General features: G+C 71.7%; 46 protein-coding genes and 1 CRISPR repeat array (2 of these 47 running past the window's edge). Of the genes, 14 read left to right on the top strand and 32 right to left on the bottom strand.

Annotated features, from left to right (window positions below):
• Positions 1 to 1351, bottom strand: partial view of a S8 family serine peptidase gene (locus L1280_RS08920; RefSeq protein WP_253581765.1) — the 5' portion only. It extends 485 nt beyond the left edge of the window; the window shows 1351 of its 1836 coding nt (coding positions 1-1351); the start codon lies at positions 1349 to 1351; its stop codon lies beyond the left edge, outside the window.
• A 242-nt stretch (positions 1352 to 1593) separates the two neighbouring features.
• On the opposite strand from L1280_RS08920, the gene L1280_RS08915 reads away from it, so the two are divergent.
• Positions 1594 to 3972, top strand: coding sequence for a tetratricopeptide repeat protein (locus tag L1280_RS08915; protein ID WP_253581764.1), 2379 nt, complete (start codon positions 1594 to 1596; stop codon positions 3970 to 3972).
• A 10-nt stretch (positions 3973 to 3982) separates the two neighbouring features.
• Here L1280_RS08915 and L1280_RS08910 read toward each other — a convergent pair whose 3' ends face one another.
• Positions 3983 to 5266: a hydroxyacid-oxoacid transhydrogenase gene (locus tag L1280_RS08910; RefSeq protein WP_253581763.1), complete on the bottom strand. Its 1284-nt coding sequence runs from the start codon at positions 5264 to 5266 to the stop codon at positions 3983 to 3985.
• Positions 5267 to 5476: 210 nt separating this feature from the next.
• On the opposite strand from L1280_RS08910, the gene L1280_RS08905 reads away from it, so the two are divergent.
• Both L1280_RS08905 and L1280_RS08900 read left to right on the top strand, forming a co-directional pair.
• On the top strand, positions 5477 to 7186 hold the full coding sequence (locus tag L1280_RS08905) for a long-chain-fatty-acid--CoA ligase (RefSeq protein ID WP_253581762.1): 1710 nt from the start codon (positions 5477 to 5479) through the stop codon (positions 7184 to 7186).
• Between the two features lie 666 nt (positions 7187 to 7852).
• Positions 7853 to 8299, top strand: coding sequence for a response regulator (locus L1280_RS08900; RefSeq protein WP_253581761.1), 447 nt, complete (start codon positions 7853 to 7855; stop codon positions 8297 to 8299).
• Positions 8300 to 8663: 364 nt separating this feature from the next.
• Here L1280_RS08900 and L1280_RS08890 read toward each other — a convergent pair whose 3' ends face one another.
• From L1280_RS08890 to L1280_RS08865, 6 genes are read right to left on the bottom strand one after another with little or no spacing between them, the layout of a single operon-like run.
• Positions 8664 to 9221: a hypothetical protein gene (locus tag L1280_RS08890; RefSeq protein WP_253581760.1), complete on the bottom strand. Its 558-nt coding sequence runs from the start codon at positions 9219 to 9221 to the stop codon at positions 8664 to 8666.
• A 28-nt stretch (positions 9222 to 9249) separates the two neighbouring features.
• Positions 9250 to 10557: an ABC transporter permease gene (locus tag L1280_RS08885; protein ID WP_253581759.1), complete on the bottom strand. Its 1308-nt coding sequence runs from the start codon at positions 10555 to 10557 to the stop codon at positions 9250 to 9252.
• On the bottom strand, positions 10554 to 11297 hold the full coding sequence (locus L1280_RS08880) for an ATP-binding cassette domain-containing protein (RefSeq protein ID WP_253581758.1): 744 nt from the start codon (positions 11295 to 11297) through the stop codon (positions 10554 to 10556). The genes L1280_RS08885 and L1280_RS08880 overlap by 4 nt, the downstream gene beginning before the upstream one ends.
• Entirely contained in the window at positions 11294 to 12721 is a 1428-nt protein-coding gene (locus L1280_RS08875) for an efflux RND transporter periplasmic adaptor subunit (protein WP_253581756.1), read from the bottom strand. The genes L1280_RS08880 and L1280_RS08875 overlap by 4 nt, the downstream gene beginning before the upstream one ends.
• A 1-nt stretch (position 12722) precedes the next feature.
• Complete coding sequence (locus L1280_RS08870; RefSeq protein WP_253581754.1) at positions 12723 to 13754, bottom strand: TolC family protein; 1032 nt, start codon at positions 13752 to 13754, stop codon at positions 12723 to 12725.
• The gene (locus L1280_RS08865) at positions 13754 to 15163 is read right to left on the bottom strand and encodes a TolC family protein (protein ID WP_253581753.1); all 1410 of its coding nucleotides are present in this window, start codon (positions 15161 to 15163) and stop codon (positions 13754 to 13756) included. Before L1280_RS08865 ends, L1280_RS08870 begins: the two co-directional genes overlap by 1 nt.
• A gap of 170 nt (positions 15164 to 15333) precedes the next feature.
• On the opposite strand from L1280_RS08865, the gene L1280_RS08860 reads away from it, so the two are divergent.
• Together L1280_RS08860 and L1280_RS08855 are read left to right on the top strand one after the other, a co-directional pair.
• Positions 15334 to 16017, top strand: a complete 684-nt coding sequence (locus L1280_RS08860; protein ID WP_253581752.1) for a response regulator — start codon at positions 15334 to 15336, stop codon at positions 16015 to 16017.
• Complete coding sequence (locus tag L1280_RS08855; protein ID WP_253581750.1) at positions 16014 to 17294, top strand: ATP-binding protein; 1281 nt, start codon at positions 16014 to 16016, stop codon at positions 17292 to 17294. The genes L1280_RS08860 and L1280_RS08855 overlap by 4 nt, the downstream gene beginning before the upstream one ends.
• Positions 17295 to 17616: 322 nt before the next feature.
• Here L1280_RS08855 and L1280_RS08850 read toward each other — a convergent pair whose 3' ends face one another.
• The 20 genes from L1280_RS08850 to L1280_RS08755 form a co-directional block, all read right to left on the bottom strand.
• A complete protein-coding gene (locus tag L1280_RS08850; protein WP_253581748.1) occupies positions 17617 to 18420 on the bottom strand; it encodes an ABC transporter ATP-binding protein in 804 nt (267 codons plus the stop codon).
• Positions 18417 to 19448 carry an iron chelate uptake ABC transporter family permease subunit gene (locus L1280_RS08845; RefSeq protein ID WP_253581747.1) on the bottom strand — a complete coding sequence of 344 codons (1032 nt, stop codon included), beginning with the start codon at positions 19446 to 19448 and terminating at the stop codon, positions 18417 to 18419. Before L1280_RS08845 ends, L1280_RS08850 begins: the two co-directional genes overlap by 4 nt.
• A gap of 3 nt (positions 19449 to 19451) precedes the next feature.
• Positions 19452 to 20456 (bottom strand): FecCD family ABC transporter permease, encoded by a 1005-nt coding sequence (locus tag L1280_RS08840; protein WP_371922900.1) that lies wholly within the window; start codon positions 20454 to 20456, stop codon positions 19452 to 19454.
• Positions 20450 to 21376, bottom strand: coding sequence for a sucrase ferredoxin (locus L1280_RS08835; RefSeq protein ID WP_253581746.1), 927 nt, complete (start codon positions 21374 to 21376; stop codon positions 20450 to 20452). Before L1280_RS08835 ends, L1280_RS08840 begins: the two co-directional genes overlap by 7 nt.
• Positions 21373 to 21756 carry a hypothetical protein gene (locus L1280_RS08830; protein ID WP_253581745.1) on the bottom strand — a complete coding sequence of 128 codons (384 nt, stop codon included), beginning with the start codon at positions 21754 to 21756 and terminating at the stop codon, positions 21373 to 21375. Before L1280_RS08830 ends, L1280_RS08835 begins: the two co-directional genes overlap by 4 nt.
• Positions 21753 to 22709 carry an iron-siderophore ABC transporter substrate-binding protein gene (locus L1280_RS08825; RefSeq protein WP_253581743.1) on the bottom strand — a complete coding sequence of 319 codons (957 nt, stop codon included), beginning with the start codon at positions 22707 to 22709 and terminating at the stop codon, positions 21753 to 21755. Before L1280_RS08825 ends, L1280_RS08830 begins: the two co-directional genes overlap by 4 nt.
• Before the next feature lie 375 nt (positions 22710 to 23084).
• Entirely contained in the window at positions 23085 to 24161 is a 1077-nt protein-coding gene (locus L1280_RS08820) for a [LysW]-lysine hydrolase (RefSeq protein WP_253581742.1), read from the bottom strand.
• Complete coding sequence (locus L1280_RS08815) at positions 24158 to 25324, bottom strand: aspartate aminotransferase family protein (protein WP_253581741.1); 1167 nt, start codon at positions 25322 to 25324, stop codon at positions 24158 to 24160. Before L1280_RS08815 ends, L1280_RS08820 begins: the two co-directional genes overlap by 4 nt.
• Complete coding sequence (locus L1280_RS08810) at positions 25321 to 26157, bottom strand: [LysW]-aminoadipate kinase (protein ID WP_253581740.1); 837 nt, start codon at positions 26155 to 26157, stop codon at positions 25321 to 25323. The genes L1280_RS08815 and L1280_RS08810 overlap by 4 nt, the downstream gene beginning before the upstream one ends.
• Positions 26158 to 26180: 23 nt before the next feature.
• Positions 26181 to 27212, bottom strand: a complete 1032-nt coding sequence (gene argC / locus L1280_RS08805) for an N-acetyl-gamma-glutamyl-phosphate reductase (RefSeq protein ID WP_253581739.1) — start codon at positions 27210 to 27212, stop codon at positions 26181 to 26183.
• The gene (gene lysX, locus L1280_RS08800; RefSeq protein ID WP_253581738.1) at positions 27209 to 28090 is read right to left on the bottom strand and encodes a lysine biosynthesis protein LysX; all 882 of its coding nucleotides are present in this window, start codon (positions 28088 to 28090) and stop codon (positions 27209 to 27211) included. The genes argC and lysX overlap by 4 nt, the downstream gene beginning before the upstream one ends.
• A complete protein-coding gene (locus tag L1280_RS08795; RefSeq protein WP_104992533.1) occupies positions 28087 to 28248 on the bottom strand; it encodes an alpha-aminoadipate/glutamate carrier protein LysW in 162 nt (53 codons plus the stop codon). Before L1280_RS08795 ends, lysX begins: the two co-directional genes overlap by 4 nt.
• Before the next feature lie 27 nt (positions 28249 to 28275).
• Positions 28276 to 28815, bottom strand: a complete 540-nt coding sequence (locus L1280_RS08790; RefSeq protein ID WP_253581737.1) for a homoaconitate hydratase — start codon at positions 28813 to 28815, stop codon at positions 28276 to 28278.
• A 22-nt stretch (positions 28816 to 28837) separates the two neighbouring features.
• Positions 28838 to 30112, bottom strand: coding sequence for a 3-isopropylmalate dehydratase large subunit (locus L1280_RS08785; protein ID WP_253581736.1), 1275 nt, complete (start codon positions 30110 to 30112; stop codon positions 28838 to 28840).
• Positions 30113 to 30123: 11 nt separating this feature from the next.
• Complete coding sequence (gene lysS, locus L1280_RS08780) at positions 30124 to 31293, bottom strand: homocitrate synthase (protein ID WP_253581735.1); 1170 nt, start codon at positions 31291 to 31293, stop codon at positions 30124 to 30126.
• A gap of 258 nt (positions 31294 to 31551) precedes the next feature.
• Positions 31552 to 33114 carry a bifunctional UDP-sugar hydrolase/5'-nucleotidase gene (locus L1280_RS08775; RefSeq protein ID WP_253581734.1) on the bottom strand — a complete coding sequence of 521 codons (1563 nt, stop codon included), beginning with the start codon at positions 33112 to 33114 and terminating at the stop codon, positions 31552 to 31554.
• Positions 33115 to 33223: 109 nt separating this feature from the next.
• Entirely contained in the window at positions 33224 to 34903 is a 1680-nt protein-coding gene (locus L1280_RS08770; protein WP_253581733.1) for a S8 family serine peptidase, read from the bottom strand.
• Positions 34904 to 34991: 88 nt separating this feature from the next.
• Positions 34992 to 35642, bottom strand: coding sequence for a DUF6766 family protein (locus tag L1280_RS08765; protein ID WP_253581732.1), 651 nt, complete (start codon positions 35640 to 35642; stop codon positions 34992 to 34994).
• A gap of 78 nt (positions 35643 to 35720) precedes the next feature.
• Positions 35721 to 36512, bottom strand: coding sequence for an IclR family transcriptional regulator (locus tag L1280_RS08760; RefSeq protein WP_253581731.1), 792 nt, complete (start codon positions 36510 to 36512; stop codon positions 35721 to 35723).
• Positions 36509 to 38020, bottom strand: coding sequence for a diguanylate cyclase (locus L1280_RS08755; protein ID WP_253581730.1), 1512 nt, complete (start codon positions 38018 to 38020; stop codon positions 36509 to 36511). The genes L1280_RS08760 and L1280_RS08755 overlap by 4 nt, the downstream gene beginning before the upstream one ends.
• Positions 38021 to 38179: 159 nt before the next feature.
• On the opposite strand from L1280_RS08755, the gene hutU reads away from it, so the two are divergent.
• The 4 genes from hutU to hutH are packed head-to-tail and all read left to right on the top strand — an operon-like array spanning position 38180 to position 43510.
• Positions 38180 to 39877, top strand: a complete 1698-nt coding sequence (gene hutU / locus L1280_RS08750; protein ID WP_253581729.1) for a urocanate hydratase — start codon at positions 38180 to 38182, stop codon at positions 39875 to 39877.
• The gene (locus L1280_RS08745; protein WP_253581728.1) at positions 39874 to 40782 is read left to right on the top strand and encodes an arginase family protein; all 909 of its coding nucleotides are present in this window, start codon (positions 39874 to 39876) and stop codon (positions 40780 to 40782) included. The genes hutU and L1280_RS08745 overlap by 4 nt, the downstream gene beginning before the upstream one ends.
• On the top strand, positions 40779 to 41999 hold the full coding sequence (gene hutI / locus L1280_RS08740) for an imidazolonepropionase (RefSeq protein WP_253581727.1): 1221 nt from the start codon (positions 40779 to 40781) through the stop codon (positions 41997 to 41999). Before L1280_RS08745 ends, hutI begins: the two co-directional genes overlap by 4 nt.
• Positions 41996 to 43510: a histidine ammonia-lyase gene (gene hutH, locus L1280_RS08735; protein WP_253581726.1), complete on the top strand. Its 1515-nt coding sequence runs from the start codon at positions 41996 to 41998 to the stop codon at positions 43508 to 43510. Before hutI ends, hutH begins: the two co-directional genes overlap by 4 nt.
• A gap of 3 nt (positions 43511 to 43513) precedes the next feature.
• On the opposite strand, the gene L1280_RS08730 is transcribed toward hutH, so the two are convergent.
• On the bottom strand, positions 43514 to 43990 hold the full coding sequence (locus L1280_RS08730; RefSeq protein ID WP_253581725.1) for a peroxiredoxin: 477 nt from the start codon (positions 43988 to 43990) through the stop codon (positions 43514 to 43516).
• A 168-nt stretch (positions 43991 to 44158) separates the two neighbouring features.
• Here L1280_RS08730 and L1280_RS08725 point away from each other — a divergent pair, with 168 nt between their 5' ends.
• From L1280_RS08725 to L1280_RS08710, 4 genes are all read left to right on the top strand, one after another.
• Positions 44159 to 45736, top strand: coding sequence for a catalase (locus L1280_RS08725; protein WP_253581724.1), 1578 nt, complete (start codon positions 44159 to 44161; stop codon positions 45734 to 45736).
• Between the two features lie 68 nt (positions 45737 to 45804).
• A complete protein-coding gene (locus tag L1280_RS08720; RefSeq protein ID WP_253581723.1) occupies positions 45805 to 47052 on the top strand; it encodes a glycerate kinase in 1248 nt (415 codons plus the stop codon).
• A gap of 79 nt (positions 47053 to 47131) precedes the next feature.
• The gene (locus L1280_RS08715) at positions 47132 to 47293 is read left to right on the top strand and encodes a hypothetical protein (protein WP_253581722.1); all 162 of its coding nucleotides are present in this window, start codon (positions 47132 to 47134) and stop codon (positions 47291 to 47293) included.
• 104 nt (positions 47294 to 47397) lie between these two features.
• Entirely contained in the window at positions 47398 to 48915 is a 1518-nt protein-coding gene (locus L1280_RS08710; protein ID WP_253581721.1) for a diguanylate cyclase domain-containing protein, read from the top strand.
• A 70-nt stretch (positions 48916 to 48985) separates the two neighbouring features.
• A CRISPR array of direct repeats spans positions 48986 to 52669; the repeat unit is 29 nt; unit sequence CGGACCATCCCCACACCCGTGGGGAACAC.
• Between the two features lie 180 nt (positions 52670 to 52849).
• Here L1280_RS08710 and L1280_RS08705 read toward each other — a convergent pair.
• Complete coding sequence (locus L1280_RS08705; RefSeq protein ID WP_253581720.1) at positions 52850 to 53734, bottom strand: DNA repair protein; 885 nt, start codon at positions 53732 to 53734, stop codon at positions 52850 to 52852.
• Positions 53735 to 53886: 152 nt separating this feature from the next.
• On the opposite strand from L1280_RS08705, the gene L1280_RS08700 reads away from it, so the two are divergent.
• A complete protein-coding gene (locus L1280_RS08700) occupies positions 53887 to 55584 on the top strand; it encodes a diguanylate cyclase (RefSeq protein ID WP_253581719.1) in 1698 nt (565 codons plus the stop codon).
• A 48-nt stretch (positions 55585 to 55632) separates the two neighbouring features.
• Here the strand turns inward: L1280_RS08700 and L1280_RS08695 are convergent, their stop codons facing one another.
• The gene (locus L1280_RS08695; RefSeq protein WP_253581718.1) at positions 55633 to 56271 is read right to left on the bottom strand and encodes a response regulator transcription factor; all 639 of its coding nucleotides are present in this window, start codon (positions 56269 to 56271) and stop codon (positions 55633 to 55635) included.
• A gap of 9 nt (positions 56272 to 56280) precedes the next feature.
• Positions 56281 to 57671, bottom strand: the 3' portion of a protein-coding gene (locus L1280_RS08690) for a HAMP domain-containing sensor histidine kinase (RefSeq protein WP_253581717.1). The gene runs 97 nt beyond the window's last position; 1391 of the gene's 1488 nt are visible here — the last part of the coding sequence; its start codon lies off the right edge, out of view — the gene reads right to left on this strand; the stop codon is at positions 56281 to 56283.

Here is a 57671-nt window from a genome sequence, read left to right as displayed (position 1 = left end):
TTTCGGTGTAGTACATCGGACGGCTGGTCTTCTTGAAGATCTCCAGCACGCGGTCGAGGTTGAGGCTGGGGTTGGCCTGCAGCATCAGGGCCACGACGCCACTGATGTGGGGGGTCGCCATGCTGGTGCCGCTGATGGTCGAGTACAGCGGGTTGTCAAGGTCGGGCACGGTGGTCGCGGCCAGCCCGGTCAGTGCACGGGCGGCGCTGATGTCCACGCCGGGGGCCGTCACGTCGGGGTGAACCAGGCTGTCCCCGGCGCGGCCCCGCGAGCTGAAGTCGGCGAGATAGCCCTGCTTGTCGCCCGCCGCCACGCTCAGCACGCAGGGGCTGGCCGAATAGGGGTTGAGGGTGTTGGCGCCCGGTCCCTCGTTGCCCGCCGCAAAAGTCACGATGATGCCTGCGTCGTAGGCCCGCTTGGCCGCCAGGCTGATGGGGTTGTAGGGGGCGAACTCGCCGCTCGAGCCCCAGGAGTTGCTGATCACGCGGATGTTGTGGGTTTCGCGGATTTCCGGCTTCAGCACGTAGTCGAAGCCTTCCAGCGCGTACAGGATGCTCAGGGCGTCCCCGGCTCCCACGCCCACCAGGGTCGCGCCGGGCGCCACGCCTTGCCGCTTGTTCGCGCCTTCCGAGGCCGCCCCGCTGCCGCCGATGGTGCTCGCGACGTGGGTGCCGTGGCCGCTGGAGGTGTCGGTGTTGGGCAGCTTGACGTGCAGGTAGCCGCCCACGCCCAGGTCCACGACCGGGCCGACCAGCTTCACGTTCTCGGCCATGTGGCTCAGGTCGGCGTGGGTGCCGTCCACCCCCGAGTCAATGATCGCCACGCCCACGCCTTTGCCGTCCACCCCGTAAGCGCTGCGGGCCACGTCCGCGCCGATGTACGAAACGCTCTCCTTGAGCAAGTAGCGCAGCGGGGCGTCCTGATAGATCGACACCAGACCGGGCAGGTTCGTCTTGAGGCGCTCGATCAGGTCCGGCGTCACCAGCAGCTTGGCGGCCACGACAGGCAGGTTCTCCAGCGCCCCGAGCCCTCGGCCGAGGTCCAGCGGCAGGTTCGAGTCCATCCAGTGCACGGCGCGGCCCTTGCTGGTGTCGTCCGCAAAGGAGAGGATCAGGGTGCCGACCTGCCCGTAGCTCATGCTGCTGTCCACCTGAACGCCCGAGGGGGACGTCGCATACAGGGCCTGGCACTCGGAGAGGGTGGTGGAGGTCATGGTCTTCACGGCCTGCGTCTGGAGGGCAGCGCCCTGTGCGGTGGGGCTGCTCTGGGGAGCGCGAACGGTCGGGGTGCTTTGCCCGCAGGCGGCGAGGAGGACGGTCAGGCTCAGGGCGGCGGGGGTGAACTTCTGCATCGGCGGTCCTCCAGATGGGGGTGAGCGGCGGGTGTGGGCTGACTTGAACGTTGCGGTCATTTCAACAAAGAGGTCTCAAAAAAACCGCAAACCCTCATGCCAGACGGCATTTCTGGGAATTGTATGAAGGAATGCTTTACACTGGGATCGCCATGCCCCTGTGCCCACGCCTGCTTCAACGGCTGTCTTCCCTGCCCCCCCGGATCGTGGCTCCCGTAGAGGTAGGGGTGGGGCAGGAGGGGATGACCGAATGGGCCAGGAGCCATGCCCTGCCCGTCTGGCGCGACCCCCCGCCCCCCGGCGAGGCCCGCTGGCTGTGGTGGCCGCGCTCACGCCGGGAACTGGCCGCATGGAGCGAACAGGCGGATTCACTGGAGACGGCCCCCCTGGTCCTGAGTGGCGCCGAACTGCGGCTGACCCAGGAGGAGTGGCGGGCCGCCCTGAGCGGGGACCCTGCTTGGGCCGACCACACCTTCGGGCTGGCGCAGGGCTGGCCTGCGGCTTTAGAGCTGGCCCGTGGGCTGGCGGGTCACCTCCCCGAGGAGGAATGGGAGGAGTGGTTCCGCCATCCCCTTGCCGACGTGCGGCTGGCTCCCTTCCTCCCGCCCACCGAGCTCCGGGAGGCGGCCCGCGCCCTGGCCCTGACCCCGCTCGTCACCCCAGAGGTCGCGGCGCGGTTGGGGGTGGCTTCCCTGCAGGTGGATGCCCTGACGGACGGCGGTTGGTTGTGGCCGGTGGCCGGGGGCTGGAGCCTGCCCGGTGTGCTGCGGCGCTGGCTGTGCCCGCTGCCGGACCCGGCCCTCGCCCGCGAAGTGGCGGGGATGCTGCACCGGGCCGGACGCACGCCCCAGGCCCTGACCCTGCTGCGCGAGGCGGGGGCCTGGGACGATCTGCTGACCCTGCAGGCCCGCGAGCTGCGGGTGGGCGCGGGACCCGACGCGCTGCGGCTAGCCCTGCGCGGCCTGCCTCCCTTCTGGCGCGAGCAGCCCGCCGCGCTGTACCTCGCCGGAGTGCTGGCCCGCGCCTGCGGCGACCCCGCCCGCGCCGAGGAGCTGTACAGCCGCGCCCTGCCGGACCTGCCCCCCACGCTGCGGCCCCTGGCCCTGAATGCCCGCGGGGTGGTGCGGGCGATGCGCGGCGAGTCGGCCGGGGCGCTGGAGGACCTCGGGGGCGCGGCGCGGGCGGGCGGCCTGACCGGGGGTGAGGCCGCGCACAACCGCGCGACCCTGCTCGTGCAGCTTGGCCGTCATGCCGAGGCCGAGCGCGACCTCGGCGACGCAGTGGCCGCCTTCCGTGAGGCGGGTGATCTGGGGCGCGAGGCCCGCAGCCTGGAAGCCCTGGGGGCGCTGCACTTCGGCCGGGGCCTGCTGACCGAGGCCCTGGGTCCTTACGGGCAGGCGCTGGCGCTGCTGGAAGGCCACCGGCTGGGGGCGACGGCCCTGACCCACGTCAATCTCGCCGAGGTCCACGCGCTGCTCGACGACCCGGCGCAGGCCCGCACGCACCTCGCCCGCGCCCAGGCGCTGAGCGTGGCTCCCGACCTGCGCGGCTGGGTCGCGCGGGTGCAGGCGCTGCTTGCCTTGCAAGGCGGGCATCCCCGCACCGCCCGCACCCTGCTGGAGCAAATCCCGACCGAGGACCCCAGCCTGCGGGCCGAAACCGCGCTGCTGTTGGCCCGCACCTGCCGCGAACTTGGCGACCCCGACGCCGCCCGCGCGGCGCTGGAGGAGGCCCGGCCGCTGGGCCTGCGGGCCGACCTCGAAGCGGCCCTCCAGGGGGAGGGGGACCTCGGTGCCGTGGTCGAAGAGGCCCGGCGGGAGGACGCCCGCCTGGAACTCGCCACTGCCCTGCTGCACCGGGGCACGCCCGAGGACCTGACCGAAGCGCTTGCCCTGATTCGTGCCCACGGCTACCGCCCGCTGCTGCGGGGGGGCACGGCGCACCGTCTGGTCGCCCACGCGGGAGACGAAGCCACCCGTGCCCTCTTCCCGCTGGAGATCCGGGTGCTGGGGCCGCTGCGGGTCACGCAGGCCGGACGGGTCTGGGAGTCGGGCGACTTTCCCACCCGCAAGAGCGCGGCGCTGCTGGTGGCCCTCGCACTCTCGGGGCGCTCGCAGCCGCGCGAGGGGCTGGCCGAACGCTTCTGGCCCGGCGCCAAGAATCCGGTGGCCAGCCTCCAGACTGCGATCTACCACCTGCGCAGCACCTTCGGGGTCAGCCCCATCAGCAGTGCGCGGGGACGCCTCACTCTGACCTTCCCGGTGCGCAGCGACCTCGCGGACCTGTATGCCGCCGTCACCGACCGCGACCCGGAGCGCCTCGGGGTCCTGATTCGCCGGGAGGCCACTCCCCCCACCGTCCTCCCCGACCTCGCCGCCGAGCTGCACGAGGAACGCGAGCTCGCTGAACGGCTGGTGCTCGACGCCCTGCAGGTGTACGCCGCTGCCCAGCCCGGCGACAGCGTGGAGCGCCGCGACGCCCTGCGTGCTCTGATCGGCGCGGACCCTCTCGACGTGGGGGCACGCACTGAACTGATCGACTGGCACCTGGCCCGTGGGGAGCACGAAAGCGCGGCCCAGGAGCGGACCCGTCTGGAAGAGGTGCAGCGCGAACTCGAATAGCTGGGTGGGGCTACAGCGACGCCCGCAAGATGGCCTCCAGGTCGGCGGCGCTCGGCGTGCGGGGGGCCACTGCGAGGAGCCGCTGCTGCTTCAAGGCGCCCTCCACCAGGGCGGGCAGGTCGGCCTCGCTGTACCCGAGTTCGGTCAGGGTGGTGGGTGCCCCCACGTCACGCATCAGGTCGCGCAGCGCGTTTGGCAGGGCGTCTGCGTCGTCGGGAGCATACTCGCGCCCGGTCAGCAGGGTCGCGGCCCGCACATGCTTTTCGGGGTCCGCCGCGAAGGTGAAGCGGAAGGCGGCGGGCGCGGTCACGATCACGCTGTAGCCGTGCGGCACAAAGGCGTGGTCGGTGGGATACCCGGCGGCCCGGTAGGTGTGCCGCAGCCCCGCGATGGGGTACGCGCAGGCGTGTGGGATATGCACTCCGGCCGACCCGAAGCCCACCCCCGCCATCGTCGCGGAAAGCATCATGAAGCCCCTCGCCTCCAGGTCGTCCGGCCCTTGCACCGCCCGGCGCAGGTATTCGCCGCCGAAGCGCAGGGCCTGCGCCGACCACACGTCCGCGACCGGGTTGCTGCCCTGGTAGGGGGGGCGGGCGGCAGGAGAATCGGGCCGGGGGCGCGAGGTGTAGGGGCGGCTGAGCAGGCTTTCGGCCGCGTGGCACACCACGTCCAGGCCTGCCGACGCGATCACGCCCGCCGGGGCGGTGCGCGTCAGTTCGGGGTCCACCAGCGCCTGCGCGGGCCGCAGATACCTGTGGCTGATCCCGCTTTTGATTCCCAGGTCCGGCAGGTCGAGGATCGCCACCGTTGTCGCCTCCGACCCCGACCCAGCCGTCGTGGGAATCGCCAGCAGCGGGCGCAGCGGCCCCGGCACCGCCCGGCCGCCGCCCACCGGGGGGTTGACCCAGTCCATCACCGCGCCGCCGTGGGTGGCGAGCAGGTTGGCGACTTTCGCGGTGTCGAGTGTCGAGCCGCCCCCCAGCCCCACGAAGCCGTCGGCCCCCGCTTCCCGCGCCGCCGCGCCCGCCCGCTCGAGGCTGGGAAGGTCCGGCTCGACCCGCACGCCCGTGTAGAGCACGACCTCCACCCCGGCTCCGCGCAGGCTGTTCAGCACGCGCCCGGCCGTTTCGCCCCCCGCCAGCGCCGGGTCCACCACCACGAAGGCCCGGCGCATCCCCAGCCGCGCCGCCTCCCAGCCCGCGTCGGCCGCCGCGCCGGAGCCGAACTTGAAGGGGGTGGCCTCGACGGTAAAGAGGGTCTCGTGGGTCGTTTCGGGCGCGGGCGGCTGGAACATGGGTGGACCTCCTGCGCTCCAGCCTACGGGGTTCAGGCGGAAAGGGACGGCCGGGGGGGCTTTTCCGCCTGCTCGTCACGTGACGAGCAGCACCCCGCCTTTGCCGTGCGAGCCCCATGCCCTACACTCCAGGCACGCACAACATACGTTCCGGCCGCCCGCCTCCCCGCAGCGGGGGCAGGTGGCCCGGCTCTCCTCCGGAGGTTTCTCATGTCGCACGATCCCGAACTCCACCTGCCCACCGAGCATCCCCGACCGGTCGCCCCGGCCACCCCCACAGCGGGCCGCTACTGGCCTCCCGGCAAGCCCCGCCAGCTCACGCTGCCGCGCACCGGGCTGATGCACAACCTGCGCGTGTCGGCCGAGCGGTATCCCGACAGGGCGGCGATGTGGTTTTACGGCCGCGAGCTGAGCTACCGCGAACTGCGTGAATCTGCCGAGCGCCTCGCCGGACACCTCGCCGCGCAGGGGGTGGGCAAGGGGGACCGGGTGGCGGTGTGGCTGCAGAACAGCCCCGCCTGGGCCATTGCCGCGCACGCCGCGTGGCACCTGGGGGCGGTTGTGGTGCCCCTCGCGCCCATGCTGCAACCGCGCGAGTTCGGCTTCTTCCTGGGGGACGCGGGCATCCGGGTGGGTGTGGTGGGCGCCGAGCTGTACGAGAAGGCGAAGCAGGGGGGGCTGGCCCACGCGGTCGTCGCCAACGTCATGGCCGGGACCGATGCGGAGCGGGCCGGAATCCCGCTGCCCACCGAGCTGGGCGTGACTCCCGAACTCCAACCCGGCGACGTGACCCTGGAAGAAGCGCTTCAGGCCGCCTCCGCCCCCGCCGCCGAGGTCGGTCCCGACGATCTGGCGGTCATGCCCTATACCAGCGGCACGACTGGGCTGCCCAAGGGCTGCATGCACACCCACCGCAGCGTGCAGGCGAATGTGTTCGGGGCCGGGGCGTGGGTAGACGGCACGGTGGAGGACGTGTTTCTGGCCTCGCTGCCCTTTTTCCACGTCACCGGCTTCGTCAACAGCCTGCTCGCGCCCCTCAATGGCGGCGGCACCATCGTGGCGATGGCCCGCTGGGACCGGGACGCGGCGCGGAAGCTGATCCGCGACCGCGGAGTCACCCTCTGGACGAACACCGCCACGATGGTCATCGACCTGATGGCGTCACCGAACTTCGATCCGGCGGACCTCGCCAGCCTGCGCAGCGTGACGGGCGGCGGCGCGAGCCTCCCGGCGGCCATCGGACAGCGGCTGCTGGACCTGACCGGCATCGCCTTTGCCGAGGGCTACGGCCTGACCGAGACGATGGCGCAGTCGCATTCCAACCCCAAGGGCCGCCAGAAGCTGCAGTGCCTCGGCGTCGCCCTCTTTGGGGTCGACGCCCGCGTCCTCGACCTCGACACCGGGCGCGAGCTGCCTCCCGGCGAGATCGGGGAGATCGTGATGCACGGCGAGCAGGTCATGCAGGGCTACTGGAACCGCCCCGAGGCGACCGCCGAGGCCTTTGTCGAGCTGGACGGCAAGCGCTTTTTCCGCTCCGGGGACCTGGGCTACATGGACGAGGAAGGGTACTTCTTCTTCACCGACCGCCTCAAGCGCATGGTGAACGTCTCGGGCATGAAGGTCTGGCCCGCCGAGGTCGAGAACCTGCTGCACGGCCACCCCGACATTCAGGAAGCCTGCGTGATCTCGGTGCCCGACGAGCGCACCGGCGAACGCGCCCGCGCCCTGATCGTGCTCAGGCCCGGCGGGCAGGCCACCGCCGAGGAGATCGAGGCCTGGGCCAGAACCCAGATGGCGACCTACAAGGTGCCGCGCGACTACGAGTTCGTGGAGAGCCTGCCGCGCGGGGCGACCGGCAAGGTGGCGTGGCGCCCCCTTCAGGAACAGGCCCGCGCCGCGATGGCCGCCCGCCAGGGTTGAGGCGCCCCCCGACCGGGAGCGGCTCATACGGCTTCCGGACCAGCAGTCCCAAAGACTGTTCACCCCGAGCGGACTGGCAAAGCTGCGAAGCAGAGCGAGCAGGAGCGCAACGGTGGCCGGGAAGGGAGTTCTCCACCCGGCAGTGTTCCGGGCGGAGAACGGAGTGGACGGCACCCGGATCACCAAGGGTGCGGACAGTTTTGGTGGGCCAACGAGGGGAGTGGGGAGCACTGCCGTCTGGGACGCCAAGCCAGCTCACCCCCTCCCGACCTCCCCCTCAAGGGGAGGAGCTGAAAGCGCTATGTTCCTCGCACTTTGCTGACATGGAAGTGCCAACAGTCCGCACCATTGATCACGCCCGCTGGCCCTTCCGGCTGGTGGGTGAAGTCCGGGTGGGGCGGGCGCCGCTCGCCCCTTTACCCCATGACGCGGGGTCTGGAAAGCTGGCGCAGGTGGGTCCGGGTCGCTGCGGCCCCCTGACCGAAACCCTGCTCCGCCGCGTCCTTTCTCTCGCGCGTGGCCACTCCTAAAGACCCCCTTCATGCAAAAAAGAGCGGCGGGCGGCGGTGCTCCGCTAGTTTTGGCGTATTTTTAGTCGTCCGAGCGTTGGCGCTTTCCGGTCCGCCAGGCTCGTCCGGTTTCAGCCCCCAGGAGTCCGCCTACCCCATGACGCCCCACAAACCCATCGAGATTCTGCTGGTCGAGGACAACCCGGCCGACATCCTGCTTACGGAAGAAGCCTTTGAGGAGGCGCACTTTCCCCACCGCCTGCACGTCGCCCGCGACGGGGTGGACGCCCTGGCCTTCTTGCGGCGCGAAGGCCCCTACGCGGCAGCCGCCGTGCCCGACGTGATCCTGCTCGACCTGAACATGCCGCGCATGGGCGGGCTGGAGGTGCTCGACGTGCTGAAGGTGGACGACGCCCTGCGCAACATCCCGGTCGTCGTGCTGACCACCTCGCGGGCCGAGGGCGACATCTGGCGCTCGTACAACCTGCACGCGAACGCCTACATCCCCAAACCCGTCACGGTCAGCGAGTTCGTGGAGGTCATCAAGTCCTTCGGCACCTTCTGGTTCGCCACGGCGGCGCTGTCTCCCAAAGAACGGCCCTGACAGGGTTCAGCCCTCTCCGGGGGGAGACTCGCAGAGCTGCTGGCAAACCTGCACAGCGCCGCGGGAGAGGGTTGGGCGAGGGGTCTTTCGCCGCCGCAGACGTTTTTCCGTCAAATGCTCGATGGCCCTTCTCCTGCTCGGTGTTTATCCACTTCCTCGGCAGGGACGCGGCGGTGCCCAGGTCGCGCGTGCTCCCCGCGACGTTCCCGCTGGTTCGGGCGAGTTCGGCGGCGTCTCGATCGAACTCGGCGCTAGATGTTCTGCCGCGGGTCATGAGGGCGCCTCCTGTCTTCGAGGCTCATCCCATCTCCGCCGTACCGGGTCCCCCTCAACCGGACTGACGGCGTGCCACCACCGCTGAAGCCTACTTTTTCCGCAGCAGGGCCAGATAAGCCTTGAGACGGTCGGCTGTCGGCCCCTGCACGAAGGGGTTGAAAGCGTCGTCCTGGGGCGAGCGGGCGGCGGCTGTGCCCGGGGTGCCAGGGCGCTGCTGGCCCTGCGCCGCGCCGATCCGGCCCGGTATCCCCGGAATGCTCACGCCCGCCTGTCGCTGGGGCTGACCACTCTGCGCCTGCGCCCGCCGGGCAGCCCGCTCCTCCTCAGCCTCGATCAGCAGGCTGTCGAGTGCCGTGAGTTGACGGCCCGTCAGGATTTTGGTCTCGATCTGGGTCAAGTACTTCTTGGCATCGTTCGGCTGCACAGCCTTGGCTTTTTGCAGGGCGGTCAGGATGGTGATCAGTGATTTGGCCTGCGTCTTCGTCACGGCGGTGGCCTTGTTCTTTTCCAATTCGGGCAGCAGACGCACCGTCTGTGCGAGGTCCAGCACGGGCTGCCTCTGGGCCATCCGGGCGCCCGTCTGGGCGGCGGCGACGGGGAGGAGGACCAGAAAAAGGGTCAGGGCGAGCGTGCGGCGCTGGGTCATGAAAGGCTCCTTGAACTCGGAGGGAGGGTCACTCGTACCGGAGGCTGTCGACCGGGTCCAGCCGCGCGGCGCGGGCCGCCGGGTAATAGCCGAAAAACACACCCACAAAGGCGCTGAAGAGGAAGGCCACCACGATGGGCGCGGCGGAAAAGACCGGACTGATGCCGAAAGCACTGCCCGCATGGGCCGCGCCGATCCCCAGCGCCAGCCCGATCAGGCCGCCGCCGACCGACAGCAGGGCCGCTTCCACCAGAAACTGGGTCAGGATGTCGCGGGGCTTGGCGCCCAGCGCCTTGCGAATGCCGATCTCACGGGTGCGCTCGGTCACGCTGACCAGCATGATGTTCATGATGCCGATACCGCCGACCAGCAAGCTGATGCCCGCGATGGCCCCCACCAGGAGGGTCAGGGTGGTCGTCACGCTGCTGAGGCTCGCCAGCGAGTCGGCCTGGTTCTGAACCTGGAAGTCGTAGCTTTCGGGGTCGGTCAGTTCGTGCCGCTCGGCGAGGAGCGCGGTCACGTCGGTCTGGAGAGGCGTCAGGTCGTCTTTGTCACTGGCCTGAAGGTAGACGTTATTGACCGTAGGCTCGCCGCTCGCACTATTGGTGCGGGAGAAGCGGCGCAGGTAGGTACTCAGGGGAATCAGGACCTGCGCGTTGGCGTTGCCGAAACCGCTGTTGCCCTTGTCGGGCAGCACGCCGACCACCGTGAACGTCACGGCACCCAGGCGGATCTTCTGGCCCACCGGGTCACTGCCGTCAGTGAAGAGGTCGGTCGCCACCTGCGAGCCGACCACCGCCACGCGCTTGCGGTCCTCCAGGTCGGCTTCGGTGAAGTAGCTCCCGCTCTGGACCGGGCTGTTGCGGACGGTCTCGTAGGCGGGCCAGGTGCCCAGCAGCGTGACCTGGGTGTTGGCGCTTCCGACCTTGGCCTGCACGCTGCTCTGCGCGGTCGGGGCCACGCCCGCGACCCGCTCCCCGAAGGCCCCGGCCAGCGCCTCGGCGTCCTCCAGCGTGACCGTCTGCCGGGGGCCGCCGCGCACCAGCGAGCCGCCGGGCTGGCCGCGGGCACTCTGCACGGTCAGGAGGTTGGTGCCCAGCGATTCGAGGTTCCGGGTCACGCCCGCCGTGCTGCCCTGCCCGATGGCGGTCAGGGCCACGACCGCCGCCACCCCGATGATGACCCCCAGCGCGGTCAAAAAGGACCGCATCGGCGTGCCCACGATGGCCCGCCACGCGATCACGAAGGCCCCGCCCAGGCCGATGCCCCCACGGGTCGGGGACCGGGCCTCTGCCGCCTCGCGGGCACCCGTGTCGGGCTGACCGGCCACCGTCACGGCGCCGCCTCGCCGGGGAGGGACGTCGGGAGGGGCGGGCGGTGGGGCCTTTGCCGCTCGTCGCGCTCGATCAGGCCGTCGCGGACCCGCACCACCCGTTCGGCATAGGCGCCGATGTCGGCCTCGTGGGTGACCAGGATGACGGTGGTGCCCTGGGCGTGCAGCCGGGCGAAGAGGCCCATCACCTCCTCGGACGTGCGGGTGTCGAGGTTCCCGGTCGGCTCGTCGGCCAGCAGCAGCCGGGGCCGCCCGGCCAGCGCCCGCGCGATCGCCACCCGCTGCTTTTGCCCGCCGCTGATCTGGCTGGGTAAGTTGCCCGCCTTGTCGGCCAGGCCGACCTGCGCCAGCATCTCCAGCGCCCGTTCCCGGCGCTCGCGGGGGGGCAGCCCGGCGTAGGTCAGCGGGACTTCCACGTTTTCCAGCAGCGTCTGGCGCGGCAGCAGGTGAAAGGCCTGGAAGACGAAGCCCAGTTCACGGTTGCGTGCCTCGGCCCGCTCGTTTTCCGTCAGGGTGGTGACGTCGCGCCCGGCGAGGTGGTAGCTGCCGCTGCTGGGGCGGTCCAGCAGCCCGATCATCTGCATCAGGGTGGTCTTGCCGCTGCCGGAGGGTCCCATCAATGCGACCATCTCCCCCTGGTGAATCTGGAGACTCACGCCGGACAGGGCTTCAAAGACCACGTCGCCCTGGGCGTAGGTCTTGCGCACGTCTTGCAGCTCCACGACCGGCGGAACAGGGGTCACGGTGCTCCCCCGAAGCCCCCCGGAGGGCCGCCCGCTGCTCCGAATCCGCCCTGACCCTGCCTGGGCTGGCCGGAGGAGGCTGGGGCGGCGCTGCGGCTGCCCGGCACCACGACCTGCTGTCCCGGCGTGAGGCCCTCCTCGACGATGGTATTCGTTCCGTCCGTCGCGCCCAGGGTCACCCGGACGCGCTCCGGTTCGGCCCCCTCCTCGCCGGGCATCTGCACGTAGCTGCGCCCCCGCACGGTCTGAATGGCCCGCGCGGGCACCAGGAGGCCGGACGCCTCGCTCTGGATGATCTCGGCCTCGGCGGTCATGCCGGGGCGGAGCAGGCCGTCGGCGTTGTCCAGCGTCACGGTGGCGGTAAAGACGCTGATGCCGCTTTCCTGGGTGGCCCCCGGCGACACCCGGACGACCTCGCCCCGGAAGGTCTGGTCCTCGCGGGCGTCCAGCGTGACCTCGGCGGGCTGCCCGGCCTCCACGCCGCCGATCTCGGTCTCGTCGACCTGCACCGGCAGATTCAGGGTGGTGTCGTCCAGCAGGGTCAGGAGGGTGGAGTTGGAAGCCAGGGGGGCGCCCTCGGTGGCGCCCACCGCGCTCACGACGCCGCTGATGGGCGCGTAGATCTTGAGGGCGGCCTGGTCCGCCTGGGCCGCCTCCAGACTCTCCTCGGCCTGCTGCACCGCGAGCTGCGAGCTGCGCAGGTCCTGGGCGCTGCTCTCGGTGCTGGCCTGGGCCTGCTGGCGGGTGCCCGCCGCACTCGTGCGGGCGCTCTCCAGGCTGCTGCGGGCACTCTGCACCCCGGCCTGCGCGTCGGCCACGGCGTTGCGGGCGGCCGCGAGGTCCTGGGCGCTCACGGCCCCGACTGCGTAGAGCTGTTCCTGGGCGTTCAGGGTGGTGCGGGCGCTGGCGAGGGTGCGCTCCGCGTCCGCGAGGGTGGCCTGCGCCGCCGTCACGCTGGCGTCGGCCTGCGCGGCACTGCTCTGCTGGTTGACCCGGCTGGCCTCCTGCGAGGCCCGCAGGGCGTCCAGGCTGGCACGGGCCTTTTGCAAGTTCAGCTCGGCGGTGCGGACCGCCGTGGTCACGTCGTCACTGGTGAGGGTGGTCAGGAGTTGGCCCTTCGTGACGCGCTCGCCCACGGCGGGCAGCGTGCCGACCGTCACGTTGCGGCTCACGCCCACCGTGCGGGTGGCGGCGGCCTCCAGGGTGCCGGGGCCGCTCACGCTGACGCGCACGGTGCCGGGCTGCACAGGCTGAAGCTGGGTGGTCACCGCCGGGGCCTCGGCCTCGGCCCCGCGGGTGCGGCTGTACCACACGCCCCCGCCCGCGCCCAGCAGCAGCAGCCCCGTGAGCACCCAGGGCCAGCGCCTCCGGCGGCGGGCCGGGCGGGTCACCGTGGTGGATGAGGTGGTCGTGGTGGGGGCCATCTCAGGTCCCCACGATGCCGGTCAGGTTCTGCCCCGAGGCCACCGACAGCGCCGCGAGCGATTCGAGCACGTTGCCCTGTGCCTGGAGGCGGGCGAACTGCGCTTGCTTGAGGGCGAGCTGCGTCTGTTGCAACTCCACGGCGCTGATGGTGCCGCTCTTCAGGCGGGCGCTGTCCTGGTTGTAGCTCCGCAGGGCGGCGCTCTCGCGGCTCTGGGCGACCTTGAGCTGCTCGGCGGCGTTCTGGGCGGTCTGGTACGCCGAGGAAAGGCCCGTGTTCGCGTTCTTCTGCGCGGCGTCCAGCGCCCGCTGCGCGTTGGCGAGGGCAGTGCGGGCGTCTTGCAGGGTGCGGGCGGGCGTGAAGTCGTTGTCGGAGAGCTTGACCGTGAGCTGCGCGGCGGCCACGTCCTGTTCGGCGCCCACGACCGAGGTGAGGTTGTTTTCCAGGCCCGAGCGCAGCGCGGCCAGCGTGGTCTTGAGGGTGGGGAGCGTGCCCAACCCGGACGCCCGCACCCCGGCTGCCAGCCCGGTCAGGCTGGCGAGCTTGCCGGAGGCGAGGTTCACCTGCGCCCGCGCGTCCGCGAGGCCCTGGGTGCTGCCCGAGAGGGTGTTCTGGGCCTTTTGCACGTCCAGCGCGGTGGCGTTGCCCAGGCCGCGCTTGACCTGCGCGACCTGCACGGCCTTCTGGTCGACCTGCACCTGAAGGCTCTGCAATTCCACGTTCTCCTGCGCCTCCAGCAGGGTCGTGTAGGCGTTGACCGCGCTCTGAAGGGTGGAGAGCCGCGCGGCCCGCAGCCCGACGGTGGCGAGCGTCTGCGCCTGTTCCGCCGACAGCTTGGCGGCGGCGAGGGTGCTGGGGTCGGCCTGCGCGGCGCGGTTGGCGGCGGTGGCCCGGTCCAGGTTGGCCTGCGCGGTGCGGACCTCGGTGCCGCTCGTCAGTGCGGCCTGCACGGCGCGGGTGACCGAGACGGCGGTCTGGGCCGCAGCAGTGGGGAGCAGCAGGGCCAGGCCCAGGGCGAGGGTACGGGTCTGCATCACAGGGAACCTCCGGCGGCGTTCTCGAGTCGAAGAAGGGCGGTCTGCCCGGCGGCGCGGGCCTGCACGAGGTCGCGTTCGGCCTGCGCGAGGTCCAGCGCGGCGGCCGTCACGTCGTCCGCCGTGGCGGTCCCGGCCGAGAGGCGGGCCTGCGCCGCGTCCAGGGCAGAGCGGGCCACCTCCACGGCGGTCTGCCGGGAGCCCACGGCGAGCGCGGCGCTCTGGGCGGCGCTGTAGAGGGTGCGGACGTTGAGTTCGGCATTCTGCTGGGCCACCCGCAGAGACAGCTCGGCCTGAGTGACGCCCGCCTGCGCCGCCGACACCTGTGCCCGCAGCGCCGGGGAATAGAGGACGTAGCTGCCGCTGAGGCTGGCGGCCACCCGGCTGTCCCCCCCCGCTGCGCTCCCCCCGAAGGGCAGCGAGTAGCCCACGCCCGCGCTGCCCGCCTTCACGTTCAGGCTGGCACTCAGGCCGCCGCCGCCGCTGGGGCCGTACCGCACGCTGGCGGTCAGGTCCGGCAACCGCACGTCGCGCTGCTGCTCTTCGAGCGATTCCTGGGCAGCAGCAAGAGCGTTTTGCGCCTGAAGCACCTCCACGGTCCCGATTCGGGCGCGGGCCACCAGCGCGTCCAGGTCCGGCAGGGCGGCGCTGACTACGGGAGCGCTGGCGAAAGTCACGCCCGTCAGCGGCTGCCCCAGCACCGCCGCGAGGCCCAGCCGCGCCCCCTCCAGGCTGGTCCGCGCCTCCGTCAGGCTGGCCTGCGCGAGCTGCACGTTGGCCTGGGCGATCAAGGCAGCCTGCTCGGTGGCGTTGCCCTGCTCCCGCTGGGTCCGGGTCACCGCGAGCTGCCGCTGGCGCTGGGCCAGGGTCCGCTCGGTCAGCGTCACGTCCTGCTGGGCGACGACCGCCGCGAGGTACTGGGTCACCACGTTCAGCCGGGCACCCGACTGCGCGGCCGCGAGGTTCGCCTGCGCCAGCGTGAGGCTGCGCTGCGCTGAGCGCAGGCTGGCCTGCCCGCTCGACCAGGGCAGCAGGCCCAGGCTGGCCTGCACGCCCGCGCTGCCCGAGAGGCTCCCCGGCGTGGCCGCAGCGCTGCCGTCTTCCGCCGTCCCCGCGCCGCCCGCATAGGTCACGTTCCCGGTCACGCTGACGCTGAGGCCCAGGGCCGTCCGGGCAGCCGTCAGGTTCTCCTGGGCCACCCGCACGCTGAGCTGCGCCGCCGCGACGCTGGGGGCCTGCGCGAGCCGGGCCAGGGCTTCTTCGAGGGTCAGGGCGGCGGGAGCCGCCTGGGCTGCCGTCATCTGTGCGGTCGTCGCCTGGGCCTGGGCCTGCACGTGGCCTGCACCCAGCAGCAGGAACAGCACGAGGCCCCGGCCCGCAGGCGTCCGGGGAGGAGGTGGGGAAGTCATGCCTCCACCCTGGGGCGAGCCTGCAAAGAAGGCGCGCACGCCGTGTGAAGATTTGCCGAAGACCCGGCAGCCGAGAGGAGGGAAGTGCGCCCCAGGACGGCCCGGCTGCTGCGAGCATGCGCCCAGCCTCACTTCGCGGAATCTTCGCTGCCCGCCTCTACCATGACCCCATGAGCGCCCTGATCCTGATCGTGGAGGACGAGCCGCAGCTCGCAGAAGTGCTGGAGGCGTATGCGCGGCAGGAGGGCTACCGCACCGAACGGGCCGCCGACGGCCACGCCGCCCTGGCGGTCTACCGCGCCGCCCGACCGGACCTGATTCTGCTGGACATCATGCTGCCCGGCCGGAGCGGTCTGGACGTGCTGCGGTCGGTACGCACGGAAAGCACGACCCCGGTGATCCTGGTGACCGCCCGGGCGGAGGAGACCGACCAGATTGTCGGCCTGGAACTCGGAGCGGACGACTACGTGGTCAAGCCCTTTCGCCCGCGCGAGGTGATGGCGCGGGTCCGGGCCGTGCTGCGGCGCGTGACGACGGCCCTGGACGACACCGAACGTCCGCTGCGGGTGGGGGCGCTGGAGGTGGACCGCCGGGCGGCCTGCGCCCGCGTGAACGGGCAGGCCCTCGCGCTCACTCCCACCGAGTTCCGCCTGCTCGCGCACCTCGCCCAGGTACCTGGCCGCGCCTTTACCCGTGAAGAACTGCTGACGGCGGCGCTGCCGGAGAGTGACGCCCTGGAGCGGGTCGTGGACGCCCACCTCGCCAGCGTTCGGCGCAAGCTTGACGCGGCGCGGGCCGGGGAACTGCTTCACACGGTGCGCGGCGTGGGCTACCGCCTGGAGGCGAGTCCTTGACCCGGCCGCGGGCCGCCCCGCGCTGGCGGGCACCCAGCCTCGCCGTCACGCTGCTGCTCTCCATGCTGCTGGCGGTGGGGCTGGCGGTGGGAGCGATGTTTCTCTTCTCGGACCTGGCGGTGCGCCGCGAGGTGGCCCGGCTTCCCCCCGAGGTCCAGACCTACCTGCGCGAGCGCGAGCAGGCGGTGCGCCGGGGCGAGGAGCCGCCGCCGCCCCCGTCCCCCCCGGGGCGGGCCAGCGTGGCGGCCCCCTCCCCCGGCACCGGCGAGGCGGTGCTCGACCCCGGCGTGGTAGGTGGGGCGTCTGCGGGGCGGCCGCGGGGAACAGGGCTGCCCGCCGCCCTGAATCCGCGGAACCGCTCCTTTGTCCGGGACGTGCAGGGCAGCCTGGTGGAGGGGGGACTGGTCGCGGCCGGACTCGCCGCCGTGCTGAGCCTCTGGCTGGCCCGCCGGGTGGCCCGGCCCCTGGGCGCGGTCACGGCCGCGGCGACCCGGCTCGCGGCCGGGGACCTCTCGGCCCGTGCGCCCCAGCTGCCCGGTGACCGCGAGGTCGCGGAGCTGGCCCGCACCTTCAACGACATGGCGGGCAATCTGGAAATCCTGGAGCGCGAACGTCGGCAGGCCATCGCCGACATCGCCCACGAGCTCCGCACGCCTATCGCCATCATGCAGGCGCGGCTGGACGCGCTCGAGGACGGCGTCTACCCACTCGAGCCTCAGCAGGTCGCGCTGCTGAGTGCCCAGACCCAACTGCTCACCCGTCTGGTGGGCGATCTGCGGACATTGACCTTGGCCGACGCGGGGCGGCTGGGCCTCCAGCCCCTGCCGGTCGATCTGGCCGAAGTCGCCGCCCAGGTCGTGCGGGACCTGGGGGACCGGGCCGCTGCTCGGGGCATCGAGCTGCGCCTCAGCGCCCAGCCGACGCCCCTGGTGGCCGACCGTGACCGGGTGCAGCAGGTGACGGCCAACCTGGTCGACAATGCGCTGCGCCATGCCCGCCAGCGGGTCGAGCTTCAGGTGGAGCCCTGCGGTGGGCAGGCCACCCTGCACGTGGACGACGACGGCCCCGGCATTCCCGACGACCTCCGCCAGGCCGTGTTCGCCCGCTTCACGCGGCTGGATGAGAGCCGCACGCGCGACACGGGCGGCAGTGGTCTGGGCCTCGCCATCGTCCAGGCCCTCGCCGGAGCCCACGGCGGTCAGGCCCGCGCGGCGGCCTCTCCCCTGGGCGGCGCCCGTTTCAGCATCTACCTGCCCAGCGAGCCGGGGGGGCGGTAACTGCCGCCACCAAGTCCCTGCTGCTCCCTCGCCTCTCTGTGTGAAGTCGCTGAACGGCGGTCCGAGCCCGGAAGTGTCCGCTTCGGGTCTGTCTCAGGCTGACAGTCAGAAGCGTGAAGCGCCGTTTTGCCTCACCGATACGGATTTCGAATGAACAGGGATGGAACACCTGTGGATCCTGACCGGACCCGTGGAGCTGCCTCAGCAGAGGGAGCCGGAACGAGGACGGCGCAGGGGAGTGGAGGCACGGCCGCGAGGCGGACCTGGAAAGCTCCGCGGGACAGGGGGCGGGGCGGATGCTCCGGCGGCCATTTCAGCCGTCTCACCGGGTGAGCGCGTACGGGATCACGTGCGGCTTGCCGGTGTCGGGGTCTTCGAGGATGTGGGCCTTGAGGCCGAACACGTCCCGCAGCAGTTCGGCCGTCATGATGTCTTCCGGGCGGCCCTGGGCGTAGACCTGGCCCTCGCGCATGGCGATCAGGTCGTCCGAGTAGCGCACCGCTTGGTTCAGGTCGTGCAGCACCATCACGACCGTCTTGCCCTGCTCGCGGTTCAGGCGCCCGGCGAGGTGCAAGACCTCGAGTTGGTGCGACAGGTCGAGGTAGGTCGTGGGTTCGTCCAGCAGCAGGATGTCGGTCTGCTGGGCGAGGCTCATGGCAATCCAGGCCCGCTGCCGCTGCCCGCCAGAGAGGGCGTCCAGCGGGCGGCCCGCGAAGACGCGCATCCCGGTCTGGTCCAGCGCCCAGGCGACGGCCTCGCGGTCCTCCGGCCTGCGGACGGGAAAGCGGCCTTGGTGCGGGTGGCGGCCGAACCACACGAGGTCTTTCACGCTCAGCCCTTCCGGGGCGGTGGGTCCCTGGGGCAGGATGGCGAGGCGGCGGGCCACCTCCCGGCTGGGCAGGGCATGCAGCGCCTGTCCGTACAGGTGAATCTGGCCCCCGGAGGTCGGCAGCAGCCGCGCCAGCGCCCGCAGCAGGGTGCTCTTGCCGCAGCCGTTCGGGCCGATGATGGACGTGACCCGGCCCCCGGCGACACGCAGGTCGAGGTCAGGAACGATGATCTGCTGGCCGTACCCCAGGCGCAGCCCGGTGGTGGTGAGGGGTGGGTGCTCAGGGTGAGGGGTCATGGGGCAGTTCTCCGCAGAAGGTAGAGGAAATAGGGAGCGCCCACCAGCGTGGTGAAGATCCCGGCGGGGACCTCGGTGGGCGGCAGCAGGGCGCGGCCCAGGGTGTCGGCGGCCAGCACCAGCAGGGCACCCAGCAGCATGGCGACGGGAAGAAGCCGGGCATGCCGCCCCCCCACCAGCAGCCGGGCGAGGTGCGGCGCGAGCAGCCCCACGAAGCCCAGGATGCCCGCCCCCGTCACCGCTGCCGCCGCGAGGGCGACCCCGACGCCCAGGGCGGCCAGCCGGGCGGCCCCCACCCGCGTGCCCAGACTGGTTGCGAGGTCCTCGCCCAGGTTCAGCACGTCGAGCGTGCGGGCGCCCAGCAGGGCCAGGGGCAGCAGCGCAGCCGCCCAGGGCAGCAGCCGCCAGGCCCGCGCGGCGTCCGCCCCGTACACCGTGCCCGTCAGGAAACCCAGGGCGGCGCCCAGACCGTCGGGCGCCCGCACCAGCACGAGCTGCTGCGCGGCCCCCAGCGCCGCCGCGACCGCCACCCCCACCAGCGCGAGCCGGACCGGGTGGAGGTGGTTCGGGCTGGCCCCGCGCCACTCGCGGGCCAGGATCAGCACGAGTCCGAACCCCAGCCACGCGCCCGCCAGGGCGGCCCAGGGCAGCCCCCCGGCGGGCGCCTGCGGCCAGGCCAGCAGAAAGAGGGTGGCGGCCAGCCCGGCCCCGGCCCCCACCCCGATCACGTCCGGCGAGGCCAGCGGGTTGCGAATCACGCCCTGCAAGATCGCTCCCGAAGCCGCGAACATGGCGCCCGACAGCACGGCCACCGCCACGCGCGGGGTACGCAACTCCAGCACGAGTTGCCGCGTCAATTCGTCGCCCTGCCCCCGCAGCGCGGCCAGCACGTCCGCCGCCGGGGTGGGCACGGCGCCCAGGCCCAGGGCCAGCACCCCCAGCGCGAGGGTCAGCCCCAGCAGCAGCAGGGTCACCGCCAGGGTCCGGGCGGCCGAGAAGGGGGACGAAAAGGAGGAAGTCCCGCGCACCGCCTACCCCCTGCGCCCGACCCGCCGGGCCAGCGCCACGAAAAAGGGGGCGCCGGTCGCCGCCACCAGGATGCCGACGGGCGTCTCGGCCGGGCGGTCGATCAGCCGGGCCGCGACATCGGCCGCCACCAGAAAGGCCCCGCCCAGCAGCGCGGTCAGCGGCAGGCTGAGGCGGTGGTCCGGCCCCATCAGGGCGCGGGCCGCGTGCGGCACGATCAGCCCGACAAAGCCCACCGGCCCCACGACGCTGACGGCGGCGGCGGCCAGCAGGACGCCCAGACCCGTCACCAGCAGCGAGTCGCGTTCGGTGCGGGCACCCAGCCCCCGCGCCACGTCCTCGCCCAGCGCCAGCACATTCAGCCGGGGCGTGAGGAGCAGTGCCCCCCCTAGGCCCGCCAGCAGCCAGGGGCTGACCTGCGCGAGCTGCTCCCAACTCCGGCCCGCCACGCTGCCCGAGAGCGCGAAGAGGGCGCCCTGCGCCCGCTCCTCCCACAGCAGTTGCACCCCGCGCGTGATGGCCCCCGCGAGGCTGGCAATCGCCACCCCCGCCAGCGCCAGCCGCAGGGGCGTGGCCCCGACGCTGCGGGCGACCCCGTACGCCGCGAGGGCCGCGAGCGCCCCGCCCGCAAACGCCGCCGGGATAAAGGCCCAGCCGGGCGCGGCCGGAAAGAACACCACCATCACCAGGATGGCGAGCGCCCCGCCCGCCTCCACCCCCAGGATGCCGGGGTCGGCCAGCGGGTTGCGGGTCACGGCCTGAAGCATCAGTCCGGAGACGGCCAGTGCCGCCCCTGCCAGCAACGCGACCAGCGTGCGCGGCAGCCGCAGCGTGTGCACCACCAGGCTCTCGGCCGAGTCGTCCGGCGCCAGAAGGAGCGCGGCGACCTCGCGCAGGGGCACGTCGCTCGCGCCCAGCGCCAGGGACGCCAGGACACAGGCGAGGACCAGCCCCGCCGCCAGGGGCAGCCAGCCCCAGCGGGGGCGGCGGGCGGGCGGCGCAGTTACCACGTGACCTGGTACTGGGGCACGTCCGCGTGCTTCGCCTGATGGCTGCTGCCGGGCAGGTGCAGGGTGTGGCTCAGGGATACGGTGGCCTCCACCCTCCCCGCCCGGCCCCCCCAGTCGTAGGTCAGGGTGACCCGCTCGCCGTCCACCTCCGCCCGGCGGTGGGCCGTGAGCCAGTCCCAGCCGTGCCGGATCAGCAGCTCGCGGTCCACGACCTGTGCCAGCGGCGGCAGACCCGAGTAGCCGCGCAGGTGCCCCCGGACCTCGGCGGGCGAAACCTCCCGCCGCGCGACCCGCACCGCCAGCTCGGGCGTCAGGTGCGCCCACCACAGCCCGCTCGGCAGCTCGACCGCCGTCGCCGCGAAGCGGTGGCCCCCGAAATGCCCGGTGCGCCAGGTGCGAATGCCCGCCCGCTCCAGCGCGTGGTGCACTGGGACCCCGTACTTCCCGCAGGCCGCGTCCACACTCCCGTGGGTGCAGACGTGCAGGTCGGGGCCGTCCGGGGTGGGCCGCGGCTGCCAGCTCCGCAGGTTGCCGGGCTCCAGCAGGGTGTCGCGCAGGCCGGTCGCCCACTCACTCTGCGGCCGGTCGGAGGCGTAGTCCCGCCGGACGTAGCCCCCGGCGCCCAGCGTGTAGTGCCGCACCCGCAGCGACTGGCCCGCCTGCGCGGGCGCACTCATCAGCAGGCCGAAGCCCGCCCCGCTCGCCTCGACCTTGCCGCGCAGATGCCCGAAGAGGGCCTGCTGCTCCGGGGTCCAGTTCGCCACGTCGCGCAGCTCGGCCCAGGTGCGGACATCGAGTTCCAGCACCGTCACCTCGCTCCAGTGGGCCGCCGTGCCGATGGGGTCTTCCCCCTGGGCGCGGGACACGTCGGCGCAGAGGGGGAGCTTCGGGGCACGCCCGGTTATGGGTGCAGCGCTCATGGGCGGAGCAGGCGGCGGCTGAGTTCGTTCATCAGCGTGACGGCGCCCAGGGGGCCGCCGAAGGTCCAGGTTTTCTCGTTCAGGGGGTCGGCCTGCCCCGCCTTGACAAAGCCCAGGCCCTGCCACAGCGGCCGCACGCTGGACGCCGCGAACACGTTGTCCTCGCCCTGGGCGACGTACAGGAAGGTCCGCGCCTTCAGTGCCGAGAGGGGCTCGGGGCTGACCTCGGTCAAGCCGTAGGGCTCCGGCCGCGCCGTCCAAGCGTTGACCAGCCCCGCCTGGGTCAGCAGTTCGCTCACCATGCTGTTGGAGGTAAAGAGCCGCATGGTGGGCGCCCCGCCCCGCGCGGTGAACGCCTGCGCGAAGACGGGACGCCTCACTTGGTTTTCTCCAGAATCAGGCGGGTCAGCTCATTGCTGTTGCGCACGCTGACGAGGGGACCGCTGTAGGGGCTGAAGTCCTCCGGGACATAGACGACGCTCTGGGCCTTGAGCCGCTGGCCGACGGGCGTCTTCAGAAAGGCGTCGGCACCGTTGTACTTGCCGCCGGGGGGAAAGAGGACCACCAGCGTCTTGCGGTCCAGGCCCAGCAGCGCCTCGTCGCTGATCTGGGAGCCGACGCCCAGCGAGCCTTCCTTGGCCTTCAGGCCGTCCTTGAAGCCCAGCGCCCGCAGGTCGGGAATCAGCCGCACATCGGTGTACAGCCAGTTGCTGCCCCCGGCGAACGGCGCGATCACCACGACCTTGCTGTACTTCTTGAATACCCCCGCCGCCAGCAGCTTGCGGGCGTTGGCGCGGTGGGTGTCCGCGACCTGCTTGATGACGCGTTCGGCCTCCGCCTGCTTCCCAAAGACTTTGGCGAGGTCGCGCAGGCCCTTTTGCCAAAAGCCGCTGCCCGCCTCTTGGTAGCCCACGGTGGGGGCCACCCGGCTGAGCTTGTCGTAGTTCTGGTTGCCGTCCCAGGTCAGCCGCACGATCAGGTCGGGCTTCAGCGCCGTGATGGTCTCCAGATTGGGGGCCTGCCAGTCGCCGACATAGGCCGGGTTCTTCAGGTTGACCCGCCCGTAAAAGCCGCGCTTCAGCACGTCACTCTTGATCCGGCCCCCGCTGAGGTCGGTGGGGGAGAAGTAGGTGCTGCCCAGCCCCACCACCCGGTCGCTGACCCCAAGCGCGGCCAGCCAGCCCAGCGCTTCCTCGTCCATGGCGATGATCCGCCCCGGATTTTTCTTGACGGTCGCCGTGCCCTCGTCGTGTTTGATGGTCAGGGTCTGGGCCTGGGCCACCGACAGGGCGGCACTCAGGCCGAGGCACAGCAGCGGGAGCATCTTGGACATGCAGGAAGCATGGAGTAATCCGACCAGATTAGTCAAGTTAGGCTCACGGTCTTCGCCCGGCGGGAGGCTCTCCTCTCCCGCTGGGTACGGTGGCCGGGAAAGGAGTTCCCCTGTCGGCGCTCTGCCGGTTCGAGAATGGCTTGGACGGCAGCCGTATCTGCCCCTGTTGCCAAAAGGCCCCACCGAGGAGGCCAGGAGATGCTGTTCTCGTCTTGGGACGACTTCGCCGCCCACCCTCCTCTGCTTCGCAGCTCCGCGAGTCTTAGCCCTCGCGGTGCGAGCTGCACCAGTCCCCACAAGAGGGGAGGGACGGAAAGCCCGTGTCATCGGGTGGGTAGGAGATCAATTCCGACCTTTGAACTTTGAAACACGCTCTCAGCCGTGCACCTCGGCCAGCACCGCCCCGAGCACGTCCACCGCCCGCCTGTATTCCTCGAGACTTAGCCGTTCGTGCGGCGTGTGGTCGAGCGCCGCGTCGCCCGGCCCGTAGGCCACCACCGGGCAGCCCCACACTGGACCAACCACATTGAGGTCGGCGGTGCCCGTCTTGAGCACCAGTCCCGGCTGCTCCCCCTGCGCCCGGATTGCGCGGGTGAAGGTGCGGACCAGCGGCGAGGTCCGGTCGGTCTGAAAGGCGGGGCACTCGCCCAGGACCTCCAGCGAGAGGTCGGGGAGGTCGGCGGCCAGTCCCCGCAGCCCCTCCAGCACGGGGCCGGGCGGGTGCGCGGGGGGCAGGCGCAGGTGCAGTTCCGCGACCGCCGTCTCGGTCAGGCCGTCGCTGGCCGTATTGAGGTGCAGCAGGGTGGGCTGAAGCTGGTCGAAGGCGCGGGGTGCATGCCCGGTGAGGTCGGCAGCCCACGCCCCCACCCGCTGCCAGAAAGCCACCATCGCCTCCGCCGCCGTCTGCCGCTGGTGGGCGGAGTGGCCGCAGGGCACTGAGAGCCGCGCCCGCAGCCGCAGCGATCCCTTGTATCCCAGCGTGACCCGCCGCCAGTCGCTGGGCTCGCCCACGATGCAGCAGTCGGGCGCGTACTCGGTCAGGGCGTGGTGTGCCCCCCTGCTGGACGACGCTTCTTCCTCCACGCAGCCCACGACGACGATCTGGCCGCGCAGGTCGCCCCGCCGGGCCACCCGCGCCGCTGCGCTCACGAAGGCGGCGAGCGCTCCCTTGGCATCCACCGCGCCCCGGCCGTGCAGCACGCCGCCCTCCACCCGCACCGGAAGGTCGCCGGGCACGGTGTCGATGTGGCCCAGCAGGACGGTCTGCGGTGAGCCGGTTCCTAGCACGCCCACCGCATTGCCCGCCGCGTCCACGTGGGCGCTCAGGCCCAGCCGGGTCATCTGCTCCACCAGCCAAGTCACCGCCTCTCCCTCCTCCTCCGACACGCTGGGAATGGCGACGAGGCCATACACAAGGGCTTCCTCGGTGGTGAGGACGGGGGCGACGGTCATGCCAGCACCTCGTCCACCGCCCGCACGACCTGTTCCAGTTCGGCGTCCGAGATCACCAGCGGGGGCAGCAGCCGAAGCACGCTCGGCCCGGCGGGCAGGGCGAGGACGCCGCGCTCCTGAAGGGCGGCGAGGTGGGGGGCCACCCGGTCGCGCAATTCCAGCCCGACCATCAACCCCAGCCCGCGCACCTCGCGGATGCGGCGGTGCGGCAGCGCCCGCAGCCGGTCCAGCAGCCACTCACCCTTGCGGGCCGCCTCGGCGGGCAGGTTCTCGTCACGCATCACGGCCAGCACCGCCCGCGCCGCCGCGCACGCCAGCGGATTGCCGCCGAAGGTCGAGCCGTGGGTGCCCGGCGCCATCTGCCCCACACGCGGCCCCAGGGCCACTGCCCCCATGGGCACGCCGCCCGCGATGGCCTTGCCGAGAATCAGGAGGTCGGGTTCCAGCCCACTGTGCTCGCAGGCGAACAGCCGCCCGGTGCGCCCGAAGCCGGTCTGCACCTCGTCGATCAGCAGCAGGGCACCGCGCTCCCGGCACAGCCGCTCGGCTCCCCGCAGGAACTCGTCGGAGGCGGGCCGCACGCCGCCCTCGCCCTGCACGACCTCCAGCAGGACGGCGGCGGTCTGGTCGGTGATCGCTGCCTCCAAAGCGGCGAGATTGCCGTAGGGGACGTGCCCGAACTCCGGCACCAGCGGCGCGAAGGGTTCGCGGTAGTGGGCCTCCCAGGTCGCGCTGAGTGCCCCCAGCGTGCGCCCGTGAAAGCCGCGCATCGCCGCGACGACGCCGGGCCGCCCGGTGCTCGCGCGGGCGAACTTGATCGCGGCCTCGACCGCCTCCGCGCCGGAGTTGCACAGAAAGATGCGGTCCAGCCCGGCGAGCAGCACCCCCGCGAGTTCGGACAGATACGCCGCCCGCACGTCGTTGTAGACGGCTTCCTGGCAGGTGACCAGCGTGGCGGCCTGCGCCTGCACGGCGGCGACGACGCGGGGATGGCTGTGCCCCACGTTCGCCACCCCCTGCCCGGAAGCGCAGTCGAGGTACGTCCGGCCCGCGTCGTCCCAGAGGGTCGCGCCCTGCCCGCGCACCAGCGTGAGGGGCCGCTTGGCATACACGCCCGTCCCGTGCCGCGCCTCCAGCGTGCGGGGGTCCAGGGTGGCGGTCATGCGGGCACCCTTCCGGCGAGCGGAGCGCCCAGCACGGTGCCGCGTCCGGCGAGCGCGTCCCCCACGGGCGTGGCCCGGCGACCATCCCCGATCACGACCGTGGGCACGCCCGCCGCGAGGGCCTCGCCCGCTCCCAGCACCTTGCGCTTCATCCGGCCCTGCGCCCAGCCCAGCGCCTCCTCCACCCCGTGGGCCGGGACATGCCCGACCAAGCTCCCCTCGTCGGGGTAAGAGCGCAGCAGCCCGGCCACGTTGCTGAGCAGCAGCAGCGTCCCCGCTCCGACCGCCCCGGCGACGGCGGCGGCGGCCCGGTCCCCGTCCACGTTGAGGAGTTCGCCCCGGTCACTGATCGCCAGCGGCGCGACGACGGGGAGGTATCCAGCCTCCAGCAGCAGGTGCAGCAGCTCGCCATTTGCCGCCGTCACTGTGCCCGTCCAGTCGTCGCGCACGAGCCGCACCCGGCCCCCCTCCACACTGCGCTGCACCTCCTTGCGCCGTGCCCGCAGCAGGCGGCCATCTGCCCCGCTGAGGCCCAGCGCATTCACGCCGAGGCCCTGCAAGGTTTCGACCAGCAGGCGGTTCACGCGGGCGGTCGCCATCGCAAAGATCTCCAGCGTGCGGCGGTCGGTGTAGCGGCTCACGTGGCCGGAGGGAGCGGTCAGCGTGCGCGAGGGGTGGCCCAGCGCGGCGGCCAGCGCGTCCGTCTCGGCCGAGCCACCGTGAACGACGACGAGCGGGCGGCCCGAGCGCCACTGCGCGGAGAGGTCGTGGCACAGCGCCTGCTGGTCCACGCCTTCGGCGCCGCCGATCTTGATGACGAGGGGGGAAGTCACGTAAGTCAGGTCTCCTTGTGAGGTCATACCGGATGCAGCCCGATCAGCCGCAGCCCGGTCTGTTCCGGCCAGCCGTGCGTCAGGTTGAGGGCCTGCACCGCCGTGCCCGCCGCCCCCTTCATCAGGTTGTCGATGGCGCAGAGGGCGACGACGCGGCCCGTGCGGGGGTCCACGCTCCAGCCCACGTCCGTTAGGTTGGTCCCCGCCAGAATCTTGGGCTCGGGGTGGCGGTAGTTGCCGCCCTTCTCGTGGACGATGCGGACAAAGGGCTCGGCGCCGTAGGCCGCGCGGTACGCCTTCCAGAGCTGGCGGTCCTCCAGCGGCTCGCGCAGCCAGGCGTGAACGGTCGCCAGTGCCCCACGCACGAGTTCCACCGACGTGACCGACAGCTCGGCGTCCACCCCCAGCACCTGCCGCACCTCGGCGGTGTGGCGGTGCCCGGTGGGGGCGAAGGAGCGCACGACGTGGGAGCGCTCGGGGTGGTGGCTCGACTCGCTGGCCCGGTCGCCGCCCTCCGAGGAGCCGACCTTCACGTCGGCGATGATGGGCCGCGCGGGGTCCAGCAGCCCAGCCCGCACCAGTGGCAGCAGCGCGAGGTTCACGGCGGTCGCGTTGCAGCCCACGCCGGAAACGTACCGCGCCTCGCGGATGGCCTCCCGATTCGCTTCCGGCAGCCCGTAGGCGAAGCGCCCCAGCCACTGGGGAGCCGGGTGCTCGCGCCCGTACCACTCGCGGTAGGCATCCGCGTCGTCCAGCCGGAAGTCGGCCGAGCAGTCGATCAGGCGGGGAGCCAGGGTGCAGAGGTGCTCAATCTGCTCCGCCGCGTACCCGTGCGGCAGGGCCGTGAACAGCACGTCGCAGGGGGTCAACTCCGCGAGCGGCACGAAGCGCAGGTCGGTCCACCCACGCAGGTTGGGGTGGGTGGCCGCCACGTACTGCCCGGCCCGGCGCTCGGACGTGACGGCCACGACTTCCACCTCCGGATGCCACAGCAGCAGGCGCAGCAACTCGCCGCCCACGTAGCCCGACCCGCCCGCGATGGCGACGCGAATCATGCCACCGCCTCCGGCGTGGGGGCCGCCGCCCTTGCCTGGGCCAGCAGGTAGTCGATCATCGCGCCGGGAATGTCCACCCCGGTCGTGTCGATGGAGTTGCGGAACTCCATCGTGTGGTTGACCTCGTTGACAAGCAGTTCGCCGTCCGCCGTCTCCAAGAGGTCCACGGCCAGGATGCCGCCGCCCACCGCCCGCGCCGCCCGCAGGGCGAGGTCACCCACGCCGCCCGTCAGCGGGCAATTCGACGCCAGCCCGCCCCGCGCCGTGTTCGTGATCCAGTGGCTAGAGGTGCGGTAGATCGCCGCGATGGGCTCGTCCCCCACCACGAAGGCGCGGATGTCACGGCCCGGCTTGCGGACATGCTCCTGCACGTAGTAGATGTGCTGCTGCCACGAGCCCAGGACCTGCAAGTGCTCCAGCACGGCCTCCGCCGCGTCGCGGTCGTTCACGCGGGACACCAGGCGGCCCCACGAGCCCACCACGGGCTTGAGCACCACCGGGTACCCCAGCCGCTCGATCGCCTCCAGCGCGGCCTCCGGCGTGAAGGCGATCAGGGTGCGGGGAGTGGGCACGCCGGCCACCTCCAGCGCCTGGGTCGTGCGGAACTTGTCCCCGCACGTCTCCACGACCGCCGCCGGGTTCACGCAGCGCACCCCCCGCGCCTCCAGCGCCCGCAGGGTGTAGAGGGTCCGCCCGTAGGAGATGGACCGCTCCAGCACGGCATCGAAAGGAAACTCGCGCTCGCGCAGGTCGAACACGAGGTCGCCGTCGTCAATGCGGGTGTAGGGCACCCGGCGGCGGTCCAGTTCCGAGAGCAGCAGCTTCTCCTCCGCGCGGACGCGCGACACGAGGACGCCGAGGCGGGGGGTCACGGTCACTCGCCCCAGTCCTCTTCGACCGAGGGCGCGAGCGCGAGTTCGACCGGCGACACCGACAGCACCTCCAACTCGGCGCCGCAGTCGGGGCAGGGAATGATCTCGCCTTCGATCACGTCAGGGGCGATGGTGAGGGGGGCGTCGCATTCGGGGCAGGTCATGGGGAACTCCTTGGGGGTCGGGAGGGGTTAAAGGGTCGAGGGCACGCCGGGAAAGCGGCCGTGGGCGCGGTAGTAGGGCACGATGCCGCCCGCCTGCCAGACCTCGCGCATCCAGGCGGGGGGCTGGGGCAGCCGAAGCTCGCCGCGCCCCGTGTACAGCACGGCCGTTTCCAGGTCGAGGTAAACCCGCTCGCCGTCCTCCAGCTCGGTCAGGTCGGCCTCGAAAACGGGGATGCCGAGGTTCAGGGCGTTCCGGAAGAAGATGCGGGCGAAGCTCGGAGCGATGATCGCGCCGACCTCCACGAGCTTCAGCGCTTGCGGAGCGTACTCGCGCGACGACCCGCAGCCGAAATTGTTGCCCGCGATGATCAGGTCGCCGGGCTGCACGGTGGGCGCAAACTCGGGCCGCGCCTCGATGAAGGGGGCCTTGCGCAGCTCCGCCTCCGAGGTCATGTAGGGGGCGAAGCGTCCTGGCACGATCTGGTCGGTGTTCACGTCGGCGCCGAAGCGCCAGACGCGGGCGGTCAGGCTGGGGGAGGTCTGGGTCGGGGGAGCGGTCAGGGTCATGGCAGGGCCTCCGGAAAGGGAATCAGGCGGAAAGGGGCGCCAGGGTGCGGGGATCGGTGAGGTACCCCGTCACGGCGGTGGCGGCGGCCACCTCCGGCGAGCCGAGGTAGATCTGGGCTTCCGGGCTGCCCATCCGGCCCCGGAAGTTGCGGTTGCCGGTAAAGAGGCACACGTCGCCGGGAGCCAGCACACCCATGTGCCGCCCGATGCACGCGCCGCAGCCCGGCGTGCCGATGGCCGCGCCCGCCTCCAGCAGCACGCTGAGGGTGCCGTCCTCCGCCGCCTGCGCCAATGCCTGCGACGACGCGGGCACCACGATCAGCCGCACCCCCCGCGCCACCCGCCGCCCGCGCAGGATGCGGGCCGCCGCCGCCATGTCCTCGTGGCGCCCGTTGGTGCAGGTGCCCAGGTACACGACATTCACGGCGATGGGGTCCCCGCCCGCCACCTCGTCCAGGTCGGTCACGTTGTCCACGAAGCTGGGGGCGGCGACTTGCGGCTCCAGGGCGCCGAGGTCGATCTCCAGCACCCGGCGGTAGCTCGCGCCGGGCTGCACGCCGAACCACTCCGGCACGTCGTACTCGGCCAGCGCCGGACCCGTGGGTGCCACGATCCCGGCCTTGGCGCCGACCTCCACCGCCATGCTCGTCAGGGTGGTGCGCTCGCCCAGGGTGAAGGCATCGAAGCCGTGGTATTCAATGGCCTCGTAGGTCGCGCCGTCGGCCCGCAGCTCGCGGGCGATGTGGAGGGCCACGTCCTTGGCCGAGACGCCGGGGCGCAGTTCCCCACGGGCGCGGATCAGCACCGTCTCCGGCACCCGCAGCCACGTCTGCCCGGTCGCCAGCGCGAGCGCGATGTCGGTCGCGCCCATCCCGGTCCCGAAGGCCCCCGCCGCTCCGTACGCCGTCGAGTGCGAGTCCGAGCCGACGACCAGCATGCCGGGCCGCGCCAGCCGCTCCTCCAGGATCACCTGATGGCAGATGCCCCGGCCCGTCTCGAAGAAGTGGGGGAGGTCCTGCTCCAGCGCCCAGCGCCGCACCCCGTCCTGGGCGGTCGCGGTCTGGATGGTGGCGGCGGGCGCGACGTGGTCGATGGCGACGGCCACCCGCTCGCGGTCCCACACGCCCGCGGCGCCCAGCTCCCCGGTCAGGATGCGAATCACGGCGGGCGCGATGGAGTCGTGCACCATGGCGAGGTCCACCGCGCAGGTGACGACCTCGCCCGCGTAGGCGTGCTGCCCACAGGCGTGCGAGAGAATCTGTTCGGCGAGGGTTTGAGGTTGAGAGGTCAGGGTCATGGGAAGTCCTTTCAGGCGTTCGAGACGAGGGCGGCGGGCACGGGCAGCGTCCCGGCAAAGGCGAGAATCAGCGCGTCCAGCTCGGCATTCCCCAGCGCCCCGGCGTCGGCGGCGGCCTTGACCTCGGCGGTCAGGCGGCGCAGGTCGGTGGGGGAGAGGTGGACGCCCAGCCCGGCGGCGCGGTGGGCGACGGCGTGGCGCCCGGTGAGGCGGCTCCCGCTCAGCAGGTGCCGCTCGCGCCCGAACACGCCGGGGTCCAGTGCCTCATACGCCCGTGGCTCGCGCAGCACCGCGTTGGTGTGCAGCCCGGCCTTGTGGGTAAAGGCCGTCTCGCCCGTGATGCAGGCGTTGAAGGGAATGTTCACGCCCACCATCTCCGCGACCAGCGCGTCGAGGGCGGGGAGCGCCGCGAGGTCGTAGGCGTCTACCAGCGCCGGGTCCGAGAGGTACAGCCGGGCGATCAGCCCCGAGAGCGGCGCGATCCCGTTGCGCTCGCCGATGCCCAGCACGGTCACGTTCAGGTGGGTGGCCCCCGCCTCGAACGCGGCGGCGGCGTTGGCGACCGCGCAGCCGCCGTCGTTGTGCCCGTGGAATTCGATGTCGCAGCGCACCGCCGCCCGCACGGTGCCCACCAGCCGCTCCACCTCGCGCGGGGTGGCAACCCCCACCGTGTCGGCCACGCCCACCCGGTCCACTCCGCAGGCGTCCACGGCGGTGTAGACCCGCAGCAGGTCGGCCGTCTCGGTGCGGAAGGCGTCCTCGCACGAGAAGCGCACCTCCACCCCCGCCCCCTGCGCGAGTCGGATGGCCGTGAGCGCCTCGGCCAGCAGCGCCTCCACGCCCCGCCCGTGGCTGGCCTCCCGCAGCACGGCCGAGGTGCCGAACAGCAGGTTCACCCCGTCCACACCGCAGTCCAGCGCCCGGCGCACGTCGTCCTCGTGACAGCGGACGTGGGTGACCACGCGGGCATTCAGCCCCAGCCCCACCAGCGCCCGCAGGTCGCGCTCGCTGCCCGGCGAGGCCACGGGCGAGGTGTGTTCGAGGTACTCCACCCCGAAGGCGTCGAGGGCGCGGGCCAGCCGCAACTTCTGCTCGGAGCTGAAGTGCGCGGCGGCGAACTGCTCACCTTCCCGCAGGGTGGTGTCCACGATCAGGGGGCGGCGAGGTGGGGCTGGGGTCATGTCTCTCTCCGGGGATAGGGGGGATGGGGGAGGGGCCAAAACAAGCCCCGCCTGCTCGGGTCAGGCGGGGCACGCGTCTCACGACAGCACTCACCTCACCCAGGGGGCGCGGTGGGTTTTTTGCTGGCGGTCGCAAGGGCGGTCATGCATTGAAGCTTACAAGCGAATGATAGAGGTGTCAACAGATTTACATTTGATAACCACATCCATGAAAAAAGGGCGTACCCGCAGGCACGCCCCCTCTGACCGGTTCTTCCCTTACTTCGGCTCGTTCACCAGCACGATGCGGCCTTCCGGCTGCGCGTCGATGGTGGGGTTGGCCTTGAAGTAGTTCACCAGAATGTCGATGTCGAGGGTGCCGGTATCCAGGCGGCGGCCCTTCGCACCCTTGAAGACGTCGAACCCGTCGCCACCGTTGGCGGTGAAGGTGTTCATGGCGACCGTGTAGGTCTGCGTGTCGCTCAGCGGCTGGCCGTTCAGGGTCACCGAGGTGACGCGGCTTCCGGCGGGCCTGGACAGGTCGAAGGTGTAGCTCATGCCCTTGGACACGTGCAGGAACTGGCCCTTGTTCTCGCTCCAGGTCGCCACGCCGTGCTCCAGCGCCCGTTTGATCTCGGCGCCCGTGAGGTCGAGGATCGTCAGCGTGTTGCCGAAGGGCTGCACGGTGATCGCTTCCTCGAAGGTGATCGGCCCCGCGTCGATGGAGGAGCGCACGCCGCCGCCGTTCACGAAGGCGATCTGCGCCCCGGCCCGCTGTCCGGCGGCGAGCGCCGCGTCGGCCAGCACGTTCGCCATGCCGCTCTCGCGCTTGCGGACGATCTCGCGGGCACCGTTCAGGCCACGGGTGGTCGTGCCCACGACCTGACGGCGCAGGTTGGCGATCGGCACGCTGAGCGTTTCGATCATGCGCTTGGCGGTGGGGTCCTCGGCGACCGCCGCCGACACCACGATGGGGTTGCCCTCGTAGCTGTCCACCGCACCCGCGTCGTTGAAGGTCACCTTCAGGCGCCCCAGCACCTTGCCCCACTCCCAGGCGGCGACGAGCAGGGTGCGGTTGCCGTCGGGGTTGGCAACGACCGTGGGGTAGGGGCCTTCGGGGGTCGGGAAGTCCTTGTTGTCGAAGGTGCCCAGCAGGGTGTGCGAGTGCCCGCCCACGATCACGTCGATGCCGGGCACCGTCTTGGCGACCTGCTGCTCGACCGTGTAGCCCAGGTGCGACACCAGCACGATCTTGTTGATGCCCTGGGCCTGCAAAGCCTTGACGCTGTTGTTCAGGCTGCCCATCAGTTCCAGCATCTTCACGTTCGGGCCGGGCGAGCTGATCAGCGGCAGGTCGGGCGTCACGGCGCCGATCACACCCACCCGGTCGCCGCCCACGCTCAGGACCGCGTAGGGCTTGATCAGGTCGCGCAGCAGCGGCTCGGCGCTGAGGTCGAGGTTGGAGGCCAGCAGCGGGAACTGCGCTTTCTGCGCGAAGCGGGCCAGCGCCTCGGGGCCGTTGTCGAACTCGTGGTTGCCCACGGCCATGGCCTGATAGCCCTGGTAATTCATGAACAGCACGTCGGCGAGGCCCTGGTAGACGTTGTAAAACAGCGTGCCCTGGAAGGTGTCGCCGCCCGAGAGGACCAGCGGGTTCACGTCCTGCGCGGCGTACTGCTTGATCAGGGTGGTCTGGCGGGCGTAGCCGCCGTAGGTGCCTTCCCCGATCTTGACCGGGTCGAGGTGCCCGTGCAGGTCGTCGGTGTGGAGGATGGTAACGGTGAGGGGCGCGGCCGTGGCGACGGAGCCCAGCAGCGCGGCGGTCAGGAACCAGCGTTTCATAACGGGTTCATGATAGGCGCAAGCGGGCGCCGCCGGGTGATGGCGGGGTCAGCCCGGCGGGGCGGGGCGGCGGCTCCAAGTGTGGGTCGGCCGCCCCGTCCCCTCCCGCTCAGCGCTGGGTCTGGATGTCGACGCCGCTGAGGTTGCCGCTGACCTGCACGCTGCGCGTTCCCGCGGCCGTCTCATTCGGGTTATTCAGCGTGACGCGGGCGGTCAGGGTGTAGCTTCCCGCCGCGAGGCCGTTCAGGCTGTAGTTGATCGCCCGCTGCCCCTGCGACAGCGTGCCCGTGAAGGTCTTGGTCGTCACGGCGCTGCCGCCGCGCCGCGCCTCCACGACGAGGGTGTACGCCCGGTTGGTGGGGGCAGTCGTGAGCCGCTCGGCCTGGGCGACGGCGCCCGCTACGTCCAGAATCCGCTGCCCATTCGCCTGCCGGGCGCCCGCCGTGAGGGCCTGCCGCACCTGCGCCGCCGTCAGGTTGGGAAACGCGCCGCGCAGCAGGGAAGCCGCGCCGCTCACCTGCGGGGCCGCCTCACTGGTCCCGGCCCGCAGGGTGTACCGCCCCAGCGCGACGGTCGTCAACGTAAGGATGTCATAGTCGCTGGTGACGTAGCAGTTCGGTCCGCCCGTGCCCGCATTGCCCCCCGGCGCCACGAGGTCGAGTGCCTTTTGCCCCGCGACCGGGCGGGCGCTGTAGCAGGCGAGGCTGTCGTCGCGCCCGATGGCCCCCACCGCGAGGACGTTGGGATCGCTGGCAGGGTAATAGAGCCCCTGATTCGGCGTGTTGCCCGCCGCCGCGACGACCACCACATCGGCCCCGGCCGCCGCCGCGAGCGCCTGCGCGATGGCGGGATCAGTCTGTGCGGGCTGCCCGTTCTCTCCCGCGAACCCCAGACTCAGGTTGATGACCCGCGCTCCCTGCGCCACCGCGTAGTTCAGGCCCGCCGTCAGGCTGGCGCTGGTGGCCCCGGAGATGCGTCCGTCGGTCCCGAAGACCTTCACCGGAAGCACCGTGCCGCCCCAAGTCAGCGCGGCGATGCCCTGACCGTTGTTGGTGTTCGCGGCGATGATCCCCGCCGAACTCGTGCCGTGCCCCACGTCGCCCGCCGTGACCTCGGCGGGGTCGTCGTCGGTGCCCTGACAGGTGTCGTTCACCAGCCGCGAGCAGAAGTCGCGCCCCGGACGCAGCCGCCCGGCCAACTCGGGATGGCTGCGGTCCACCCCGGTGTCCAGCACGGCCGTCAGGACGCCCGACTTGGGTTGGCCCAGAGCCTCCAGACGGTTCCAGCCTTCCAACGCCCGGATGCGGGTGAGGTAGTCCTGATCGTAAAGGTACGGACGGCCCGGCACCGCCAGCCCCTCGTTGGCCGGGAATCCGGGGTCGTTGGGCACCGCCAGCGGGCGGTAGATCAGGTTGGGCTGCACCTCCAGCCCCGCCGCCACGAGCCTCTGCGCGAACGCCTCGTCGCGCTCACCTGCCGGGGTCGTCGCCCGGCTGAGGTCAGTGCCCGGCACCGCTTGAAGGGTGACGCCCGACAGCACGGAAAGGGCCTGTGCCCCCAGCTCCCCTTCCCGCGCGTCCCGGACCAGTACCTCGCCGGGGACGTGCGGCAGCGCCCAGAGGGCCTCCAACTCACCCTGCGTCAGCGACGCCGCGCCCGCTCCCGGCAGCAGCACCTGCCCACTGACCGAGTAGGTCGGCGTTCCCGGCGAGGGAGCAGGTGACGGAGCGGGTCCCCCGCAGCCGACGAGCAGGGCACCCAGCAACGCGGAACCGATCAGCTTTTGCATGCTCCCAGTGTGCGCCCGGTGAGAAGCCGCCGGATGACGCGGGCGTGAACGGGGCGGTCAGACGGGCATCAGTTGCCGGGAGCCGGGTTCACTTCCCGGTGTGGCGGTGGGGCACCTCCACCTCCTTGGACTCGGCCGAGCCGCGCTCGCGCAGGAAAATGGTCAGCACCACCATCGCCCCGACCGACAGGAACTCGCTCTGCCAGTTCTGAAAGGACTGCTGCCAGAAGTCCGCGCTGCCCAGGAACTCCAGGACCGAGATGGGGGGAGCGCCGTGCAGGGCCTCTTCCAGATTGTGCTCGGCGGTGCCGCCCAGCAGGTGCATCACGAAGGACACGGCGAAGAGGGTCAGCAGCGTCAGCGACAGCGAGTGGCCGTAGAGTTGCGCTGCCCAGCCGCCGCGCCGCACCGGGCTGGGGACCGGGCCGTCCGGCTTGGGCTGGGGGGGTGGCTCCTCGTCGGGCAATGGGTTCGATTCGGCCGAGCCGCGCTGGTAGAGCCGCGCGGTCAGCAGCACGAAGGCGGCCATCTGGAGAAATTCGCTCTCCCAGTTCTCGCCCGTCGCTTCCCAGAAGTGCCCGGTGCCGAGGTACCGCCCGAACGAAAGCGCCGCGCGGCCGTGTTCCTCCAGGTCGCTGTTGTGGACCTGAAAGCCCGTCAGGGCCTGCGCCGCCCAGAACACCAGAAACAGCCCCAGGGTCACCACCGACAGCCCGTTGTCCCGAAAAAACGTCTTCACGCCGCCCCCCACCTTTCCGGGCCGGTTCGCCCCGTTCGCACAACCAGGGCCAGAGGTATCACATCCCACAGTGCTCGGCTAGCGCGAAGCGGGCGGGGGGCGGTACCCCAATGCCCACTCCACCTCCGCCGCCGCCGCGTGCAGGGTGCGCAGCAGCGTCTCGCGTTCCCGCAGCCGGGAGGTCGGCAGGCTGACGCCGAGCGCGGCGAGCACCTCTCCGCCCGCGCCATGCAGGGGTACGGCCAGGCCCCCGGTGCCCACGGCCCATTCGTCGGCAGTGGCCGCGTGCCCGGCGCCCCGGATGGCGGCAGCCTCGGCCTCCCACGCGGCGGGGTCGGTCAGGGTGGCGGCCGTGTAGGCCGGGGCGGGGGAGGGCAGGGGACGCTCTGCCAACGCCAGCAGCAGTTTGCCGCTCGCGGTGGCGTGGGCAGGCAGCTCGAAGTCCAGTTCCCCCGCCACCGGCGGCCCGTCCCGGCCCTGCACGCTGCGGGCGACGCACAGCAGCCGCCTGCTTCCCGCGTCCTGGCCGTCCAGCACGCACAGAAAGGCCAGCAGGTGCGTTCCCCGCGCCACCCTCTCCATCGCCGCGTGGGCGGGGGCGTACCAGGGCAGGCTGCCGTACAGGGCCGAACTCAGCTTGAGCAGGCGCCACCCCAGCCGGTAGCGGCCCCGGCCCACCCGCGTCAGCAGGCCGGTCGCGGCCAGCGTTTCCAGTTGCTCGTGCAGGGTGGAGGTCGGCCGTCCCAGCGTCCGGGCGAGGTCGGAGAGGTGCCACTCGGTGTGGTCGGCGTCGAACACTTCGAGCAGCCGCACGGCCGCCGCGACGGCGCCCCGCCCCGCCTCCGGCCCCCCGCGGCGGGACGGCGTCAAGCGGGCGTCCCCTCCTCCCAGACCCGGACCTGGTTGCGCCCGGCCCGTTTGGCCGCGTACATCGCCTGATCGGCCCGGCGCAGGCCTTCCGGAAGCGGTGCCCCGGCCACCGCCACCCCAATGCTGAGGGTGACCGGGACCTCGGCGCCCAGCGCCGCCCAGTCGCGCTCCTCGCAGGCCCGCCGCGCCACGTCCAGGCCCCGCGAGAGTCCGGCGGCGTCTGCCCCCACCCGCGCGGCCACGAACTCGTCCCCGCCGAGGCGGGCGAGCAGGTCGCCCGCGCCCAGATGAGCCCGCAGCAGGGCCGTCACCTCGCGCAGCACCGCGTCCCCCACGTCGTGGCCGTGCGCGTCGTTGACCGCTTTGAAGTGGTCCACGTCCACGAACGCCAGCGTGATTCTGTGTCCGGCATGCAGGTGCTCCCGGCTCCAGGTGACGAAATGGCGGCGGTTGGGCAGCCCGGTGAGGTCGTCGCGCAGGCTGAGTTCGGCCGCCTCGCGGTGCAGCGAGCGCAGGGTCTCGGCCTCGGCCCAGAACTGCTCGGCGGCCCGGCGCGTCTCCTCGGTGCGGTGCATGGTTTCGGTGACCTTGAGGCCCATTTCCTGCTCGCGCCCATGGCGCCCGCGCACGCAGGCCAGCAGGGCACGCAGCACGCGGGCGGCCTCCTGAAAGTCGCCCAGCCGTTCCAGCGCGTAGGCTTGCGTCTCCAGAAAGTCGTCGCGCATGTCGTCGCGCCCGGCGAGCCACCCCGAAAGCTCCTCCAGCGCCGTGATCGCCCGCGCGGGGTCGCCGTGCAGCGCCTCCACCTTCGCCGCGAAAAAGCGCAGGGTGTCGTGGCTGTCGGCCGGGAGGTCGGCAGGAATCTCGGTGACGAGGTGCCGCGCCAAGTCCAGATTCCCGGCGGCGGCGGCCCGCAGCGCCTGCTGGCTGACGGTGCCCACCCAGTAGGGCCACGCCCGCGCCTCCCGCACCAGCCCGGTCGCCTGCGCGAGCAGGGCGTCGCTGCGCTCGTGCTGCCCCAGTTCCGCGTGGGCCACGCTGAGGTTGAAGGCCGCCAGCCCCAGGTTGGCCCGCTGCGCCTCCCCCGCGTCCTGAAACACCTGATAGGCCATTCGGAAGCGCAGCAGCGCCCGCTGCGGATCGTCCCAGACCAGCAGCACCCCGATGTCGTTGTGGGCCAGCCCTTCCGTCTCGGGGTCGCGGGCCTCGCGGGCCAGCGTCAGTTGGCTCTGGAAGGCCGCCAGGGCGGCGCCCCCGCGCCCCAGGTTGAGCAGGGTCACCCCCCGCACGTTCGCGGCGCGGGCGGCCCAGACGGGCGGGGCTTCCTCCATCCGCGCGTCGGCCCGCTCCAGACACAAGAAGGCCTCGTCGTACTGGGCGTCCCGCCAGTGCAGGTAGGCCCGCAGGACCTCGTGCCCCACGCTCCGGGGCTGTTCCCCGGCCGTCTCCAGGGCCAGCGCCCGGTCACTCATTCGCACGGCCCAGGCCCGTTCCAGACGGCTCCACATGGGGGGCAGTATGCCGGGCCAGTTCTTGCAGGAGCAGCACAATTCCACACCCTTTCCGGCTCAAACGGAAACCGGCCTGACAACCCCGGGGAACCGCGCCAGGATGAGGGCGTTGTCCACCCTTCCAATGTTCCCCGCCCGCCGCGCAAGGAGCCGAGCATGACTCAGATAGACTTCCCCGAAGCCCCCGTCATCCGCGCCCCGCGCGGGCCGCAGCGCACCGCGCGGGGCTGGATTCAGGAAGCCGCCAAGCGAATGCTGATGAACAACCTCGACCCGGAGGTGGCCGAGCACCCGGCCGAGCTGATCGTGTACGGCGGGCGCGGCAAGGCGGCGCGGAACTGGCCTGCCTTCCACAAGATCGTGGAGACGCTCGATCGCCTGGAGAACGACGAGACGCTGCTGATCCAGTCGGGCAAGCCGGTCGCCGTCCTGAAAACGCACGAGTGGGCGCCCCGCGTCCTGCTCGCCAACTCCAACCTCGTGCCGCACTGGGCGACCTGGGAAGAGTTCGACCGCCTCGACCGCGCGGGCCTCGCCATGTACGGCCAGATGACCGCCGGAAGCTGGATCTACATCGGCACCCAGGGCATCCTTCAGGGCACTTACGAGACGTTCGCGGCGGCGGGCCGCAAGCACTTCGGCGGCTCGCTGAAGGGCACCGTCACCGTCACGGCGGGCCTGGGGGGGATGGGGGGCGCCCAGCCCCTCGCGGTGAAGCTGGCCGGGGGAGTCAGCATCACCATCGAAATTGACCCCACCCGCATCCAGAAGCGGCTCGACACCCGCTATCTCGACGAGGTGGCCGACTCGCTGGAAGACGCCATCGCGCGGGCCGAGGGGTACAAGGCGGCGGGAGAAGCCCGCTCCATCGGCCTGCTGGGCAACGCCGCCGACTTGATTCCCCGGCTGGTGGAGATCGGCTATACCCCCGACCTCGTCACCGACCAGACGAGCGCCCACGACCCCATGTGGGGCTATATCCCGCCTGTCGCCGCCGACGAGGACGCCTCCCGCCTGCGCCAGGATGACCCGGAGGAGTACCGCCGCCGTGCCTACGAGGCGATAGCCGCGCACGTCCGCGCGATTCTGGAGCTCCAGCGGCGGGGAGCCGTCGCCTTCGACTACGGCAACAACCTGCGGCACCGGGCGCGGGAGGCGGGCGTCGAGAATGCCTTCGACTACCCCGGCTTCGTGCCCGCCTTTATCCGCGATTCCTTCTGCGAGGGACGCGGCCCCTTCCGCTGGGTGGCCCTCTCCGGCGACCCGGAGGACATCCGCGCGACCGACCGGGCGCTCCTCGACCTGTTCCCCGAAGACGAGCGGCTGCAATCCTGGCTGACCTACGCCGCCGACCAGATCGCCTTCCAGGGCCTGCCCGCCCGCATCTGCTGGCTGGGGTACCGGGAACGCGACCGCGCCGCGCTGCTGTTCAACGAGATGGTGGCCGACGGTCGGCTGAAGGCGCCTATCGTGATCGGCCGCGACCACCTCGACGCCGGGTCGGTCGCCAGCCCCTACCGGGAGACCGAAGCCATGCGGGACGGCTCAGACGCCGTGTCCGACTGGCCGCTGCTGAACTTCGGGGTGGGCATCGCCTCGGGCGCCGCGTGGATGAGCTTTCACCACGGCGGGGGCGTGGGCCTGGGCTTCTCGCAACATTCCGGGCTGGTGGCCGTGGCGGATGGGACACCGGAAGCTGCGCAACGCCTCAGCCGATGCCTGACGAACGATCCCGGCATGGGCGTCATCCGCCACGCGGACGCGGGCTACGACCTCGCGCTGGACGTGGCGCGGGAGCGGGGGCTGGACCTGCCGAGCCTGGGCGTTGAGGACCACACGAAGGAGCAGGGGTGAGCCAGCCCACCCACCTCCCCTACGGGGGCATTCCCACCTTCGCCCGTGCCCCCCACGCCCCCCCCGACGGCGACTGGCGCTCGGACGTGGGGGTGCTGGGCATTCCCTTCGACCTCGCGCTGGGTTTCCGCCCCGGTGCCCGCTTCGCGCCCCGTGCACTGCGGGAAGCGTCCCTGCGCTACGTGCCCCCCTTCACCGGGCTGGACGGCGTAACCCGGCTGGCGGGCGCGACCTTCACCGACGCGGGCGACGTGGTGCTGCCTTCCCTCGAACCCGAACTTGCCCGCGACCGCACGACGGGGGCGGCGCGGCGGATACGGGAACGCTGCCGCCTGCCGGTGTTCTTGGGGGGCGATCACTCGGTCACCTTCCCGCTGCTGCGGGCCTTCGATGACGTGCCTGACCTCCATGTCGTCCAGCTCGACGCGCACCTCGACTTCACCGACACCCGCAACGACACCCGCTACTCCAACTCCAGCCCCTTTCGTCGGGCGGCAGAGGCCCTGCCCAACCTCGTTCACATCACCACCATGGGCCTGCGCGGACTGCGCTTCGACCCCGAGGCGGTGGCGGCGGCGCGGGCGCGGGGCCATACCCTGATCCCGATGGAGGCTGTGGCTGCCGACCTCGCCGGGGTGCTGACGCAGTTGCCGACTGGGAAAAACGTCTACCTCAGCGTGGACGCCGACGCCCTCGACCCCGCCGTGCTGCCGGGCACGAGCAGCCCGGAGCCGGATGGACTGAGTTACGGCCAGGCGATGCGCGTGCTGGCGGAAACAGCCCGCCGCAACACGGTCGTGGGTTTCGACCTCGTGGAACTCGCGCCGAACCTCGACCCGACGGGGCGCAGCGAACTGATCGGAGCGCGGCTGATCATGGAGACGCTGGCGGAGGTCTTCCGATGACGGACACGCTCTACACCGGCATTTCCCAGCTCGTCACCCCCCGCCCCGGCCCGCAGGGGGGACGGGCGATGCGCGAGCTGACCGTGCTGGAGGACGCCGCCCTCCTTGTCTCCGGCGGGCTGGTCCGCTGGGTGGGCGGCCGCGCCGACGCTCCTGGGGCCGCCGACAAGCGCGACCTCGGCGGGGTGGCGGTGGTGCCGGGGCTGGTGGACCCCCACACCCACGCGGTCTGGGCCGGGGACCGCCTCGCGGATTTCGAAGCGCGGGTGGAGGGGGTGCCCTACGAAACGATCCTCGCGCGGGGCGGCGGCATCCACTCCACCATGCGGGTGACGGCGGCAGCGAGTGAAGAGGAGCTGGCAAGGCTGGCCCTCCCACGCCTTCAAGCGCTGCAACATTCAGGGGCGACGACCATTGAAGTCAAAAGTGGTTACGGTTTGGATTTCGATGCTGAACTCCGGATGCTCCAGGCGGCTTACTTTGCCGAGACGGAATTTGCTGGCTCTGTCATCCGCACCCTCTTAGTCCATGTTCCCCCTCCTGAGGGCCGCGCCGAGTACGTCCGCGCCGTTTGCGAGGAACTGATTCCGGAAGTGGCTCAGGACAATCTGGCTCAGGCTGTAGACGTGTTTTGCGAAAAGGAAGCCTTCAGCGTCGCGGAAACGCGGGCCATCCTCGAAGCTGCCCAAGCCCACGGCCTCGCCACCAAGCTCCACGCCGACCAGTTCCACGCCATCGGCGGCACCGAACTCGCCTGCGAGATGGGGGCGCTCAGCGTGGACCATCTGGAGGCAAGCGGCCCGGCGCAGGTCGCGGCGCTGGCCGCTTCATCCACGGTGGCGACCGTTCTCCCCGGCGTCACCCTTCACCTCGGCCTGCCCGCCGCCCCCGCCCGTGCTTTGGTGGACGCGGGGGCGTGCGTGGCGGTGGGCACCGACCTCAACCCCGGTTCCTCGCCCGTGTTCAGCTCGCAACTGGCCCTCGCCCTCGCGGTGCGGCTGTGCGGCCTGACCCCCGCCGAGGCGCTGACGGCCTGCACCGTCAATGCCGCCGCCGCGCTGGGACTGAGTGACCGGGGTGCCCTCGTCCCCGGGGCGCGGGCCGATTTTCTCGCCCTGCACTCCGCCGACTGGCGCGACCTCGCCTACACGCTGGGGACCAGTCCGGTGCGCGGCGTGTACGTGGGCGGCCAGCCCGTCAAGGAGGCCAAGCTGTGATTCTGGACCATCAACTCGACCTGGACGCCTTTCTCGCCGTGGTGCGTGGCGGTGAACCCGTAAGCCTCGCGGACGCGGCCCGGGAGCGCGTCGCGCGGGCGCGGGCGGTCGTGGAGCGCATCGTGGACGGCGACGAGGCGGTCTACGGGGTGAACACGGGCTTCGGCAAGTTCGCCTCGGTGCGGGTGGGGCGCGAGAGCCTCGCCCAGCTCCAGCACAACTTGATCGTCTCGCACGCCATCGGGGTGGGGGAGGCCCTGCCCGCCGAGGTCGTGCGCGGCATGCTGCTGTTGCGGGCGCAGTCGCTCGCGCTGGGGCACTCGGGCGTGCGGTCGGAGGTCGTGGAGCTGCTGCTCGCGCTGCTGAACGCCCGCGCCCACCCCGTCATCCCCGCGCAAGGCAGCGTGGGAGCATCTGGCGACCTCGCGCCGCTGGCGCACCTCGCGCTCGCGCTGATCGGACTGGGGGAGATGGAATACGGGGGAGCGGTGCGCCCCGCCGCCAACGTGCTGGCCGACCTCAGCCTCTCGCCACTGGTGCTGGAGGCGAAAGAGGGGCTGGCCCTCATCAACGGCACCCAACTGATGGGCAGCCTGCTGGCCCTCGCGCTGGCCGACGCCTGGACCCTGCTGGGCACCGCGAATCTGGCCGCCGCAATGACGGTGGAGGCGCTGTCGGGCTCGCACCGCCCCTTCTCGGCGGGCGTTGTGGCCCTGCGGCCCCACCCCGGCGCGGTGGCGGTGGCCGCGGAAGTCCGTACCTTCCTGCACGGCTCCGAGATCGCCCCCGCCCACGCGAACTGCGGCAAGGTGCAGGACGCCTACAGCCTGCGGGCGGTGCCCCAGGTGCATGGGGCTTCTCACGACGCACTGGTGCAGGCGGGGCGTGTCCTGGGGGTCGAGTTCGCGTCCGTCACCGACAACCCCCTGATCTTCCCCGACGGCGCTGCTGGTGATGGGGGCGAGGTCATCTCCGGCGGCAATTTCCACGGCCAGCCCCTGGCCCTGACCGCCGATGCGCTGAAGGTGGCCGTGGCCGAGCTCGGCAGCATCTCCGAGCGCCGCACCGAGCAACTGCTCAACCCGGCCCTCTCCGGCTTGCCCGCCTTCCTCGCACCCCAGGGCGGCCTCAACTCCGGGCTGATGATCGCGCAGTACACGGCGGCGGCCCTCGTCAGCGAGAACAAGGTGCTCGCGCACCCCGCCAGCGTGGACTCCATCCCTACCTCGGCCAATCAGGAGGACCACGTCAGCATGGGGGCGCACGGGGCACGTCAGCTCCGGCAGATCGTGGAGAACGTGGCGTCCGTGCTGGCGGTCGAACTCCTTGCGGCGGCGCAAGCCCTCGACTTTGGCGGGCTGCGGGCGGGGGCGGGCGTGCAGGCGGCGTGGGAGCGGCTGCGGCAGGAGGTCGCCCCGATGCAGCGCGACCGCTACTACCGCCCCGACCTCCTGCGGGTGCGCGAGCTGATTGTCAGTGGGGAACTGCTGCGGGCGGCGCGGGAGGCGTGACCCTCAGGCGTTCGCCGCGACCCGCTCCCGCACCTCGGCCAGCACCTCCGCCGCGTGGGTGCCGGGGTCCACGTTCGTCCAGTGCTGCACGACCGTGCCGTCCGGCGAGATCAGGAAGGTCTCGCGGCGGGCCGGACGCACCGGGCTGTCGGGCCAGGCGTCGTCCAGCACGCCGTAGCGCTCGCTGAGCACATGCTCCGGGTCGGGCACCAGCGGGTAGCTCACCCGGCACACGTCGTGGAAGGTGACGAGCTGGGTGCGGCTGTCGCTGCTCACGCCGATGGGCTGGGCGCCCAGCGCCCGGAACTCGGGCATCAGGGCCTCGAAGCGCCGCGCCTGAAGCTGGCAGTGGGTGGTGTTGGCGCGTGGAAAGAAGAACAGCACGACCCACCGCCCCCGCAGGGCCGCGAGGTGAAGGGGCTCATTCTGCTCGCTGCGGGCCTGAAAGTCGGGCGCGGGGTCGCCGGGTCGCGGACTCATGCGCCCGAGTATAGGCACGCAGGCGCCTTCTGCCCGCGCCGCCTTCATGCCCCCTGAAGACTGTCTCCCGCCGAAGGAACACCCCGGCGGGGTATGGCAGTCTGGAACTGGAGGCCAGGACACGGCCGGGCACGTCGCCCGGTTGCACGCTGAGCCACAGGAGGACCCATGAGCGACCAGAAGCTTCCCGACCACCACACCGCCGCCGAGGGCGAGCGCACCCTGACCACCCGGCAGGGCCACCCCGTCCGCAACAACCAGCAGCAGCGCACCGTGGGCACGCGCGGCCCCGCCACCCTGGAGAACTACCAGTTCCTCGAGAAGATCAGCCACTTCGACCGCGAGCGCATCCCCGAGCGGGTGGTGCATGCCCGTGGCGCCGGGGCACACGGTTACTTCGAGGCCTACGGCAAGGTGGGCGATGAGCCGGTGAGCAAGTACACGCGGGCCAAGCTCTTTCAGGAGCCGGGCAAGCGCACCCCCGTCTTCGTGCGCTTCTCCACCGTGATCCACTCCAGCCACTCGCCCGAGACGATGCGCGACCCGCGCGGCTTCGCGGTGAAGTTCTACACGGAAGACGGCAACTGGGACCTCGTGGGCAACAACCTCAAGGTCTTTTTCATCCGCGACGCGATCAAGTTCCCCGACGTGATCCACTCCTTGAAGCCCGACCCGGTCACCAACCGGCAGGACGGCGGGCGCATCTTCGACTTCATGAGCCACACGCCCGAAGCGATGCACATGCTGACCCTGCTGTTCTCGCCGTGGGGCATTCCGGCGAACTACCGCCACATGCAGGGCAGCGGCGTGAACACCTACAAGTGGGTGAACGACAAGGGCGAGGCCGTCCTCGTGAAGTACCACTGGGAGCCGGTGCAGGGCATCAAGAACCTCACCCAGCGCGAGGCCGAAGCCATTCAGGCCAAGAACATCAGCCACGCCACCCAGGACCTCTACGAGGCCATCGAGCGCGGCGACTATCCGCAGTGGGAACTGTTCGTCCAGATCATGTCGGACGACGACCACCCCGAACTCGACTTCGATCCGCTCGACGACACCAAAATCTGGCCCAGGGAGCAGTTCCCCTGGCTCCCGGTCGGCAAGATGACCCTGGACCGCAATCCCGAGAACTACTTCGCGGAGGTCGAGCAGGCCGCCTTCGGCACGGGCGTTCTCGTGGACGGGCTGGACTTTTCCGACGACAAGATGCTGGTGGGCCGGACCTTCTCGTACTCGGACACGCAGCGCTACCGGGTGGGCACGAACTACCTCCAGCTTCCCATCAACGCGCCCAAAAAGCACGTCGCCACCAACCAGCGCGACGGGCAGATGGCCTACCGGGTGGACGTGGCGCCGGGGCAGAACCCGCACGTCAACTACGAACCCAACTCCATGAACGGCCTGCGTGAGGCGCCGCGTGACGTGGTGGAATACACCCCCTGGGTCGAGGGCCACCTCCAGCGGGCACCCCTCGAGCGCACGAACGACTTCCAGCAGGCGGGCGAACAGTACCGCGCCTTTGAGGACTGGGAGCGCGACGACCTGATCTCGAACCTCGTGGAGAACATCTCCGCCGCCACCCCCGAGGTGCAGGCCCGGATGGTCGAGCTGTTCACGAAGTGCGACGAGGACTATGGCCGCCGGGTGGCCGAGGGACTCGCGGAAGTGCGACGGGGCCGCGAGGAGCGCGAGCGCGAGGCCGTGCAGCAGGCGGAGGAGCGCAGCAAGGAAGCGCAGCCGTACTGAGCCCCTCACCCCGCTGCTTTGCAGCGCCCCTCTCCCCTGGTAGGAGAGGGGTTTTCTATGCTCTCTCTATGAACTGGCGGGCCGTGCTGGAAGACACCTACCGGGAGGCTTTGGCGGCGGTGGCCCCGGCCCGGCTGCTTGCGCCCCATCTGGACGGGCCGCGCCCCGACCTCGTGGTCGCGTTCGGCAAGGCGGCCTTGCCCATGCTGCGGGCGGCGCTGGAAGCCTCCCCAGGGGTTCCCGGTCTCGCTGTTCCGCCCCGCGACTCGGCCGACCTGTCGGTTCCCCCCGGCGCCGAAGTCCACCCCGCCTCCCACCCCGTCCCCACCGAGGACAGCGTGCGGGCGGCGGAGGCGGTGCTGGCCCGCGTTTCAGCCCTGCCCGCCGGAAGCCGCCTGCTGGTTCTCGTCTCCGGCGGCGGCAGCGCTCTCCTCTCGGCCCCCTGGGGGGTCACGCTGGCCCAGAAGCAGGCCCTGACCCGTGAGCTGTTGGCGGCTGGGGCGGACATCACCGCGATCAACACCGTCCGTAAGCACCTCTCGCGGATAAAGGGCGGGCGGCTGGCGGCGGCCACGCCAGCCCAGGTGCGGGCGCTCCTGATCTCCGACGTGATCGGGGACGACCCCTCTGTGATCGCGTCGGGGCCGACCGTGCCGGACCCCACGACCTTTGCGGACGCGCTGGCGGTGCTGGACCGCTTCGGCATCGCTGCCCCGGAGGCCCGCGCCCATCTGGAGGCCGGAGCGCGGGGCGACCTCCCCGAAACCCCCAAGCCCGGCGAGCTGCCCCAGGCCCAGACTCAGATCGTCGGCTCCGGGCGGGTGCTGCTGGGGGCGGCCCGCGACGCCCTCACCCGGCGCGGGATCGCGGCCCACCTCCTTTCCGCGACCCAGGACGGCGACGTGCGCGACCTCGCGGCCTGGCACGCGGCGGAGCTTCGGCGGCGCCGCTCCGGCCTGACTGCTCCAGTGGTCCTCCTCTCCGGCGGCGAAGCGACCGTGACCCTGCGCGGGGATGGGGTGGGCGGGAGAAACCAGGAATTCGCGCTGTGGCTGCTACGGGAATTGGGTGAGTACGGAATCTACGCCCTCTCCGCCGGGTCCGACGGGGTAGACGGAAACAGCACGGCGACCGGAGCCTTTCTTGCCCCCGACTCCCTGATGCGGGCGCGGCGGCTGGGCCTCGACCCGGACGCCTTTCTGGCCCGCAACGACTCCGGCGCCTTCTTCACCCACCTGGGCGACGCCCTGCTCACCGGGCCGACCGGCCACAACCTCGGCGACCTGCGGCTGCTGGTGCTCCTCCCCGGCGTCTGAAGAAGGGCTCTAGACTCCCTCTGGGCTCACTGAATCCAGGGTCCTGGCAGGCGCGGCGGCGGCTCCGCACACTGGGGGCATGGAACTGACCCTGGTGATGGCCGCGACGACCCTGCTGCTGGTCGCCCTGGGCTTCATGTCGCTGAACGACGAACCTCGTCCCTCCCGGACATGGGCCGAGCGCGGCGTTCCTTCCTCCGGGCCAGAGGTCCCCGTTTCCCCGGAAGTCCGGCGGGGCTAAGCCTCTGCGCTACGGCGCGGCTTGTCCACGCGCTCCGACGGACCCACTTCGCCTGAGCTTTCTGTGAGGAGGAAGTGACAAGCCACGGTCTAGAGTGGCCGGGCATGTCCCCCATCCTTCCGACAGAGGAGTTCGCGCGGCTGGAGGCGCTGTCCCGGTACGCGATTCTGGATGACCTTCCCGCAGAGGCCTTTGCCCGCCTCGCCACGCTGGCCGCGCAATTTTTCCGGGCACCCATCGCGCTGATCAACTTTGTCGCCGAGGACAGCACCCGGTGTCAGGCCTGCGTGGGCGTTGACCTGCGCGTGCTGGACCGGCAGGTGTCCTTTTGCAGCTATACCGTGATGCAGCCTGGCGTGCTGGTCGTCCCTGACCTGCGCTCCGACGACCGCTTCGTGGACAACCCACTGGTGACGGCTCCGGGGGGGTACCGCTTTTATGCTGGCGCTCCCCTGACGACGCCGTCCGGCCACAATATCGGCACCCTGTGCGTGCTGGACACGGTGCCCCGCGAGGAGGTCAGTTCGGCCGAGCGGGAGGCGCTGCACAACCTCGCGGCCCTGGCTATCGACGAACTCGAACTGCGGCGGGTCGCCACCGAACTGGAACGTGAGGCCCGCGCCCGCGACCGTCTGGTGCAGGAGCTGCGCCGGGTCACCCAGCACAGCGAGACCCTGCTGGCCGTCTTTGAACTCGCCGACCTCGACCTGCTGCCGCACGAGCTGGCCGAGCATGCCGTCGCCCTTGTCGCGGGGGTGACGGACCTCGACTGGGCCGGGCTGATCTCCACCGGGGGGGAACTGGAACAGGCCCGCACGGTCTGGCAGGCGCCGGGGCTGAGTCCGCACGTGCAGGAGCAGTTGACCCGGCCGCCCTCCCGCGAGGCTGGTCCCAGCGGCGAGACTGTGCTGTTTTTGGACCACCCCACCAGCCTCGCCCGCGCACGGCCGGACCTTGCGGCGGCCGGAGTCTGCGTGGCGGCGCAGGTGCCGCTGGTCACGTCCGGCGATCAGGCGCTCTCGCTCCTGGCGGTACGGACCCGCCCGTTGGCCTGGGCCGCTGCCGACCGCGTGCTCCTGGAAACGGTGGGCCGCAGCGTGATGGCGGGCGTGCGCCGCCGCGCCGCCCTGGACGCCGCCCAGCGCGAAGCCACCTTCGACGCCCTGACCGGCTTGCCGGGACGCCGCGCCTTCGAGCGCGATCTCGACGCGCGGGTGGCCGGGGGAGCGCCGTTCGTGCTCGTGCGCTGCGCGTTCACGGACTTTGCCGCCCTCAACGGGGCGCTGGGGCACGTGGAGGGAGACGCCCTGCTGGCGCGGTGTGCCGAGGCACTGGGAAGCGGGTTGACGGGTGGGGACCAGGCCTACCGGCTCGACGGCGTGCATTTCGCCCTGCTGCTGACTGCTCCCGCAGAAGGCGAGCGCGAGGCCGCCGAGCGCCAGGCCCGCGAGGCCCCCGCCCGCGCCCTGAGCGCCGCGCGGGACGCCGGATTCGAGTTGCCCGGCGTCAGCGTGGGCACCGCGCTGTGGCCGCGCGACGCCCGCTCGGCCCGCGCCCTGCTGCACCTCGCCAGCCAGCGCCGCCAGGCCGACGAGCGCCGGAACGGGTCGTCGGCCGGGTAGGGGAGGGGCAGGCTGCTCAGCAGGGCCGTGGGGAGCACCGTTACGACGAGTGCCTCCGCCTGAGTAACGCCGGACCATTCCCACACCCGTGGGGAACACCCGCTGCTCACGAGGTGCTCCAGGGCGGCGGCCGGACCATCCCCACACCCGTGGGGAACACCACCGCGCAAGATGCGGCGAACGCCGCTAAAGCGGACCATCCCCACACCCGTGGGGAACACCTCTAAAAACTGGGACACGTATCACGAGAGTTCGGACCATCCCCACACCCGTGGGGAACACGCGTCGGCGCCCGTGTCGGCCGCGCTCATCCCCGGACCATCCCCACACCCGTGGGGAACACCCCGCCAGCGGCATGGCCCGGACGGAGCCCGTCGGACCATCCCCACACCCGTGGGGAACACCTGGCGAGCGTGCCGATGCGTCCCGTGAGGGTCGGACCATCCCCACACCCGTGGGGAACACTCCTGCAAGAACTTCTGCGCGCGACCCAGGGCCGGACCATCCCCACACCCGTGGGGAACACAAGATGCCCGCGAGGGCGTCCATCTGCATCTGCGGACCATCCCCACACCCGTGGGGAACACACAGCAGCGATCCTCCAGCGTTACTGGCGACACGGACCATCCCCACACCCGTGGGGAACACCTGGCCTTGGTCGACGAGGTGCACGAGCTGCGCGGACCATCCCCACACCCGTGGGGAACACCCCTTCGGCCAGCGGGGACGGGGAGCCGCTTTCGGACCATCCCCACACCCGTGGGGAACACTTGAAGGGCATCCCCGCCCAGGTCTACCTCCGCGGACCATCCCCACACCCGTGGGGAACACACCCCCCGTTCCCCTCCACGGGTCGCCAATGCCGGACCATCCCCACACCCGTGGGGAACACTTGCCCGTGAGGGCCGGGTGCGCCGCTGTCCCCGGACCATCCCCACACCCGTGGGGAACACCGCATGACGACCGAGACGACCGACAAGCCCGACGGACCATCCCCACACCCGTGGGGAACACGTTTCCGGGCCTGACGCAGTGCAATCCCAATCGGACCATCCCCACACCCGTGGGGAACACCACGCCCGCCCCGCTCCCATTGCCCGGCGCATCGGACCATCCCCACACCCGTGGGGAACACGGATGGCCTCGCGGAGCTGGTCAAACGACAGCGGACCATCCCCACACCCGTGGGGAACACGGCACTTCCGCCGCTCTGCCTTGTCTGCTTGCCGGACCATCCCCACACCCGTGGGGAACACATCCGGGAGGGGCAGGCGCACGCGCTCCGGGCCGGACCATCCCCACACCCGTGGGGAACACTACGAGCAGGTGGACGAAGCCAATCAAAAGGCCGGACCATCCCCACACCCGTGGGGAACACTCAGAGCCTGCCACGGGTTTGAGTCCGATGGCCGGACCATCCCCACACCCGTGGGGAACACGCGAGGCGACGGTGGCCCTGCTGGAAGCGCAGCGGACCATCCCCACACCCGTGGGGAACACATGGGACCGCTGAAGATCGCGCCCATCGAACCCGGACCATCCCCACACCCGTGGGGAACACGGCGGGGGTGTCGCCAAACTCGGTATGCACGTCGGACCATCCCCACACCCGTGGGGAACACGGACGGGGTAGCGAATTGGCCGGTCGGGACGGGGGACCATCCCCACACCCGTGGGGAACACAACAGGAGCATCCGCCTCACCTCGCTACCGTGCGGACCATCCCCACACCCGTGGGGAACACGCATCAGGACCATATAGAGCTGGGCGCGGGCCGGACCATCCCCACACCCGTGGGGAACACTCCATTCCATTCCGCCTGCCCCACGCGCTGCTCGGACCATCCCCACACCCGTGGGGAACACTGCCCGAAGGAATTGTTGCTGTCCAGGTACACCGGACCATCCCCACACCCGTGGGGAACACACCGACAGCCCCCGCTCCGGCATGGGGATGAGCGGACCATCCCCACACCCGTGGGGAACACTTCGAGCTGGCGCGGGACGCCGTGCAGAACATCGGACCATCCCCACACCCGTGGGGAACACTCCTCAGCCGCCGCGATCTGCTCCGGCGTGACCGGACCATCCCCACACCCGTGGGGAACACTCCCCCTCCTGCCCCCGGCTCCGGCTGGGGGCCGGACCATCCCCACACCCGTGGGGAACACTGCCCTCCCGACTGACCGGCAGGCCGCCGCCGGACCATCCCCACACCCGTGGGGAACACCGGCACCCGGAGCCGGACGGCGTTCAGGTCCGCGGACCATCCCCACACCCGTGGGGAACACTGAAGTAGCGCGAGCACAGGGCGTTGTGGGGGCGGACCATCCCCACACCCGTGGGGAACACCATGAGCCGTAATCCACCGGGGCGGCGGCGGGCGGACCATCCCCACACCCGTGGGGAACACGCCGCAGGGGGACTCTCCCGGGTAAGCTGCACCGGACCATCCCCACACCCGTGGGGAACACGGCCGCCCCAATGCCGGCCAGCGCCCCGGCGACGGACCATCCCCACACCCGTGGGGAACACCCGCACGCGTCCGCCGCGCTTGAACACGTTCACGGACCATCCCCACACCCGTGGGGAACACTAGCTCCCGCGTCATCTGGAGGTCATGCCCGCAGGACCATCCCCACACCCGTGGGGAACACACTGACAGCCCCCGCTCTGGCATGGGAATGAGCGGACCATCCCCACACCCGTGGGGAACACCAGTTTGAGGCGGAGCTTCACGCTGTCCTCTCCGGACCATCCCCACACCCGTGGGGAACACAGCAGCGCCAGGGCGAGGGCATGGGCGGGCGACGGACCATCCCCACACCCGTGGGGAACACTGAGAGGTCGTGGCGTTGTACTCGCTCTGGAGCGGACCATCCCCACACCCGTGGGGAACACAGGGTGGGCAAGAAAAGGGACGCGCTAGAGGACGGACCATCCCCACACCCGTGGGGAACACTACCTGCTCCTCCAGGGCGGCGACCTCCTCCGCGGACCATCCCCACACCCGTGGGGAACACCCTTTGCCTTTAATGCTGTCCCGCGTCCATCCCGGACCATCCCCACACCCGTGGGGAACACGGTCACTCCATTCATTCATCGGCGTCCCCTCCCGGACCATCCCCACACCCGTGGGGAACACGAGCTGGCGGGGATGCTGGCAAGGGAGTCTCCCGGACCATCCCCACACCCGTGGGGAACACGTTCTGGAGGTCGAAGAAGTTCTCTGCGGTGTCGGACCATCCCCACACCCGTGGGGAACACTCCTACGCAAAGGGTGAACAGGAATACAACACCGGACCATCCCCACACCCGTGGGGAACACAGTGACCTCCTGGGCGTGCTGGCCGTCCTCGCCGGACCATCCCCACACCCGTGGGGAACACCAATTCCGCCATGCCCTGTTCAAATTGAGCCGCGGACCATCCCCACACCCGTGGGGAACACAGTGGAGGTGATGATGCGCCCCACCGTCTGCCCGGACCATCCCCACACCCGTGGGGAACACCGACTAAACCAGCAGCACACGGACCGCCGCTCCGGACCATCCCCACACCCGTGGGGAACACCTTGACGATCTGAGCGGCGGTGATGGGGGACTCGGACCATCCCCACACCCGTGGGGAACACTGCCCGAACCCCGCGAGGCCAGGCGCGGTGGCCGGACCATCCCCACACCCGTGGGGAACACAACTCAACCTTGACGCCGCCACGAATAACCAGCGGACCATCCCCACACCCGTGGGGAACACACTTCGGAAGCACGGCCCCCTGACCCGCTCGCGCACCCTCAGGGGCGACCCGCAACCCCAGAATCAGCTTACATTTTCATAGAGCACGGAGGGGACCCCACAGCAGTGTAGACGGCCCACTGCACCCGGTGTCTCATAAAAAAGCCCTCCCAGGGCGGGAGGGGAGAGGAGAAGGAGCGCTCAGCGCAGGCCGCCGCTCAGGACAGAGGCCAGCCGTTTGGTCCCGGCGCGTTGCAGGTCGTCGAGTTGCTCGGCACCCTCGCGCAGCATGGCCTTCCAGCGGTCGAGGCTGCGGGCCTCGGTGCCCTGCACGCGCAGCACGGCCGAGCTGACGGCGAAGTGCGCTTCGGGCAGCAGCGCGAGCGCCTCGCCTGCGCCGCGGTGCCGGGCGCCCAGCAGCGCCCCCAGCATCCCGACGCTGTTGGAGCGCTCCATCAGCTCCCGCTGAAAGTTGCGGTCCTTGATGGACGCGATCACGTCCCAGGCGGCGTCGGCGAGTGCCGTCGTGGGCGAGGCGGGGCGGTGGACTTCGACGGCCAATGTCTCGCCCTGGCGCCAGGTGCGGGTCCACAGGCCGCCGCGCTCCTGGGTCCAGTGGGTCTCGAAGTCGCGGGCGTCCTCGACCAGAACCTTGATCTGGCCCAGGCCGGGGCGCAGGGTGACCCGGTGGCCACCTTCGAGCACGCCCCACTCGCTCAGGCCGTCGGCGCCAGGCGCCGTCATCACCGCGTAGGTCGCGGCGACCGTCTGCGGCCCCTCGCTCACGCGGGCGCGTTCGGCCCCGTCGACCAGCAGGGCGATGTCCAGCCCCGCCTCGGCGCGGCGCAGCTCGGCCGCGTGGTGCAGGTGCAGCAGGCCCAGCCCCCAGCGGTCGTGGGCCAGCCGCAGTTCGGCGCTCAGCACGGCGTTCAGGCGGCCCTCGTCCACGCCGTCGGCGTGCAGGGCGGGGGCCTCGCTGGCCACGCCCGCCGTGGCGACGAGGTCGGCGAATTGGGTCAGCATGTCCGCCCCCTTCGGGAAAGCGGGCTGTTCGGTCACGTCCTTTTTCTTTGCGGCTCGGGTCATGGCTACCTCGAAGGGAGAGAGGTCGTTCTGTTGTGAACAGATCAAATCCGCCGTTATTATGTCATAAACGGGTTGGCAGGACCACCCGGCGCACGTGGGGTTGAAAGAGTGCCGTCAGGACCTGCTTCCTAAGCTGAGCGCGGAGGACAGCCTTGGCGCACACTCTGGACGGACGACTGGCGACGGTGCTCACCGCTCTGGGGCGGGTGCCGGGCGACGACGTGTTGGCCCAGTTGCCGGGATTGCTGGCCGGGATCGGGCCGGATGCGGCGCAGGTCGTGCTGCCGGGGGCGGGGGGCGTGCCGCTGCGCTGCCGGGACGAGGTGGTGCGCGAACTGCGCTTGCCCCCGGACGCTCCCCTGGGGTCGTGGCTGCTGTTCGCCGCCGGAGTGGGAGCGCTGCTGGAGGTGGGGGCCGGTCGGGCGCGGGCCGAGCGGCTGCACCGCCTCACCGAACAGCTTGCCGGGCAGGGCGAGGACCTCGGCCTGGTGGGACGGCTGCTCCGGGGAGTGGTGGCCGAGTTCGGCCTGCGCGGTGCCCAGGGCCTGCGCGACCGCCACGGCACGCTGCACCCCGAGGCCCGCTGGCGGATGGGCGACCCCGGTCCCCTGCCCGACTGGAGCGCTGGGGAGCGCTCGGCCCTGCGCCGGGGCCAGCCTCTCGTCCGGCCAGAGGGCCTGCTGCTGCCCCTCGCCGGGCGCTGGCGGCCCCGGCTGGCGATGTGGTTCACGGCGCCTCCCGGCCGCGCGTGGTCCCCGCACGACCTTGACCTGCTGGGGGCGATGGCGCACGCGGCGGGCCTGGAGTTCGAGCGGGTGCAGCTCACCCGCCACATGGCCGCGCTGCTGCGGCTTCAGGAAAACCTGCTGGCGCTGGGGGCGGAAGCCGCCTACCAGCCCCTGCTCGAAGAGGCGCTGCGGATCATTCCCGGCGCCGAGACAGGCTCGCTGCTCGTGCGCGAGGGCGACGTGTTCCGGTACCGGGCGGCCATCGTTCACGACATGACCGAGCTGCGCGACGTGACCTTTACCCTGGGGGACGTGCGCGACCGCTGGTACGGCCTGGGGGCGGACGCGTGGGCCGCCGGGGTGCCGCGCGTGCTGGTGCAGCCGGGGCAGGGCGTCCACGGCACCGGGTATACCCGCGCGGGTGTGTGGGTCGACCACCTGCTGCCCTCGGTGCATGGGATCGCCGCCAACGTGGGGGTCCCGGTGCCCTACCGGGGCGAGGTCTACGCCTTTCTCAACATCGACGCCCTGCACGACCCGCAGGCCTTCAGCGGGGACTCGGTCGAGGTGGCCCGCACCTTTGCCCTGCACGCCGCGGCGCTGCTGCGCGAAACGGCCCAGCGTGCCCGCATCGAGGAAGCGGCCCGCACCGACGTGTTGACCGGGCTGCCCAACCGCCGCGCTTTTACCGAGTCACTGGCCCGGCAGGTCGCCACCGCCCGGCGCCACGGGCAGCCCCTCTCGCTGCTGGTGCTGGACGTGTCGAACTTCAAGACCATCAACGATGGCCTCGGCCACGCCGCCGGGGACGAGGCACTCGTGCAGATCGGCGCGGCCGTCGCGGGCGTGCTGCGGGCCGGGGACGAGGTCTTCCGCTGGGGCGGCGACGAGTTCGCCGTGCTGCTGCCCCACACCGCCGCCGCCGAGGCCGAGGTGGTCGCCGGGCGCATCCACGCGGCGCTGCACGCCCGGCGGGTGGGGGGCCTGCCCCTGCACGTCACGGTCGGTGTGGCCGGGACCCTGCCCGGCGAGGACCCCGACGGCGAGGCCCTGCTGCGCCGCGCCGACGCCGCCATGTACCGCGCCAAACGCGAGGAAAAGGGGCTGTCCCGTCCACCCTGAGGGCCTGTTCGTGGGTGCGCCTCCCCCAGCGGGCGCGGGGGGGCGGCCCTACAGCAGCCCCTGCCGCAGCGCCTTGACCGCCGCCTGCGTCCGGTCGGCGGCCTGCAACTTCACGAGCACGTCCTGCACGTGCAGCTTGACGGTGCTCACGCTGACGCCCAGCCGGGCGGCGATCTCGCGGTTGGGGTGGCCGTCGGCGATCAGGCGCAGCACCTCGGTCTCGCGTGGGGTCAGGGGCGAGGCGGCGTCGGGCGCCCGCACCCCCCCCAGCACGTGGTGCGCGATGCGGGGGTCGAGGTAGGCGCTGCCTGCCGCCGCCGCCCGCACCGCCAGGAGGAGCAGCTCGGGCGTCTCGCGCTTGAGGCAGTAGGCCTCGGCCCCCGAGGCCAGCGCCGCGAACACCTCGTCGCGCAGGTCGTGGGCGGTGAGCATCACGATCCGCACCTCCGGCCAGCCGCGCTTGATCTCCGCCGCCGCCCGCACCCCGTCCATCCCCGGCAGCCCGATGTCGAGCACAGCCACGTCCACCGCGACGCGGGCGAGCACCTCCAGCGCTTCCTCGCCGCTGCGGGCCTCGGCGACCACCCGCAGGTCGGGTTCCAGGTTCAGGGTGGCCCGCAGCCCGTCGCGGGTAAAGGCGTGGTCCTCGACCAGCAGCACGCGGATGGGGGCGGCGGGGGCGCTCATGCCCGCAGGCTACCCCGCCTCGCCGCGCGGCAGGGTCAGGGTAAAGACGCTCTGGGCGCGGGCGGTGCGGGCGTAAGTCACCGTGCCGCCGTGCGCCGCTGCGATCTGCCGGGTGAGGTACAGCCCCAGCCCGGTGCCGCCCCCCGCCCCCCCGCCCCGGAAGCGCCCGAACAGGGTCGCTTCCCGCGCGGGGGGCACGCCCGGCCCCTCGTCGGTGACGGCGAGCACGGCCTCGTCGCCGCGCCCGCGCAGGGTCACCCACACCGTGCCCCCCGGCGGGCTGAACTTCACCGCGTTTTCCAGCAGGTTCTGCACCGCCCGCCGCAGGTCGTGCGCCAGCCCATACACCCGCACGCCCTCCAGCTCCGGCTCGAACACCACCCCCCGCGCCCGCGCCCGCTCCTCCAGTTGCCCGATCACGCCCAGCGTCAGGTCGCGCAGCGTCACCTCGCGCCGCTCGCCGCCGGGTTCGCCGCTCTCGTACTTGGCGAGCAGCAGGAGCTGATCGGCCAGCGCGAGCAGCTCGGTATTCGCCTCCAGCCCGTTGTCCAGGGTGGCGCGGTACGCGTCGGGAAGGGGACCGTACGCTCCCCGCAGCGCCGCCCGCATGTTCATGGAGTTTGCCAGCAGCGGCGTGCGCAGGTCGTGGGAAAAGGCGTACACCAGGTCTTGCAGCACCTCCCCACGCCGGGCCAGCCGCTCGCCCTGCACCCGCAGGCTGTCGAGCAGTGCGGCCCGCTCCAGCGGCGCTTCCAGGGTCGCCAGCGCCTCGCGCAGCCGTTCCGGCTCCGTCGCCGGGCGCGTCACCAGCACCAGCAGATCGTCTTCCCCCGCGCGGCGCAGGTGCCCCACGAAGGGCGAGTCCGTCCCGCTCGCCTCCGCGCCCGTCCGCGCCAGCACCTCCAGTGGCAGGCGGCGGCCCAGGTGCGAGGGAGCGCCGGGCGGGCTCAGGGCGTGCGGCCCGCGCAGGGTGGCGCGTGACAGGCGCCCGATCTCGACCGAGTCTGCGCCCGCCAGCTCCCGCAGCGCCTCCGCCGCCCGCGCCACGAAGTCGGCCTCGCCCAGCGCCCCGCCCACGGCCTCGCCCACGCGCCGCAGCGCCCGCTCCCGCACCAGCCGCCCTTCCTCGGCGGCCAGCCGCGCCGCCCGCGCCGAGGCTTCCCGTGCCCGCAGCGACAGCGCCCCCACCAGCAGCACCGCCGCGACGCTAATCGCCCGGTTGCCGAGTTCCTCCGGTCCCGGGGCGTCCCGCACGCCCCCCAGCAGCCCCGCGCCCACGTTCGCCGCCACCGCCAGCGCGGTGAGCCACCCCGTGAGCCTGCGCCGCCCACCCAGCGCGGCCAGCGCCACCGGCACGGTCAGCAGCGTGCCCACGACCAGCCCGCCCGGCGTGAGGAGAT

Origin of the sequence: Deinococcus sp. HSC-46F16, from assembly GCF_024171495.1 — a bacterium.
Taxonomy (GTDB): domain Bacteria; phylum Deinococcota; class Deinococci; order Deinococcales; family Deinococcaceae; genus Deinococcus.
The sequence above is the reverse complement of the archived record's forward strand: the minus strand, read 5'-3'. Positions and strand labels throughout refer to the sequence as shown.

Bases quoted from the DNA above. Each gene is read 5' to 3' on its own strand.
- L1280_RS08835 (WP_253581746.1), bottom strand. From the start codon at position 21,376: ATGAGCGCTGCACCCATAACCGGGCGTGCCCCGAAGCTCCCCCTCTGC.
- L1280_RS08850 (WP_253581748.1), bottom strand. From the start codon at position 18,420: ATGACCCCTCACCCTGAGCACCCACCCCTCACCACCACCGGGCTGCGC.
- lysS (WP_253581735.1), bottom strand. From the start codon at position 31,293: ATGACCCCAGCCCCACCTCGCCGCCCCCTGATCGTGGACACCACCCTG.
- L1280_RS08720 (WP_253581723.1), top strand. From the start codon at position 45,805: ATGAACTGGCGGGCCGTGCTGGAAGACACCTACCGGGAGGCTTTGGCG.
- L1280_RS08790 (WP_253581737.1), bottom strand. From the start codon at position 28,815: ATGACCCTGACCGCTCCCCCGACCCAGACCTCCCCCAGCCTGACCGCC.
- L1280_RS08730 (WP_253581725.1), bottom strand. From the start codon at position 43,990: ATGAGTCCGCGACCCGGCGACCCCGCGCCCGACTTTCAGGCCCGCAGC.
- L1280_RS08915 (WP_253581764.1), top strand. From the start codon at position 1,594: ATGACCGAATGGGCCAGGAGCCATGCCCTGCCCGTCTGGCGCGACCCC.
- L1280_RS08710 (WP_253581721.1), top strand. From the start codon at position 47,398: ATGTCCCCCATCCTTCCGACAGAGGAGTTCGCGCGGCTGGAGGCGCTG.
- hutI (WP_253581727.1), top strand. From the start codon at position 40,779: ATGACGGACACGCTCTACACCGGCATTTCCCAGCTCGTCACCCCCCGC.
- L1280_RS08870 (WP_253581754.1), bottom strand. From the start codon at position 13,754: ATGCAGACCCGTACCCTCGCCCTGGGCCTGGCCCTGCTGCTCCCCACT.
- L1280_RS08695 (WP_253581718.1), bottom strand. From the start codon at position 56,271: ATGAGCGCCCCCGCCGCCCCCATCCGCGTGCTGCTGGTCGAGGACCAC.
- L1280_RS08770 (WP_253581733.1), bottom strand. From the start codon at position 34,903: ATGCAAAAGCTGATCGGTTCCGCGTTGCTGGGTGCCCTGCTCGTCGGC.
- L1280_RS08755 (WP_253581730.1), bottom strand. From the start codon at position 38,020: ATGTGGAGCCGTCTGGAACGGGCCTGGGCCGTGCGAATGAGTGACCGG.
- L1280_RS08725 (WP_253581724.1), top strand. From the start codon at position 44,159: ATGAGCGACCAGAAGCTTCCCGACCACCACACCGCCGCCGAGGGCGAG.
- L1280_RS08815 (WP_253581741.1), bottom strand. From the start codon at position 25,324: ATGACCGCCACCCTGGACCCCCGCACGCTGGAGGCGCGGCACGGGACG.
- L1280_RS08900 (WP_253581761.1), top strand. From the start codon at position 7,853: ATGACGCCCCACAAACCCATCGAGATTCTGCTGGTCGAGGACAACCCG.
- L1280_RS08775 (WP_253581734.1), bottom strand. From the start codon at position 33,114: ATGAAACGCTGGTTCCTGACCGCCGCGCTGCTGGGCTCCGTCGCCACG.
- L1280_RS08860 (WP_253581752.1), top strand. From the start codon at position 15,334: ATGAGCGCCCTGATCCTGATCGTGGAGGACGAGCCGCAGCTCGCAGAA.
- L1280_RS08795 (WP_104992533.1), bottom strand. From the start codon at position 28,248: ATGACCTGCCCCGAATGCGACGCCCCCCTCACCATCGCCCCTGACGTG.
- L1280_RS08785 (WP_253581736.1), bottom strand. From the start codon at position 30,112: ATGACCCTGACCTCTCAACCTCAAACCCTCGCCGAACAGATTCTCTCG.
- L1280_RS08705 (WP_253581720.1), bottom strand. From the start codon at position 53,734: ATGACCCGAGCCGCAAAGAAAAAGGACGTGACCGAACAGCCCGCTTTC.
- hutU (WP_253581729.1), top strand. From the start codon at position 38,180: ATGACTCAGATAGACTTCCCCGAAGCCCCCGTCATCCGCGCCCCGCGC.
- L1280_RS08820 (WP_253581742.1), bottom strand. From the start codon at position 24,161: ATGACCGTCGCCCCCGTCCTCACCACCGAGGAAGCCCTTGTGTATGGC.
- L1280_RS08825 (WP_253581743.1), bottom strand. From the start codon at position 22,709: ATGTCCAAGATGCTCCCGCTGCTGTGCCTCGGCCTGAGTGCCGCCCTG.
- L1280_RS08890 (WP_253581760.1), bottom strand. From the start codon at position 9,221: ATGACCCAGCGCCGCACGCTCGCCCTGACCCTTTTTCTGGTCCTCCTC.
- L1280_RS08875 (WP_253581756.1), bottom strand. From the start codon at position 12,721: ATGGCCCCCACCACGACCACCTCATCCACCACGGTGACCCGCCCGGCC.
- L1280_RS08715 (WP_253581722.1), top strand. From the start codon at position 47,132: ATGGAACTGACCCTGGTGATGGCCGCGACGACCCTGCTGCTGGTCGCC.
- L1280_RS08865 (WP_253581753.1), bottom strand. From the start codon at position 15,163: ATGACTTCCCCACCTCCTCCCCGGACGCCTGCGGGCCGGGGCCTCGTG.
- L1280_RS08910 (WP_253581763.1), bottom strand. From the start codon at position 5,266: ATGTTCCAGCCGCCCGCGCCCGAAACGACCCACGAGACCCTCTTTACC.
- argC (WP_253581739.1), bottom strand. From the start codon at position 27,212: ATGATTCGCGTCGCCATCGCGGGCGGGTCGGGCTACGTGGGCGGCGAG.
- L1280_RS08905 (WP_253581762.1), top strand. From the start codon at position 5,477: ATGTCGCACGATCCCGAACTCCACCTGCCCACCGAGCATCCCCGACCG.